Genomic DNA, 57,671 nt, shown 5'->3' with positions numbered 1-57,671 from the left:
CACGCACCGGATAACGCTCACTGCCGCACAGGGCGGTATGCTCCAGGATGTGGGCGACACCGGTCGAATCCATCGGGAATGTTCGCAAGGCAACGAAGAATACGTTCTCGTCGTTGTCCGCTGCCAGGTGTAGATGGCGTGCACCGGTCTTTTTGTGGCGATACTCCTCAACCTCAAGGTTCAGGGTGCCGATCCGGTGACTGCGAAGTTTCTCAAAAGCCGGATGGATTGCGTTGTCAGTCACTGCAGCCATTAAAAAATCCTGTGTATAGAACAATTGGAGAATTACAGGGTAACACGTAGTATCGGATATCATGCACGGAACGGACTCAACAAGGTAGCCTGCCAATCCATGACAGACCGCAGCCCAGACAAATCCCACATCGACGCCCCTGAAGTTGCCGCCTGGTGGGCCGAACGGCGCCAGTATCTCGAGCGAATCCGCAAAGTTCCCGAGATTCGACAGCGATTCTGGCGGGAAGTTGCTATCTACCTGTTACGGCGTGTGCTGTGGTCTTACGGCTTCTTCCCCATTTTCATTGCCTTCTGGCTGCCCTTTGTCCTGGCCAGCTTCAACCCGGTAGTCATGGCCGGTGACCTGATCCCGCTGCTGCAGGAGTTCGTCAACTCCAATCCGGAGGAACAGGCCACGACCATCAGCACCCTGACGATCGCCTGGCTGTCGATCGGCTCCTTTTTCCTGATATTCGATTTTGTTCTGACCCCGTTCCGGTCTCCCTATCAATATGAAGCCGATGTTTACATGAAGTCCTGGGAGCAACTTAACCATGATCGGCTTCCGGACAAAATGTGATACGACCGGCATTCTGATCAAGTTCAGACACTTTCTGTTACATAACGTTGCAGACAGTGGTTAAGATGAATCCATAACAAAGCATCCGGAACACTTGGATCAAGAGGTTTTGTCATGGTCGATTTCAGGCCGCTGCTGTTCATCAATGCACTTGCGCTCATGCTTCTGGTTACTGCCGGATTCGCATCGGTTCGCAAGGATCTGGATACCACCGACACCACAGCTCCGGCTCTGGCGCAAACCGTGGAGCATGCCACCGCGCCGGAAACCTCAGCCGCGAAAACACCCACAACCCGGATTGAAGCCGAAACACCCGCACCTGTGGCTGAAGAGCCGCTGTTTGCTGATACCCGCGAGACACCATTGGCAGACACTCCGGAGACGCCGCAGCCCGTCGACAACGCGCTTCCGGCCACCGGCGAACAGACCGAAACAGCAGCAAACAGCGAACCGTTCACCGTTGAACCAATGCCCGAAAACCCGGAAATGCTGGCCATGGCCGAACCAGTTTCGGCTATGCGTTCCCAACGCGACGTGCCGGAGACGAAACCCGCGCCCGAGCCTCCGAAAACCGGCACCCTGGTGTTACGCTCCAACGTGGTAGGCGATCAGGTTACGATCAACGGTAAATCCTATGGCGCCACCCGCCTGGACCTGGAGCTGGACCCCGGCCGCTATGACATCACCATCGAAAAGCCAGGATACCAATCCTGGAGCAATTCAGTGGCACTGGAAGCCGGCGACGAACTCACGCTGGTCGGCAAACTGGAAGCCTTCACCACCGTAAGCTACAGGAATGGTGAATGGCGCGGCGGCGTCACCACTGGTGATGGCACCTGGGAAGATAGCTCCGGCCTGCGTTATGAAGGCCACTTCGTGGACGCCGAGTTTGATGGTTCCGGTACCGCCTGGTACGCCGATGGAAGCCGCTACGAGGGCGACTGGAAACGGGGCGAGCGGCACGGTGAGGGGCGCTGGCGCTCCGCAGACGGCACGACTTATACCGGCCAGTTCCAGAACGATCAGTTCCACGGCAAGGGCACGCTTACCCTGGCCAACGGCGACATATTGACCGGAAACTGGGAGGAGGGCCGTATGAATGGCCATGGTTCCCTGACCACCGCCGATGGCATCCTGTACGTTGGCGGCTTTCGGAATGATGAATTCCACGGCCAGGGCGCCCTCACCTACCCGGACGGACGCTCCTACGAAGGCGAATTCTCCAACGGCGAATTTCATGGCAAGGGCTCGGAAGTCTTTGCTGACGGAAAGAAATACGATGGCCAGTACATGGAAGGCAAGTTCCACGGCAAAGGCCTGCTGCGCAACCCTAACGGCAGCTCCATCGAGGCCACTTTCCGCCATGGTGAACCCTATGGACAGGTTCGCCTGACAACCGCGGCCGGCGAAGTGTTTACCGCCCGCACCACGGAACCCGGTGTCTGTTATCGGGAAAAGAGTTATCGGGCAACCCAGTGCCCGCAACTGGAAGGCTGGTAATCACCCGGTCGCAGCACCCACGCGTTTGCAGTAACAGGTTGAGGTAGTGACATGGCAATCAAAAATGCTCTGCTGGTGGACGACTCCAAAGTTGCCAGGTTTGCGCTAAGCAAACTGCTCGAGAGTCGGGACATGGAAGTGAACATGGCGGGATCAGCAGAAGAAGCGCTGGATTTCCTGAAGAGCCACGACCGGCCAGACGTGATCTTTATGGATCACCTGATGCCCGGCATGAATGGCGTGGAAGCCACCAAGGCCATCAAGAACAACCCGGAAACGGCCGGCATTCCGATCATCATGTGTACCTCCAAGAAATCCTCTTCCTTTATGGAGGAAGCGCGCAACTTTGGTGTCTACAACATCCTTACCAAGCCGCCTCACAACGAAGGTCTCAACCTGATGCTGGAGCAGTTGGCCAGTGACGTCGAGCAGGGGAACGTGCCAGAAGCACCTGTTGAAATGAACGGCCATGACCTGCGCGAGTCAGATGACGAACCCATGGACTTTCCGGAGGATGCCTCTGTGCAACTGTCGCCAAAAGCAGAAAGCGGCCTGAACGGCCAAAGCGCCCCGAATGTGGTGCCTCTGACCAGCGACCTGATTGAGCAGATTGCCCGCTCGGCGGTCAAGACTCATATCAACAACCGGCTGCATGAACTGCTCAGTTCCCTTTTCGACGAGCAGTTCGATCACCTCAAGCGTGCGCTGGACGAAACCCGCAGCAAGCAGGAAGCCACCATTGAGGAGCGCCTGGAGTCACTCAGCAAGATGCTGGATGAACGCACCCGCAACCTGCGCGACGAAGTGGCCGCCGAAGTGAACCTGAACCTGGGTCGCGAACTTACCTCCCTGAAAAAAGAACTCTCCAAAAACGCCGGGTTCACCTCCGAGCACATGGCGGAGTTGAAGGACCACATCACCAGCGTACAGACCATCGACACCGAGTTCTGGCAAACCCTGCAGTCGGAAGCCATTCAGCAGGCCCACGAGATTTCCCGGGAGACCGCCGAGGACATTGCCCAGCGCACCATCGATCTGTACGTGTCTCAGCAGCGCTCGGCCAACTCGCGCATCTATACCGTTGGCTTGGCCATCAGTCTGGGTATTTTCAGCGTAGGAATCGCCTGGTTATCCGGCCTGTTCGGCTAATTGCCCACGGACCTGCTGCCAGTCCTGAGGGGTGTCAACGTCCTGTTGCACCCCGGCTATTTCAACCGGACGGGTTCCGGCCCGGTTCAGAACCACCCCCGCCCCCGCATCGCCCTTAAGCAATAACAGATCTCCCCAGAGCGATTTCGGAATCCAGGCTGGCACGCCTACCCGCTTGCCATAACTGGCTGCCCAGGGCACCTCTGGCTTCCGCCGGGCGTTTGCGGACAGCCGTCTGAGCCCTTCGGTATCCAGTAAGGGCTGGTCTGCCAACAGCACAAACACACCCAAAGCAGCGGGAGAAAGCGCCTGCAGGCCGGCAATCAACGACGTCGACAAGCCCTCCCGCCAACGCTCGTTAACCACCCAGTGCGCCGGTTGCCGATTGCAGCGAAAGCGCACCAGAGGGTAGCCTGCGCCCGCAACCACCCACGTCTGCGCCGATAGCTGCCGCGCCTGACTAATGGCGTGCCCCAGCAATGAATCGCCACCTGGCAGTTTCAAGGCCTGCTTGTAACACCCCATTCGTCTCGCCTGGCCGGCTGCCAGCACCAATGCCGGAAACTGCGGATCCTTGATGCTATGATTCGCGTTTATGATGCGCCCCCTGAAACTGCTGAATGCAGCGATTTTTGCTAGAATTCCGCCATCATGCAACCTGACCACGCCGGACCCTCCATGAACCATCTCTTTGTCGACAACCTCACTGTGATTGATTTCGCCTATCTGGATCCCGCTCGAGGCCTGGTTGGCGAAAGCTGGATTGCCGATGTGGTGCTGGGAGGAGAACTGGACGAACAGGGCATGGTCTTTGACTTCAGCAACGTCAAGCGCACCATCAAAAGGGTGATTGACGAACGCGTTGACCACCGGTTGGTGATTCCCCGCGGATACGAAGGCCTGCAATGGAGCGAGGACGCGCCCAACACTTTCCGCTGGGCACTCTCTGGCGGCGGTCACATCGAGCACAGCTCGCCGGACGAAGCCGTTGTCTGGCTGTCCTCGGACCGGGTCGTCCCGTCTGCTGTGGCCGCCCTGCTGGAAAAAGAGCTTAAAGCCGTTCTGCCCGGCAATGTCACCTCCGTCGACATCAACCTGCGCGAAGAAGTCATTGAAGGCGCTTACTACCACTACGTGCACGGCCTGAAAAAGCACCTGGGCAACTGCCAGCGCATTGCCCATGGGCATCGCTCCCCGATCCGCATCGACCGCAACGGACACCGGGCCTACGACCTGGAAGAACGCTGGGCGAAGCTCTGGCAGGATATCTATGTGGGCACGGAAGAAGACGTGGCTCGCCGGTTCGTGGGCGAGGATGGCATTGGCTATATCACCTTCGAGTATGAAGCCAACCAGGGTGAGTTTGCCCTGACACTGCCTGAGCACAGCGTATACATGCTGGAAACGGACACAACCGTAGAGCTGATTGCCGCCCACATTGCGGACAAACTGAAAGCGGAGTTCTCCGGAGAGGAAATCCGGGTAAAAGCCTACGAGGGAGTGGGCAAAGGCGCTATTGCCATACGAGCCTGAACCGGCCACCCGGGATTGGCGCCCTAAACGGCGCGAATCCCGCCGATCATTCGTTCAGACACAAAAAAACCGCCCGAAGGCGGTTTTTTTGATGGCTATCCGGTGGACTAAACCGTCAAGCCTAATTGGCGTCCCCTAGGGGGTTCGAACCCCTGTTGCCGCCGTGAAAGGGCGGAGTCCTAGGCCACTAGACGAAGGGGACTAGAAATTGGTGGAGCCAAGCGGGATCGAACCGCTGACCTCAACACTGCCAGTGTTGCGCTCTCCCAGCTGAGCTATGGCCCCTCAACGGATGCGTATATTAAGGATCCGCCCTTGGGGCGTCAACACCCGATTCCGCTTTTTTTAAAGTTTTTTGAACATCCCTGTTCGCATCGTTCAATTAACCAACAAACCGCTCATCAAACACCCAGAGCGACGTATTCCTTCTCCACTTTCTTGGTTTCTTTCTTGGAAAAGCCGCCCATAACCTCAAGGGCATGACGCAAACGAGAGCGGGTCATGTCCGGCCCCAGCAACGCCATGGAGTCCATCACCGACCAGGAATTAGGCGTTCCGGCAATGGCCACAAAGATCGAGAACATGAAATCGCCCATCTTCAGGTCCATGGCTTTCGCCAGCGCCTTGATGTCGGCAAAGATGGTGTCCTTGCTCCAGTGGCGCTGGGCTTCCAGCTTCCAGAGGGCAAACTGCAGCACGCGCTTGATCTGGCCTTCATCCAGTTTGTTATGGGCAAAGTCCTCCGGCTTCAGGTTCAGCATGCCGCTGAACATGAACTGGGCCATGGGCGCCACATCGGAAAACACTTCTGCCCTACCCTTGATATGGGGCACCAGGGCTTTCAAGTCGTCCTGGTTAAACCACCACTGTTGCATCCGCGCCATGAACTGCTCGTCGCTCAGCTCCTCACGAATCCACTGGCCGTTGAGCCAACGCAGTTTTTCCACGTCAAACACGGGGCCACCCAGGGACACGCGCTGGATATCAAAGTTCTCGATCATCTCATCCAGAGTGAATTTCTCACGCTCGTCCGGCATGGACCAGCCCATACGACCCAGGTAGTTGGTCACAGCCTCTGGCAAGAAGCCCATACGCTCGTAAAAGTTGATACTGGTCGGGTTCTTGCGCTTCGACAGCTTGCTCTTGTCCGGGTTGCGCAGCAGCGGCAGGTGACACAACTCTGGCATGTCCCAGCCGAAGTACTGGTACAGCAGCTTGTGCTTGGGCGCGGAATTGATCCATTCCTCACCTCTCAGCACGTGGGTAATGCCCATCAAATGGTCATCAACCACGTTGGCCAGGTGATAGGTGGGCATCCCATCAGACTTCAACAGAATCTGGCAGTCCACCTGGGCCCAATCGATCTCAATGGTACCCCGGAGCATATCCTGAATTTCACACACGCCTTCAACGGGCACTTTCATGCGGATAACGTACGGATCACCCGCATCCAGACGGCGCTTCACCTCGTCTTCCGGCAGCTCCAGATCGCCCTTGATGCCGGGATTCAGGCCCTGAGCCTTACGCTCTTCGCGGATGGCATCCAGCTCTTCCGGTGTACGGAAGCAATAGAACGCATGGCCAGCGGTGACCAGATCCTCAGCATACTGACCATACATGTGCTTGCGCTCAGACTGGCGATACGGGCCGTGGGGGCCGCCAACATCGGGACCCTCGTCCCAATTCAGACCCAGCCAACGCAACGCAGTCAGAATGTCCTGCTCGGATTCAGCGGTACTGCGGGCGTGATCGGTGTCTTCGATGCGCAGAATGAACTGGCCGCCGTGCTGACGGGCAAAGCAAAGGTTAAACAGGGCCACGTAGGCGGTACCAACGTGTGGATCGCCGGTGGGCGACGGGGCAATTCGGGTGCGTACTGTCATGAAACCATCCTGAAAATAAGTGGCCGATTTATAAAGGGCGCATTATAGCGGCCATCCTGCGGTTTCGCATGGGCGGCTTTTGCATCCACGACAAATATTGTTATATTATAACGTTTCACGCACATGCAGGATTCGATATACCATGCCGCAGAAAATCACCCGCCTGGCCATTGCTCTCTCAGCCCTGGCTATCGCAACACCCGCCGCCGCTACCAATGTGGTTGCGTCCATTAAACCTGTTGAACTTCTGGTCAAAGCCGTCGCGGGTGACAGTGTGGAGGTCTCAACACTGGTACCACCCGGTTCCAGCCCTCATAACTACAGCATGAAGCCCTCTCAGCGGCGTGCCCTGGAACAAGCGGATGTCATCTTCTGGGTCGGCCCGGATATGGAAACCTTCCTCAACCGTCTGCTCGGTGGCAAGGAGTTCGCCGGCCGGGCGGTGGCTTTCCTGGAGAGCGAAGGTGGAGAATCTGAGCACGACGAGCATCATGATGAGCATGGGCATGATCACGAATCCGACGCCCATCATCACGATCACGGCGACGGCGAAGACCCACATATATGGGTAGACCCGATGCTGGCACTGGACATGGCGAAAGACATCCGGAATGTACTGAGCGAACTTGAGGGCGTAAACCCCGAGGAACTGAATGCCAACCTGGAGCGTTTTCAAACCGAACTGCTCAACAAAGAGCAGAGTATTCGAGCGAGCTTTGCCGGCCTGGATGACATCAGCCTGTTCGCCTATCACGATGCCTTTACCCGCTACGCCGAGCACTATGGGCTGACGCTGGAAGGCGTTCTGACCCTGAACCCGGAACTTTCCCCTGGCGCCCGACACATCGCCGATGTTCAGGCCAAGCTCGAAGCTGCCAATCACCCGTGCCTGCTGACCGAGCCCCAATTCAACCGCCAGTGGTGGCGTTCCATTACCGAAGGACTGAACGTCACCTTCAGCACCTGGGACCCGCTGGCAACCGACATTGAATCGACACCGGCAGGCTACATCGAGTTTCAGCAATCTGTGGCCGATGCGGTTCTCAAGTGCTTACCAGAGCAGGCTCAGTAGCACCGGAATAGAGACCATCGCCAACAGGGTTTGCCCGCTGATGATCCCTGCCATCAGCGGCGCGTCCCCGCCAAGCTGGCGCGCCAGAATGTAAGCCGACGTAGCGGTAGGCAAGGCTGCCAGCAGCACCGCCACCTGCACCAGCAGCCCCTCCAGCCCGAGCATCCAGGCCAGACCCGCCGTCATCAGCGGAAACGCCACCAGCTTCAGGGCCGACGACACCATAAACGGTACCGATCCACCACGCAGGGCACTGAGCTGCAAACCAGCTCCCACGCACATCAGCCCCATTGGCAGCGCCAGATTGCTCAACGGCTCCAGTATGCCCGCCAGCAAGGGATGAAACCCTACCTGAAAATAGCTCCAGAGCACGCCAATGACCGAACCGACGATCAACGGGTTGGTGACAATCGCCCGAATCACCGCCGCCAGATTGATTTGCTCTCGCCCTGCTACCAGAGCGAACATCAGAATACACAGCAGGTTCAACAACGGCACCATAATGGCTACGGCGATAGCCGTGAGCGAGAGCCCATCATCCCCCAGGAGCATGCCACCCGCGGCCAGGCCCACGTAGGAATTGAAACGAATCGCACCCTGGTATACCGATGAAAACACCGGACCGGACCAGCCCCAGAGCCACTGCGCAGCGACCAGCACCAGCGTCATCGCCAGCAGCATGGCGATAATCAGCATCGCCGTATCACCGTAGGCGGAAGGAGGAAGCCGGGCCTGCCCAAGCTTGAACACCAGCATGGCAGGAAACAGTACGTAATAGGTGAAGCGCTCCGCACGGGGCCAGAAATCACCTCCGGGAAAGTCCACGCGGCGCAAGCCATGGCCCAACATGATCAGCACGAAGACAGGAATCAAAGCCTGAACCACCATTGGCATCACCACCTCCCGACAACCAGACACCAGCCCGTTCACAGGTGCAAGACACTAGCACAGATCTTCGGCAAGTTCGCAGTTGCCATTTTGCTCACCCGGGGGTAGATTCAGAGCTTCTTCAACTCGAAAGGCGAAGTGCAATTCCCGTGAACATTCTGCGTTCAGGCAATTACACGATATCTCTGGCACTGCGGTCCTCCTTCGGGAACACCGGCAGGGCTGCCATCCGCCTCTGATTTCGCTGAATCCACTCTCTTCCCGTCCGGATTCAGCGCCTAACCAACAATCGATTGTTTACCTGGAGATTCCTATGGCTGAATTGCCACCTATCACTGTTGCAGAAGAAGATTACAACCGCCTCAGCACCTTGCTTGAGCGGGTCGCCGGCCAGTCTGACGTAGCCGATGGGCTGGAAGACGAACTCAGCCGTGCCGACATGAAACCGCTGGCCGACATGCCAGAGGGCGTGGTGACCATGAACTCCCGAGTGCGCTTTCTGAACGAAGACACCGGCGAGGAGCACGAAGTGGCGTTGGTATACCCCCATGAGGTAGGCGACGCCGATCACAAAGTCTCGATACTGGCACCGGCCGGCGCCGCCATGCTGGGGCTGAGCATTGGCAGCAGTATCGAATGGCCCATGAAAGGTCGTAAGCCCATCCACCTGAAAGTGATTGGCGTTACCCGAAACCCATAAGCACTTTCCTTTACAAATATCAGGACTTGATATTTCTCCAAAGGCAGAGCGGCCTCCGGTGGTAGCATTTCCCCAATGCTAACCGACAGATCAGGAGGCCGTATGGCAGAGCAGCACCACGAAGACTGGGATCCCAGATCAGCCGAGGTTCAGAAGGACCAGATCCGCGCCTACGATGCCATGCGCAAGGAATGCCCGGTGGCCTGGAGTGATTACCAGCAGTGGACGTTGTTTCGCCATGCCGATGTCATGCAGGTACTGGAGGATCACCACACCTTCAGCAACGCCGTCTCCGCCCACCTGTCCGTACCGAATGGCATGGACCCGCCCGAACATACCCCCTACCGCAAGGCCATCGAACCCTATTTTGCGCCGGAGCCCATGGCGCGCTTTGAACCGATATGCCGGAAGGTGGCCCGGGCGCTGGTACAAACCCTGGACAAAAACAAGCCGCTGGATGTGGTCAACGCGCTTAGCCGCCCCTTTGCGTTACAGATTCAGTGCGCGTTTATGGGCTGGCCAGACAGCCTGCATCAACCACTGGCCGAGTGGGTGATGAAGAATCACCGGGCAACCCTGGCCCGGGACCGTGCTGCCATGGCCGATGTTGCGGAAGAGTTCGACGGTTATATTCGGGAACTGCTGGATACCCGCCGTCAGGCCGGTGACCAAGCGCCCGACGATGTCACCACCCGGTTACTGCGGGAGCAGGTCAACGGCAAACCCATGAGCGACGAAGAACTCGTCAGCCTATTGCGCAACTGGACGGTCGGCGAACTGGCCACGATTTCCGCCAGCATCTCGATACTGACCAACTATCTGGCCCACCACCACGAGTTGCTGAACAACCTTAAGACCGCGCCAGAGCAGCTCCCCGAAGCCATTGACGAAATCCTGCGAATGGACGCCCCACTCATTTCCAACCGCCGAGTAACCACCCGAGAGGTCGAGATAAGCGGCAGAACCATTCCCGCCGGCGAAAAAATCACCCTTCTTTGGGCATCCGCCAACCGGGACGAAGATACTTTCGGCAACCCGGACCAGTTCTGCCCGCACCAGAACGCATCGAAGAACCTGCTCTACGGCGCTGGCATTCATATCTGCCCGGGCGCACCGCTGGCGCGAATGGAACTGAGAGTTTTCATGGAAGAGTTGTTGAAGCAGGTAGACGCCATAGAACCCGTGGCAGGCGAACCGCCTGAGCGGGCGATGTTCCCTACGGGCGGATTCAATGCTCTGCCGCTGGTATTCCGGTAACGGCCACGCTTAAACAAAGAAAAGCCGCAGCGGAGCAATTCCGATGCGGCTTTATATTTCGCCGGGCTCAGTCTTCGATAAACACCAGACTTTCGTCAGAGCCAGCGGCTTGCAGACGCCCCAGAGGCTGCAAATCCAGCCCATGCTCACGGGCGATGGCCTCAAAGGCTTCCCGGCTCTTTTCGGCCACGCTAACCATCAAGCCACCGCTGGTTTGCGGATCACAGAACAACAGTTTGTCAGCGTCGGTCATACCGGAAATCGCCTTGCCGAAGGCCGCCGCGTTGCGGTGGGTGCCACCAGGGATGCAATCGGCATCAATATAGGGCTTCAGATTTGGCAGCACCGGCACAGCCTTGCGGCTAACCGTGGCCTTCAGGCCGCTACCCCGGCAGATTTCCAACAGATGCCCGGCAAGACCAAAGCCGGTGACATCAGTCATGGCATTGACACCATCCACCTCGGCAAACGCTTCGCCAACCTTATTGAGGGTCGCCATGTTCTCCACCGCCACGGCCAGATCTTCAGGAGTAACCTTACCTTTCTTGGAAGCACTGGTGAGAATGCCGACGCCCAGTGGCTTGGTGAGGTACAACAAATCGCCCGCCTGAGCGGTATCGTTTCGGATAATACGGTCAACAGCCACCTGGCCAGTCACCGCCAGCCCGAAAATCGGCTCCGGTGAGTCAATGCTGTGGCCACCGGCCAGGGCAATACCCGCCTCAGCACACACAGCTCGACCACCATCGATCACCTTGGCGGCAATTTCCGGTTCCAGCTCATTGACCGGCCAGCCCAGAATGGCGATAGCCATCACGGGCTTTCCGCCCATGGCATAGACATCGCTGATGGCGTTGGTGGCAGCAATACGGCCGAAATCGAACGGGTCGTCCACCACCGGCATAAAGAAATCGGTGGTGCTGATAATGCCAAGGCCGTTACCCACATCGGCAACCGCAGCATCGTCTCGGCTGCTGTTGCCCACCAGCAGTCGCGGATCGTGAAATTCGGGAGCATCAGTGTGAAGGATGCGGTCCAGAACGTCCGGAGCAATCTTGCAGCCACATCCGGCACCGTGGCTGAACTGGGTCAATTTGATGGACAAAGCGTCTTCCTTCTTTCGGTTGAGCAACTCGGTTATCGTCAGGATACGCAACAGTCTACAATGCAGCTCACTCTCCGGCCACCAAATACCCGAGAGCCCAACTTCTGAAAACTTATCCTCGATAAAGGCTAAATAGACTTTATCCGCCCAAGGGTATATTGTTTACAAAATCCTTTGTAGGGGATAGACGTGAAAATCACTTCACCAGAAATGTTGGCGCAAGCCCTGAAGAATATCCGGAAAGAGCGTCAACTCAGCCAAAGCACGGTGGCGGACAGTGTTGGCGTGAAGCAGGCGACCATATCTGGATTCGAGAACAGGCCTGAAGCATCCCGGGTAGAGACCCTTTTCAAACTGCTTACAGCTCTTGACCTGGAACTGCATCTGAGTGACCGCAACTCAAAACAAGCTGAGTCCGGTTGGGATCAGGAGTGGTGAAATGTCACAACTACTGGTAGCGCTAAACGGGATAGAAGTTGGTATCCTGGAAAAGGCTCGCTCAGGAGCAATGACCTTTCAATATCTCCGGGAGTGGGTAAACCGACCTGGTGCCCGTGCCATTTCACTATCTTTACCGCTCACCCTTTCGCCTTACAAAGGCGAAAGGGTGTATAACTTCTTCGATAACCTGCTACCAGATTCCGATACCCTTCGAACGCGTATGCAGGCCCGATTTCGTGTCGCCAGCAACCATCCATTCGATCTACTCGCCAGCGTTGGCAGAGACTGCATAGGCGCCATCCAGCTCTATCCCAATGGGACGACGCTTCCATCCACTGAACAAACCGTAGCGATACCACTCAGCAACCAAGAGATCGAACACCTTCTGGAGGGCTACCAAGATGCCCCTCTGGGCATGACCAAGGATCACGATTTCCGCATTTCTCTGGCCGGTGCGCAGGAAAAAACCGCATTATTGTGGCACCAAAACCAGTGGCAACTTCCACAGGGAGTAACCCCCACCAGCCACATATTCAAACTACCGATTGGTTTTCTGGAGCACAGCCACATAGATCTGCGCGACAGCAGCGAAAACGAGTGGCTCTGTCTCCAGATTCTGAAGGCCTTTGGACTGCCCACCGCCAATGCGGACATTGCGCGCTTTGGTCGCAAAAGTATCCTGATTGTTGAACGTTTTGACCGGAAATGGTCCAGCGATGGCTCGTGGCTTATGCGCTTGCCGCAGGAAGACTTGTGCCAGGCATTGGGAGTCGCGCCCGCCCTTAAATACGAAAGCGATGGCGGCCCCGGCATTCAGCAATGCATGAAGCTGCTGGAAGGCTCCCAGAATGCCCGCCACGACCGGGAAACCTTCTTCAAAACCCAGCTGGTGTTCTGGCTACTTGCCGCCATCGACGGACATGCAAAGAACTTCAGCCTGTTCATTGAACCTGAATCGGCCTACCGAATGACGCCACTCTACGATGTCATATCAGCCTTTCCACTCATGGCAAAAGGAAGCTTGCCGCCCGCAAGGATCAAAATGGCCATGTCGCTAAAAGGCCGCAGTCGCCACTACCACTGGAGCAGAATGCTTACCCGACATTTCCTGTCAACGGCAAAGGCCGCCGGCTTTTCACCAAAGCGGGCTACAGCCATAATGCAGGAAACGGCAGCCAACACTGATAGCGTCATCGAATCCGTCAGCGCATTACTACCCACAGAGTTTCCCGACAAAGTCGCCGGTCCAATTTTCGCAGGTCTCAGGGAACAAGCTCAGAAACTGTTGTCGGGCCAAAAGACATTTTGAGTCACAAAATGTCTGCGGCTCCATCCAATACAATTTAGCGACGAACAGGAACCACCATGACCACCCCAGACAACCAAGGCCCCGCGACTCGCATCATCCACAATCGCCGCCACAAGGATGCCTTCGGCAGCCCCTACTCGCCGGTATACAACACCACCACCTACCGGTTTGAGAATACGGCAGCCCTACTGGATGTGATTGAGGGGCGAAGCGACGGTAACCTGTACACTCGCTGGGGCACCAACCCGAGCATTCAGGAACTGGAGCAGGGATTGGCCGGGCTGGAAAACGCAGAAGTAGCCCTGGGGTTTGCCTCCGGTATGGCGGCAATTTCGGCCACTCTTCTGGCCCATGGCCGTAACGGAATTGTGTGCGTGGGCGATCTGTATGGCGGCACCCAGGAACTGCTGAAGAATCACTGCCAGGCGCTGGGGATTCCAGTGACTTTCCTGTTCCGTGAAGAGCAGGACCAGCTTGCGAAAACGCTCACCGAACCGGGCAAGCTGGTCTATTTTGAAACCCCGGCCAACCCGAACATGGCGATCCTGGACATTCGCGCCATTGCTGAAACCGCCCACCAGAACGGTGCACTGGTGGCGGTGGACAATACCTTCGCCAGCCCCATTAACCAGAAACCGCTGGAACTGGGCGCAGATCTCGTCTTGCACAGCGCCACCAAATACCTGGGCGGCCACAGCGACCTGACCGCCGGTGCCCTGATGACCTCTGCAAGCCTGGCAAAACCCGTGGTTGCCTGGCGCAAGAACCTGGGCCAGCTGATTGCCCCGGAAACCGCTGCCCTGCTTTCCCGCAGCCTGCGCACGCTGCCATTACGAGTCCGCCAACACAACGAAAACGCCATGGCCGTTGCTCAAGCCATGGAACAACATCCGAAAATCACCAAAGTACACTACCCGGGCCTGCCTTCATTCGAAGGCCACGAACTGGCGAAACGGCAGATGACCGGCTTCGGCGGCATGCTCAGTATTGAAGTGAAGGGTGGCCAGCAGGCAGCCGAAAAAGTGGCGGATTCCCTGAACGTCTTTCTGCTCGCTACCAGCCTGGGCGGCGTAGAAAGCCTGGTAAGCCAACCAAGCGCCACCAGTCATCACGGCCTGAGCCGGGAAGAACGCCTCAAACGGGGCATTGGCGATGGCATGCTACGCCTGTCCGTTGGCCTGGAGGATGCGGAAGACCTGATCGCCGACCTTAATCAGGCACTCTCCTGAGGTTTGGATCGCTTCATCGGCTCACCAGAAAGTCGGCAAACTTGCGGGTAAGCGTGCCAGGCAAAAGCTTGTTCGTGAACCAGAGCCCCCTGGCCCGCCAACCCGGGATAATCATAAAACGGCGGCGGTCGATACCTTTGCGAATCTGCGCCACAGCAACTTCCAGAGGCAAGGTGCCGGCCATCAGCTTCAGCGCTTCGGTTTGCCTGGGGCGGTTCAGCCGCTCGGCCTCCACCATTGGCGTTTCCACTTCCGGAGGGCACACCACAGACACATCAATGCCCCGCGTTTGGCTATTGACGCAACGGGGGGCCGGCGTGATGCCGCCATCGTCCTATTTCCCGGGCCACGCATTTATGAAACACTCTGCCCCTTTCACGGACTCTCACAGAACAAAGGACGCAACATGGCCGTAAAATCCGTTGCCCTGGTGGCGCACGACAACAAGAAAAAGGAACTTGTGGACTGGGCGAACGAAAACCGCACCCGGCTTGCCCCGCTGCGCTTGTACGCCACCGGTACCACCGGCCGGCTACTGAGTAAAAGCCTCGGGCGCAAAGACCTCAACTGCCTGCTGAGCGGGCCTTTGGGCGGCGACCAACAGATCGGCGCCAAGATTGCTGAAGGTGAAATCGACCTGCTGGTATTCTTCTGGGACCCTCTCGAACCTCAGCCCCACGACCCGGACATCAAGGCCCTGCTGCGCATAGCCGCCCTCTGGAACATCCCCGTTGCCTGCAACCGGGCCACCGCAGAGTTCGTGCTGACCTCTGCCTATATGACCGACGACCAGCACCAGCCACAGAAGCCGGACTTCTCGGAATACACTGGTCGCAAAGTTCAGTAACCGAAAAAAACAGCCAGACGTCCAGATCGGAACTAACATGAAGGGACACCCTTGAAAGGAGCCGAGGGGAAAGACTATGGAAGCAATACGCCGATTACTGATCGCAGTGCTTGCCTCTCTGGCATTCGTTGCGCCCCATACGACGGCCAACGGGTTGCCGGCAGAAGTCAGACTGGCAACCATTGAGGGTGTGCCCAGCGCAACAGCCGCAAGGCAAATCCTGGAAATCGCCTACCAACGTTTGGGTGTCGGTGTCTCCGTGATGGAGGTGCCCACCAAACGCGCTCTTCTGCTGGCCGACAATGGCGGCCTGGATGGCGACCTCTACCGGGTTGATGCCGTCGCATCGAATTACCCAAACCTCGTGAGGGTTGAGTTCCCTCTTCTCCAGGGCAAGCTTCTGGCCGTTGTCCGGGAGACAGAAACCCACGACCTGCCACACTCACCCAAGAATCAACCTCTTCGGGTATCTGTACTCCGGGGGGCCATCATCGCCGAGGACAAAGCCAGAGAGCTCGGCATGGAGCCTATCCTTGCAGACGATTACGATCAGGTCCGCTCCCTTCTGGAGCTAGGGAGAGTTGACGTGGCTTTCGTCTCGGATGTTGAGGGCATATCACCGCTGACAAACGAACATTGGCATCGGCTAAAGCCGATCCGAAAGCCCGTGACGACTTTTACGTTCTACCACTACCTTAACCAGCGACATGCTGTGCTCGCTGATCAACTCGCCAAGGTGCTCGAACAACTTGAACGCGAAGGAATCAAAGCCGAAGTACTGGAGTCCCTCCGTCGACATCAACACAGCAAAAGCTGACTCAGCATCGGAAAACCGCCTTTAAGGATCCCACATTATGCCCCGATCATGGCCGCATCCACTGTTGGACATACTGCACGTAGAAAAACCCATCATCCAGGCCCCCATGGCTGGCGTTCAGGATTACCGCCTGGCAGCCGCGGTTACCAACGCCGGCGGCCTCGGTTCTCTGCCCTGCGCCATGCTCGGCCCCGATGCACTGAAAACAGAACTTCAGGCACTGAATGAAGCCACCCAGGGTGGCCCCTATAACCTCAATTTTTTCGCCCATACACCGCACGCCCCGAATGACTCGCAGGAGGCCGGATGGAGGCAGGCACTGGCGCCCTATTACCAAGAATTCGAGATAGATCCAGCCACCATCAGCAACGGCCCCGGCCGCATGCCTTTCAACGAAGAATCCGCAGCTATTGTTGAAGCCTCCCGTCCGGCAGTGGTGAGCTTCCACTTCGGGCTACCAGAGCCGGCATTGCTGGATAGAGTCCGGCAAGCCGGGGCAAAGATATTCTCTACCGCCACGACTGTGGAGGAAGCCATCTGGCTGGAACAACACGGCGCAGACGCAATTATCGCCCAAGGGTTGGAAGCGGGCGGTCATCGAGGGATTTTTCTTACGAGGGACATGACCACACAAATGGGCACCTTCGCCCTGTTGCCTCAGATTGTGGACGCCGTGAACATTCCCGTTATCGCGGCTGGTGGCATTGCAACTGCAGAGGGAGTACAGGCCGCGTTGAAGCTTGGCGCAGCGGCAGCGCAGATTGGCACGGCGTTTATGCTGTGTCCCGAGGCAACCACCCGCCCCCTGCACCGGCAGGCACTCAAAAGCCCGCAGGCCAGGCATACCGCCCTGACAAACCTGTTTTCCGGAGGCCCTGCACGGGGCATTGTTAACCGGATAATGCGAGAACTCGGGCCAATATCAGAGCTCGCACCGGCATTTCCACTGGCAACCAACGCCATCGCACCACTCAGGGCAGCGGCTGAAGCTGCGGGCTCCGGCGATTTTTCACCGTTGTGGAGTGGGCAGAATGTGAGTGGGTGCAGGGAGGTTTCAGCGGGGGAGTTGGTGAGTGTTTTAACTCCTAAACCAGCAAACTAAAAAGAACACTCATCGGAGCACTACCCGTGTGACTTTTGTATGCGACTGGACCGTAGTATGTAAACGGAGCCGATTTGCCATTACGAAGCTTATTTTCACGAACGAACAGATGCACTGACAGTCCAAGCTTCTGATGGTGAATCAGCTCTCTACCACGCTTGCTCTCTGGCGTCGTTGAATTCTGGCTTTGCCAATGAAAGGTAGTTTCGTCGACCCAATGATCGATATAGCGGTGCTGACTTGCTTTGCCCTGCTTATTAAGTGTTACTAAAAGAACATGGGCCCCTGCCTCTTTCAAAAACACATGACCACTCTGCCAGTTCCCTGGGTTAAATTCCGCACCGAAAAGAGCTGGTATGTCTTCTCGCAGCAATTCCTGTCCGCGAGCCATTTCCAGCGGCGAGATAACCTCTTTCAACCGGGCGAAGGTCCTAAACTGCTCTACTAATTCCGGGGTGAGAACAATATCCTCGTAGGCTGGATTCGCAGCTTCCAGAATATATTCACCCTCAGCGGACTTCCGAACAGTTCGGAGCAAATATTGGGTATCGCCAGCCTCATCCAATCTTTCGATCGCTAACGTGGCATCAGAGATTTTCCCTGCAGCGCCAGAGCTGATCTGTTCGAGAAGTAGGTAATCGCCATCGTGGATAGGATTCTTGCCACCGTTCATGGAATTACCTGAGGCTTTCGCAATGAAATGCTTCTCCGGGTTTAATCGCCCGTAGCCGTTACCCAGAGACCGGTATTCCACGTCTTCAATCGCATCAACTCTGCTGTTTCTGAAGTGGCCGCAGGCAATTTTAAGAGTTGGAAAGAAAGGGAGTTCTGTACCCTCCGACGACATCGCCACTACGTTATTCTGCACTTCGGTCGCCGGAACAGTCTCGGACCTAGTCAAGTATTGGGCTAGCCTGAAGTCGATGAGTTCCTGGACCATTGACTCAAAAATCCCTAATCCAAACGTATCAACAGTGACTGTTGACTCAAATCGTCCGTTTTCCAAAACAAAAAAAGCGGGCGACTTGTTCGTCCAATATTTAGCGGGATTCTCTCTCCAATAATTCTGCCATTCAGGCGCTACACCATCCAAATGACGGACAGAATCGTGAATTTCCGCAAATAATCGAGGCCGGCGAGCCATTATTTTCCACGACTCATCCGCAAGTTTGGGAAACTCGACACCACCAGTCCAGCCACCAGTTGTCTGAAATGCCTCAAGCAATATTATTTTGAATGATTTATTCAGGGAGGTTTTCTCGACCTCTACGAAAAAATCACTATGTTTAGCCAGCAACTCATTTTCAGCTTCCGAGGCGTCACCAATAGCGCTCAGCAGACCAAACCAACTCCCATACTGCTTTCGCATCTGGCTAATATTAGCCCCAAAATGATAGTACTCAGTAAGCGTTGGCCTGCGCCCCAGCGTGTCTTTGAGCGCCTGATAGTCCTTCTCTGTCCCCTTCTGATCCAGCCCTTTCAGGAACTCAATCACTTCCAGATCATAATTAACGAAGCAGCCATCGGGCAATTCCAGCCGATTTTGCTCTGCTTTTCTCGCAAAATCAGCAAGCTGACGCTGGTTCATCGACTGCCCCATAAGGGCTTGGGGCTTGTGAAGGAAGCTTTGGTGGTTCCCGACAAAATCGAGAATCACAAGCCGCTCTTTACCATTGCTCTTACGCAGACCTCGGCCGATCTGCTGAAGAAATAAAACCTTCGATTCGGTTGGCCGGAGCAACAAAACCGTATCAATCGCGGGAAGGTCCACACCTTCGTTAAACAGGTCCACGGAGAAAATAACATCGAGATCACCCGACTCCAGCAACTCGAGTGCTTCACCTCGGGACATTTCTGAATCACCATGAACGGCAACGGCTCTAATCTTGTTCTTTTGGAAATACCGAGCCATAAAATCCGCATGTGCGCGGGACACACAGAAGGCCAATGTGCGGATTTGTTTATGTTGATTCCAGACCCGCAACGCATGGCGCGCACGCCCCATAGTAGCGAGTTTATGGGCGAGTAAATCAGGATCGAACTTCCCGTTGCGCCAGGGAATTTCCTGATACTCCACGGTTTCGTCGTAAATGCCGTAGTAATGGAATGGGACAAGGAAGTCGCCCCTTACGCCATCGAATAACGGGTATTCATAAACCAGATTGTCGTCACAAAGTGACAGAATGTCAGACCGGTCCGTTCGGTCAGGTGTGGCTGTCAGCCCCAATAAAAACTGTGGCGCAAAATACTTTAGGAGCCGGTGGTATGTCGGTGCGGCTGCGTGATGAAATTCATCAACCACAATGTAATCAAAATGCTGAGGAGCAAACCGCTCAAGGTGGGACTCTTTGCCTAGCGTTTGTATGGACGCGCAGAGGATATCGACAGAATGATCCCGCTGCTTGCCCATATAAAAACCAACGCGACTATCTGGTTTTATTCGGACAAAAGTCTCGGCGGCCTGGTACAGAATTTCCTCTCGATGCGCCACAAACAGAATTCGCCGCGCACCCAACTGCTTGGCATCAAAGGCTGACAACCACGTTTTACCAAGGCCGGTAGCCAAAACAACCAGGCCTCGCTTATATCCCTCGCCCCTGGTCTCGTCCAGAGCCTTTAACGCAGCCTTTTGCACTTCATTAGGTGTTGGTGGGGCTTCCTGCTCAGTACTACCAGGCGCTACTGGCTGAGGTGGGGGAACGCGCCTTTTAGCATACTCGTCGATCCAATGATCTGTTAGCGGAACGACATTGGGATGCCGGAAAAGTTCTTCAAAACGGTTTACAGCCTCCAGATAGCCGGTTTCTGGTGGATAATCGATTTGATAGTTCCACTCCAGTCCATCCTGAAGCGCTTGCCGACTGATATTACTAGAACCAATAAACGCCCTTCCCCAATGGTGACGAGAACCACCATGCCCCGCAAAGAGGTAGGCTTTCATATGAAAACTACTTCCTTTGCTCTCGTAGACGGCAACTTGTGCACCGTGATCTTGCAGCAGGGATAGCTTGCGCAATGCTTCCGGATCAGTGATATCGAGGTAATCACTGGTTAGTATTCTCACCCGTGCTGGGGCAGGCTCCCTGTCTTTGTGAATCACATCCAGAAGATCCGGAAGCAACAAATTCAAGCCCGTCGTTTTCACAAATGCGACAGCCATATCTACTTGGCCAGCTGAACGTATCGCATGGCACAGTTTCGGCAAGAAATGATGCTGTCTGCCTCCGATAGTCAGCCTGTCATGTGCTGCTGGTGCTTTATGAGCAAGCATGTTTAGCCATTGCTCATCACGCTCGGGCCGCTGATCGAGAGTCCGCCAGAAAGTTAATTGGACATCCTTCTCGACGGCTTCAAACCATTGCGCAGCCAACTCTTCGTTTGCATCCGTAAAATGCCGCCCGCCACTTTGGCGTTCGCCTTCGCCAAGCTTAAAGCTGGCATACAACGTGCCTCCGGGTTTTAAAGCAGACCAAAGGCGAGTTAAAGCGCTCGGAACTTCACTTGCGGGAAGATGTAGCAAACTGGCACAGGCCCATATTCCGTCGTAGGCATGCAGTTCTTCAACATCCAGAAACGACCGATGCTCAACCGGAAGCCCAGTTTTCTGACGAGCAAGCGCGGTGATTGCCTGCGATGCATCAAAGGCGGTAACCCGGTATCCATGACCGTGAAAATACAAAGCATCTCGGCCAGAGCCACAACCCGCATCAAGTATGTGGCCACCGTCGGCCACATGAGGGAGGAAGACGCGATAAATGTCATCCATAGATACATCCAGAGTTGAATCCACAAACGCTTCGGCATTGGCATTGTAATAGCCCAGCGTGTCTGACATTCGGTGGTTTCCTTGCTACTATTTCGCGCCCAATTCTTTTCTACCAGGTTACCAGCGACCGACTTTTTGTCCAGCCGCCTAAGGCAGCCACTCGAGCTCCCGCAGTTTCGCCTAGTTTGCTCAGACCGCAACCTGCCCGCTGGTGGCAACGTTCTTACACTCAGTGCGGGCGACGGAGTAACAGTTTGTGTCGTATGGCGGCGCTTTACCTTTGGATTCAGATAGTTGCCAACCAAGCGGCTCCGCGCACCCCACTGGAGTCTCCATGGGCGGCTTTCACAATCGACGTATCACACTCACCCCCAAACACATAGCTCGAAAGCCTTCCCGGCAGTTCCCGATATATCTGTTCCGCATTACTCATGCCGCCACCCAGCACGACGATGTCCGGGTCCAGCACGTTGATAACGGCGGCCAGGCCTCGGGCCAGGTGCTCCAGGTATTGCTGCAGGGTTTCGGTGGCTTGCGGGTCGCTATTTCGTGCGTTTGCAACAATGGTGTGGGCGGGCAGTTGCTGTCCCGTGTGCAGTTTGTGAGTGAGTGACAACCCGGTTCCGGAAAGAAAGGTTTCGTTGCAGCCATACCGGCCACAAAAGCAGGGGCGCTGTTGCAGTTCAGCTTCCGGTGTCCAGGGTAACGGGTTATGGCCCCATTCGCCGGCTACGCCGTTGGGGCCGGTCAGCAGCTGGCCGTTCACGGTGATGCCTGCGCCACAGCCCGTGCCTAGTATGGCGGCGAATACCGTGTGGTGGTTGCGCCCTGCTCCGTCTGTGGCTTCGGAAAGCGCCAGGCAGTTAGCATCGTTGGTCAGGGTTACGGGCCGTTGCAGGAGTTCACGAAGGTGTTGCTGCATGGGCTGGCCGTTCAGCCAGGTGGAGTTGGCGTTTTTAATGCGGCCGGTTTTGCCCGAAACGCTGCCGGGTATGCCTATGCCCACGGGTATTCCGGTGGTGCCGGCGTGGGCTTCGGCCTTTTGTACCAGGGCGTGGATGGTTTGCAGGGTGGCTTGATAGTTGCCGACGCTGGTTGGTACCCGTTGGCGAAAATGCTCCTGGCTATGCCGGTCGATCAGGATGACTTCGGTTTTGGTGCCACCCAGATCAATGCCTATCAGCCAATTGCTTCCCATGCCGCACTCTTTGTTCAACGGTTTCCCAGAAAATACGGTGTTATGAGCGGAAAGGGAACCCGGTATTTTTATGCGTCTTCTTTCTGACAAAAGCTCAGGTTATTCATAAAGCTCTTAACCATTATCGAAAATCCCTGTTTGCCTTGATATTCGTCAGTGCTTATCATCCCGCACCCTTTAACGCACCAAATCAGGGCATGAACAGGCAGTATGGGACGCAGGAACGAACAACTCCGCTGGCAGCTGGCCAAAGGCCTGGTTCAGGCGCTGCACCTGGAGCGCCTGGCGAGCAAGTACAGCCGTACCACGGTGATGGCGGTGTTCAACCTGGTTAATGGCGGGTTCAGTATTGCTTTGGTGTCGTTTGTGGCGCTGGTTACGCAGGAGGCTTTCATTTTCCCCTCCCTCGGTGCCACCGCTTTTATTCTGTTCTATGTGCCCATGGCGCAACCGGCGTCTCCCAGAAATACACTTTGCGGGCACCTGATTGGCGCCCTGATGGGCTTGCTGGCTCTGTACATGTTCGGGCTGCAGGGGCAGGCGTCGGCATTCATGACCGGTGTTGATCTGCCCAGGGTGGGGGCGGCGGCGTTATCGCTGGGGCTTACCAGCTGCCTGATGGTGGTGTTTCGGGTGGCTCACCCTCCGGCCGGTGCCACCGCACTGATCGTTTCCTTGGGCCTGATGCCCAATCCGGCGCAGTTGCCCGTGCTTATGGCGGGAGTGGCGTTGCTGTTGGCCCATGCCTTTGTGATGAACCGGCTGGCAGGTATTCCCTATCCGCTCTGGTCGACCAGCACGGGTTCCGCTCCCATTCGGCAGCAGGCCCCAGCGGCCGATTGAGACTTACTTCTTCACCCATTTGCCGTTGATCAACACAAACTGGCCTGCGGGCGTTTTTTCAATGGCTTTCTGACCGGCCACGGTCTCAACCTGTGTCACCGGAATGTCGTGTTTTTCAGCAATGCGGGTGTATTCATCCCGGCGGGCCTGGTTAATGGCTTTCACCACAGCCTGGGCATCGCCTTCTGCACGCACCACGTCCAGGTAACCGGTTGGCGTTTCCCCCACCAGGCCCTGCTGTTTAGCCGTGTCCAGTTTCTGTTTCGCTTCTTCCAGCCCCATGGCCAGCGCCGGTATTGCTATGGCGAGCGCCAACACAAAGGCGCCCAGTTGTATCAATCGTTTCATATTCAACCCCTTGGTCAGCCGTTGGCATTGTCCGGTGTTACTCAGAACAGCCCCTGTTCGCTGAACAGCTCGTCTACTTCTTTGTCCACCTTCACGTAGATCTCGTGCTGAATCTTTACGTTCAGGTTGACGGTAATCGGTTCTTTTGGTGCCGCCATCTGCACAGTGGGTGTGCACGCAAATAGCGCCAGCGGCAACATTAAAACCAGCAATGTTCTGGCCGCCAATGGCCGGCACCAACGCCATAGATTTGTCATGGCACTGCCTCCTGCCCGGATTGTTGTACCCGCTCCCGAACCCTTTCGGTCACGGCTTCGTTCACTCTGCCACTCAGCTGAAGGCTGGTTAACAGGGCGGGGATATCCTCTTCAAGATTGATGTTGAGCACAACCGGCTGCCCGCCACGAAGATCCGGATTCTCACCTTCCAGCCTCAGACCGAGCGCCAATTTTCCCTCTTCATCGTAGTCTATCGTGCTCTCCAGCACCGAATAGTGAAAGTTTTGCAAAGCTTGCACCACCAGATCCATGGCATCGCTGCTGCCCAACATGGCCTGCAGTCGCTCGGCCGGCATGATGAGTTTGCCACCGGGCGATACCGCCCTTAGTGCGCCCTCGTCTACTCGCACACCAGCGTCGGTCACCGCTACCGGAATGCGGCCTGTCAAGGTGCCAGTGCCTGAGAAGCCCTCTGCCGGATACGCCTGCAGCAGTCGCTCCAGCGAAAGATCGTAGACATCAATGGGAACCTGCCAGGGACGATTCGAGAGATCGACAGTGCGCGGCGCTACGCGAAGCCGGCCACCCAGAAACTCGGCTGTCGCCTGCTGAACGGCAAGCTGCCCCCTGAGCGGCGCAGCCAGGTTCGCTTCGTAATCCGCCAGGAGCTGAATCGGCCCAATGCCGATTCCGGAATCGACTTCGCCTATCCGGATGTCTCGCAGGGCGGCGGTTAATGTGTCCGCTTCCAGGGCAAACAACAGGCGCCCACTCAGGTTGGTGAGCGCCGTACGGTCCATTACCCCGGAAACATCAGAGAGGTCTAGCCGGGCATCCACCGCCAGCGGTTCATTTGGCTCCACCCAGAGATTTGCCTGAAGTGTTAGTTCACCGCTGTCCAGGGAAAGCAATTCCGGCCAGTTCAAGAGGGTGGCCGCAAGCGCCTCTCCTGCGTTCTGCGCAGCCATGGTCGTGCGGATGTCGGCAGTGAAGTCGCTCGCCGACCGGTTACGCAAGACGAGATTGGCTATCAGGCCGGAGCTGGCATTCAGTTTTCCCGCCAGCTCCAGATCTGCCAGCGTTCCGCTCACCTCTCCCTCAAACCACCGGCGTTGGGGCTTCAGGCTCGGGTGGCGGACTTCCGCTACGTCGATGCGCACATTTCCGGAGATGCGGGTGCGTTCCGGCATAGCACCCGGGGCGCCGAGATCAACGGTTACCTCGGTATCCGCGAGATCCAGCTGAACATCAATTAACTCTGCGGGGGTGCTTCCGGATTGCCGGGCAATGCGGGCTATTGTCAGCCGGGACCCCGGGCGGAAGGTAACGCCGACCTGCTTGTTACTTGCTTCAACGGAATTGACGATATCTGCGTGAATGCCCGTCGCTTTCCAGCCGGCGATTTCATAGTCAGGCAGCGCCAGGTCCATCCGACCTTGCTGGAGCGAGAACGTCCATGGCGTGGCATTTGCCTGAGAGAGTGTCAGGGCACCAGCCACCACAGCAACCAAACAGAACCAGAGGGCCCGAAAGAAGCTGGCTGGGGATCTTGGCGGTGGCAGTATCATCCAGTCGTTCCGATAAATTGGATTACTCCATGCAGGTATAGAGAGCCGGATTTAGGATACTACGGAGGCAGGGCTGATCATATTTCGTGTTAGACTCCACTCCGAATTTTTCTGTATCCGGAATACGATGACTTCTGAACAAGCCACCACCAAGGCCCTGTCCCGTCGCTTCTGCGTCGCTCCCATGATGGACTGGACCACCCCGCACTTTCGTTACCTGGCCCGCATCCTCAGCAAGCGGGCGCTGCTTTATACAGAAATGGTCACCACAGGTGCGCTCATCCATGGCGATACCGAGCGCTTTCTGCGCCACGATGTTTCAGAGTATCCGCTGGCGCTTCAGCTCGGCGGCAGCGACGCTAACGAGTTGGCCCATTGCGCGCGGCTGGCGCAACAGTTCGGGTTCAGCGAGGTTAACCTGAACGTGGGTTGCCCCAGCGACCGGGTGCAGAACAACATGATCGGCGCCTGTCTGATGGGCCATCCAGACAAGGTAGCAGAGGGCGTGGCCGCAATGATTGAGGCCACCGACCTTCCGGTTACGGTAAAGCACCGCATTGGTATCAACGGCCGGGAATCCTGGGACGAGCTGTGCGAGTTTATTGAAACCGTGGCCGCAGCCGGCTGCAAGACATTCATTGTGCATGCCCGTATTGCCGTTCTTGAAGGCTTGAGCCCGAAGGAAAACCGGGACATTCCGCCGCTCAAATACGACTGGGTGTATCGCCTGAAACAGGCCTATCCGCACCTGGAGATTATCATCAATGGCGGCATCAAAACCTTCGAGGACTGCCATGAGCATCTGGCCCACACCGATGGCGTGATGCTGGGGCGAGAGGCCTACCACAATCCCTGGTTGCTGGCCGAGGTAGACACTGAACTATTTGGTGAGCCACCGGCCGTTACCAGCCGCCATGAGGCCCTCCGGGCCATGTTCCCGTTCATTCAGCAGGAGCTGGACCGGGGCGCGTACCTCACCCACATTACCCGCCATATCATGGGCCTGTTCCTGGGGCAGCCGGGGGGACGGCAGTTCCGCCGTCATCTGAGTGAGAATGCCAACAAACCCGGCTCCGGGCTGGAAGTGGTCGAACAGGCGCTGGCGAAAGTCAGAGAACCGGAACCCAGTTTGGAAACCTGATCGCCACCATACCTTTTGTTGTCTTGTTACTGTCGTAAGCTGCCGTTATTGTAGGAGTTAAAAGGGCATTGTGGATGAATGCCCGGATAACACCGAACCATCGGGATGACAGGACGAATGAACAGCAAACTCGAACAGCTTAAAACCATGACCACGGTTGTGGCCGACACCGGCGATATTGATGCTATCCGGCAGTGGCGCCCGGAAGACGCCACCACCAACCCTTCCCTGCTGCTGAAGGCCGCGGCCTCAGAGGCGTATCGCCCCATGCTGGAAAAGGCCGTGGCCTATGCGGCCAAGCACGGTGGCTCGGATGCCGAACAACTTACGGTCGCAACCGACATGTTGGCAGTGCTGGCTGGCAAGGAAATTCTCGGGCTGATTCCGGGCGTGGTCTCCACCGAGGTAGATGCCCGGTTGTCCTTCGACACCTCCGCCACTCTGGAGCGTGCCCGCCGCCTGGTGGACTTTTACGACCGCCAGGGCGTGGACACTAACCGTGTTCTGATCAAGATTGCCTCCACCTGGGAGGGTATCCGTGCAGCAGAGCAGCTTGAGAAGGAAGGCATCCGCTGCAACCTGACGCTGCTTTTCTCTTTTGTGCAAGCAGTGGCGTGTGCCCAGGCCGGCGCCCATCTGATTTCACCGTTCGTGGGCCGTATCCTCGACTGGCACCTGGCCAGCTCCGGGCGCGACAGCTATCCGGCCGAGGAAGATCCTGGCGTACTTTCGGTTTCACGCATCTACAATTACTACAAGGCCAATGGCTTCAACACAGTGGTAATGGGTGCCAGCTTCCGCAACACCGGCGAAATCGAAATGCTGGCCGGCTGCGACCGGCTCACCATCAGTCCGGCACTGCTTCAGGAGCTGAAGGATGATCAGGGCACTCTGGCCAGGAAACTCAACCCGGAGACGGCCTCCTCGACCGACAAACCGGGCCAGGTTAACGAGAAGCTGTTCCGGTGGGAATCCAACGAAGACCCGATGGCCACCGAAAAGCTGGCTGATGGCATTCGCCGTTTTGCGGCAGACCAGATCGAACTGGAGAACCGGGTCCGCCAGCTCGCGCAGGCGGCCTGACATTTGTTGAAACGAAGTAACTGACCATGATCGAACGCCTGAAGAAACTGTTTTCCGTTGCCGAGTCAGAACCGGTCGAGCCGGATGCACATCAACTGGCCGTGGCAGCCACCGCCCTGATGGTGCAACTTTCGCGGGTAGACAACCAGGAAGACGAGCGGGAACTGAAGACCATTGTCGACTGTGCGGTGAAGGCTCATCAGATTACCCGGGAAGAGGCTGAGGAAATCCTGCACGATGCCCTCGCCCACGCCGAAGACGCCACATCGTTGTATCAGTTTACCGGGCAGATTAACGATCATCTGGATCAGCAACAGAAGCAGTCCCTGTTGGAGAGTATCTGGCGGGTTGCCTTTGCCGACGGCCGTATCGACAAATACGAGGAACACCTTATTCGCCGCATGGCAGACCTGCTGCATCTTAATCATCGCGAGTTCATGCAGGCCCGGCACCGGGCGGAAGAATCCGCATCCTGATTCAAGGAGATTCCATGTTAGCCATTCTTCACCCCAACACCGCGCTCGATAGTGAAGCCTATCGCCAGACCATGGAATACCTGGAAAACCTTCCGGGCGTCAGCATCCGGGTACACGAAATTCAGGGTGCCAGCCAGCGACTGACCGAAATCTACCTGCTGGGCGACACCAAATCCCTGGAAAAAGCAGAAATTGAAGCCCTGCCGGCGGTGGAACGCGCCATCCGGATCTCCGAGGACTACCGCATTCTTGGCCGCCACAAGGATGACAAGCGCCAGAGTGGCTTCACCTATAATGGTGTAGAGTTCAGCCAGAACAACCTGAACATTTTCGCCGGCCTCTGCGCGGTGGATGTGCCCGAGCATGTGGAAATGATGCTGCAGGCGCTGGAAGACAACGGTGAGGTATGTACCCGAATGGGGGCCTACAAGCCGCGCACCAACCCTTACTCCTTCCAGGGCCACGGCAAGGGCTGCCTGCCCTGGGTGTTCGAGAAAGCAGGCAAGCATGGTATCAAGGTGATTGCCATGGAAATCACCCACGAAAGCCATATCGAGGAAATCGACACTTGCCTGGAAAAACTCGGCCGGCCAACCGGCGTGATGCTGCAGGTAGGGACCCGCAACACCCAGAACTTCGAACTGCTCAAGGCCATTGGCCGGCAGAGCACCTACCCGGTGCTCCTCAAGCGTGGTTTCGGTATCACCCTGAATGAATCCCTGAACGCAGCCGAGTATCTGGCCAGCGAGGGCAACGCCAACGTCATTTTCTGTTTACGCGGCATGAAAACCGAGGCCGGCCTGCCCCACCGCAATATGGTGGACTTTGCCCATGTGCCTGCGGTAAAACGCCTGACCCGCATGCCGGTGTGTGTGGATCCGTCCCACTCCGTGGGCAGCCGGGACCAGTCACCGGATGGTATTCTGGATGTGATGCACGCAACCGCACAGGGGGTTATTGCCGGCGCCAACATGGTGCTGGTGGACTTCCACCCGAAACCGGAGAAAGCTCTGGTAGACGGCCCTCAGGCCCTTCTGATGAGCGAATTACCGGCCTACCTGGAAGATATTCGCCTGTGCCACGAGACCTGGAAGAAACGCCAGGCCATATACCAACGCCTCAGGGAAACTACAGCAGAATGATCGTTTATGGTCACCGTGGAGCCAAAGGAGAGGCTCCGGAAAACACCATGCCTGGCTTCATCCATGCCCACCGGCATGGCATCCGGCATTTTGAGCTGGATCTGGTGCTGTCGAAAGACGGCATTCCCGTGCTGGTGCACGACCTGACCGTGAACCGCACCACCGGCCAGAAAGGCAGTGTCGGCAAGTATACCGCCGCCGAACTGGCCGAGATGGATGCGCGCCGCAATACCAGTTCTTGGTCCCGGAAAACCGGCATTCCCTCGCTGGAGAATCTGCTCGATCAGTTTGATGACATTGAGCACCTTCAACTGGAGGTGAAAAAGGATGCCCGGCCCAGGCTGAACATTCTGTGCAATCGACTGACCGAGATCATCCAGCGCCGGGATTTGTACCAAACCGCCGCAATCACCTCTTCCGACCCCTGGTTTCTGCGTGAAATCCGCCGTCGCGACAAAAATATACGCATCGGCCTGGTGGCCGAGCGCAAGTTTCCCAAGCCACTGAATCTGGCCACCCGGCTGGGCTGCGAATATTTCTGTGTGAACTGGAAGATTCTGACCAAAGGCATGGTCGAAACGGCGCACCGGCGGAACATGCATGTGTCTACCTGGACGGTAAACCGTATCCACGACATGTTGCTTCTGGAAGAGATGGGGGTCGACAGTATTATTACCGATTACCCCACCAGCACCCGCATGTTCTTCGATAACCGGGCCAAGGCCGTGTTGAACCTGCCGATACGGGAAACCGCACCAGAGCCCGCCTGAAGCAAGGCTCTGATGGACAACGGCCTGATCAGAAGATCCGATTCAGGCCGTTCAGGGCAGCTACCCGATAGGCTTCCGCCATGGTCGGGTAGTTGAAGGTGGTGTTGATAAAGTAGTTCAGGGAATTGGCTTCCCCTTCCTGGTTCATGATGGCCTGGCCGATGTGAACAATCTCGGCGGCCTGGTCACCAAAGCAGTGTATCCCCAGAATTTCCCGGGTCTCCCGGTGGAACAGAATCTTCAGCATGCCCACGGCTTCGCCGGTAATCTGCGCCCTCGCCAGATCCTTGAAGAACGCCTGGCCGACATCGTATGGCACTTTGGCTTCGGTCAGTTCGCGCTCGGTTTTACCAACAGAGCTGATTTCCGGAATGGTATAAATGCCGGTAGGCACGTCGTCCACAAAGCGGAAATACTCGTCCTGGGTAATGTCAGACGAGGCCGCCCGCCCCTGGTCGTAAGCGGCACTGGCCAGGCTTGGCCAGCCAATCACATCGCCGGCGGCATAGATATGCTCGACTTCCGTGCGGTAATGCTCGTCTACCGCCAGCTGGCCCCGGCTGTTCGGTGTCAGGCCCACGTTCTCAAGCCCCAGATTCTCGGTATTGCCGCTACGGCCATTACACCACAGGAAGGCATCGGCCCGAATCTTCTTGCCGGATTGCAGTGACAGTACAACGCCGTGATCGTCACCTTTCACGGATTCATACTGCTCATTGTGGCGAACCAATACACCGTTGTTACGCAGGTGGTAACTCAGGGCATCGGAAATTTCATCATCCAGGAACGACAGCAAGCGACTGCCCGGGTTGATCAGGTCTACCTTCACACCCAGTCCAGCAAAGATAGAGGCGTATTCCGACCCAATGACACCGGCACCGTAGATAATCAGGGTACGCGGGGTGTGGGACAGATTCAGAATGGAGTCTGAGTTGTAGATCCGATGATGACGGAAGTCGACATCGGGCGGCAGGTACGGGCGGGAACCGGTGGCAATGATGGCCTGTTTGAAATGGATGGTTTCCACAGACTTGTTGCCACGGATTTCCAACCGGTGCTTGTCGACAAATGCGGCACGGCCGTTGATAAGGTCTACCCGGTTACGGGAATAGAACTGAGTGCGCAGCTTCACCTGTTTGCCAATCACCTTCTGGGCGTTCTGCAATACCCGCGGAAAAGAGAACCAGCGCGGTTCACCAATGTCCCGGAACATCTGGTTGGTGTTGAAGGTGATGATCTGCTTGACCGAGTGACGCAGTGCCTTGGACGGAATGGTGCCCCAGTGGGTGCAGTTACCGCCAACCGTAGGCTTGTCTTCAATGATGGCGACGCGCCTGTTGTGCTTCGCCGCATTCATTGCCGCCCCTTCTCCCGAAGGACCGGCGCCAATAACCACCACGTCGTAATGATGCTCTGCCATGCGCGCACTGACTCCTTATCTACACTCTGAAAGCGTAGCTATAGTTATTAATGTATTGTTGGCCTGGAGCGGTTATTTGTCGGCCTTGGTGGCATCGTATGCCAGGTCTTCCGCTTTTACTGGCTCATCCGAGCCGCTCCGGCTCTCTTCGCATTTCTGGGTATTGCCCCCGCAAATCTCACAGGAAGTACTGATTCCCAGAGCGCCAATACCACCGCAGGTTCCGCTGATCGGCTTTCGACCGAAAATCACACCGATCGACATACCGGCAATCAGCAGCACCACAATAAACAACACCAAAAGAAAGGTACCCATTACTGCCCTCCTTTACTGGACAAGGTAAGACGAGAACGCCGGTGTTTGGTGGGTTTCAAAGCCGTTGTCTCCCCTCACAATAAAAAATGCGGGAATGTTTTCACGGGTTGCCAAGCCCATGGCCTTGTCAAAACCCATCACATTAAAGCCGGTTGCCAAGGCATCTGCCGTCATACAGTCTTCTGCAATAACCGTAACCGATGCCAGTCGATGACCAATCGGCTTTCCCGTCTCAGGGTCTATTGTATGGGAGTACCGCTGGCCGTTCGATTCGTAATAGTTACGATAATCGCCGGACGTCGCCATGGCCTGAGCATCCAGCGCCACCACACTATTTACTGCCCGGCCCTGCTCTATCGGTTGCTCAATAGCCAGACGCCAGGCGGTACCGTCCGGCTTGCGTCCATTGGTACGCACTTCGCCGCCCACTTCCACAAGGTAAGCGCCAACACCTTCACTGTCGAGGTAACGGGCCACCGCATCCACGCCATAGCCCTTGGCAATACCCGACAGATCAATGTACTGGGGCTTCTCGCTGCGAATGGCACTGGCCAATTCATCGAACTCCAGGTGCTCCCAACCGGTGCCACCAAGTACGGTGTTCAGTTCATCGTCGGAGGGTATCTGTTCAGGCCGCGCCTTGGGCCCAAACCCCCAGAGATTCACTACCGGGCCAATGGTCACGTCGAACGCCCCACCCGTCAGTTCAGCAATCTCGACTGACCGCCGGATAACCTCGAACAATGCCGGCGAAAGCTCAATCCACTCCGACTGGTCCCGCAGACTGTTCAGTTGAGACAGCTCGGAATCCGGCTTCCAGGTCGACATGGCATTGTCCACCTGATCCAGCGTGCTCTCGATGCCCTTGGCCAGAGTCTGAAGCCGTTGCTCATCTTCTGGCAATACGACGTTAATGTGATAGGTCGTCCCGAAAATCCCGCCAGAGATCTCCCAGACTTTTTCTTCTTCCTGAAACGAACAACCCGCCAGGGTGGCCAGAGCCAGCGCCATAAAGACGCTGACCACGGCTACCCTGGCGGGTCGAAACATGCGGGATGTCATGCGGTCTGATTAACCTCCGAAGTCATCCAGCATGATGTTCTCGTCTTCTACACCAAGATCTTTCAACATCTTGATCACAGACGCGTTCATGATTGGGGGTCCACACATGTAGAACTCACAGTCTTCCGGAGCCGGATGGTCCTTCAGATAGTTTTCGTACAACACGTTGTGGATAAAGCCCGTAGGGCCGTTCCAGTCATCGGTTGGCAGGGGGTCTGAAAGCGCCACGTGCCACTCGAAGTTGTCGTTCTCTGCAGCCAGACCGTCGAAGTCTTCCACGTAGAACATTTCGCGTACGCTACGCGCACCGTACCAGAAGCTGATCTTGCGCTTGGAGTTCAGGCGCTTGAGCTGGTCGAAGATGTGGGAGCGCATGGGCGCCATACCGGCACCACCACCGATAAACACCATTTCCGCATCGGTATCCTTGGCGAAGAACTCACCAAACGGTCCCATGACGGTGACCTTGTCACCCGGCTTCAGGTTGAACACGTAAGTGGACATGATACCTGGCGGATGATCAGTTCCAGGAGGCGGCGTAGCGATACGGATGTTGAACTTGAGAAGACCTTTTTCTTCCGGGTAGTTCGCCATGGAATAGGCCCGGATGGTTTCTTCCTTGTTCACGCCCTTGTAGCGCCAGATATCGTGCTTGTCCCAGTCCTCGTGGAACTCTTCCTCGATGTCGAAATCCTTGAAGTTGATTTCGTACGGAGGGCATTCCAGCTGCACGTAACCGCCGGCGCGGAAGTCTACTTCCTCGCCTTCAGGCAACTTCAGTACCAGTTCCTTGATGAAGGTGGCCACGTTGTGGTTGGAGATAACCTCACATTCCCACTTCTTCACACCGAAGAACTCTTCAGGCACTTCGATCTTCATGTCCTGCTTCACAGGAACCTGGCAAGACAGGCGCCAGCCTTCTTTTTCTTCACGATTAGTGAAGTGGGTCTTTTCCGTGGGCAGCATGGCGCCACCGCCGTCCAGAACCTTGCACTTGCACTGGGCACAGGTACCGCCACCGCCACAGGCAGAGGACAGGTAGATGCCGCTGTTGGCCAGAGTACCCAGCAGCTTACCGCCCGCGGCGGTCTTGAGCGTGTGCTCGGGGTCGTCGTTGATCTCAATGGTCACGTCACCGGTGCTTACCAGCTTGGAGCGGGCTGCGAGGATAACCGCAACCAGCGCCAGAACGATAACGGTGAACATGACCACGCCGAGAATAATTTCTGTATTCATGGTCTCGCCTTTTCGTTAAACCGAATCACCGGGTGAATTACAGTGAGATGCCGGAGAACGACATGAAACCCAGTGACATCAGACCAACGGTAATGAAGGTGATGCCAAGGCCACGCAGTCCGTTCGGAACATCGCTGTACTTGAGCTTTTCACGGATACCCGCCAGAGCAATGATGGCCAGGGCCCAGCCAAGGCCGGCGCCGAAGCCATACACCACACTCTCGCCGAAGGTGTAGTCACGCTCCACCATGAACAGCGAGGCACCCAGAATGGCGCAGTTCACTGTAATCAGTGGCAGGAACACACCCAGAGCGGCATAGAGCGCCGGGATATACTTGTCCAGTACCATTTCCATGATCTGAACAATCGCCGCGATTACCCCGATATACGTCAGCAATCCGAGAAAGCTCAGGTCTACGTTCGGCAGGCCAGCCCAATCCAGGGAGCCTTCGCGCAGAACGCTGTTGTACAGAAGGTTGTTCACCGGAACGGTGACCGTCAGCACGACCACCACGGCAATGCCAAGACCGGTTGCGGCCTCGATCTTCTTGGAGATGGCCAGGAAGGTACACATCCCCAGGAAGAAGGCCAGCGCCATGTTTTCAACAAAAACAGCCTTCAGAATCAAGCTGATATAATGCTCCATCAGAAGGCCTCCTTGGCGACATGGCGAGACATTTTATAGTCCGGCTCTTCAACCTGCTCCGGCTTCCAGGTCCGCAGACCCCAGATCGCCAGGCCGATAATAAAGAACGCACTCGGCGGCAGCAGCAACAAGCCGTTAGGAATGTACCAGCCACCTTCGTTCACCACCGGCATCAGGGAGACACCGAACAGTGAGCCGGCGCCCAGCAATTCACGGAAGAAGGCAACGAAGATCAGGAGTACCGAGTAGCCCAGACCGTTACCAACGCCGTCCAGGAAGCTCAGCCAGGGGCCGTTCTTCATGGCAAAGCCTTCCGCGCGGCCCATAACGATGCAGTTGGTGATAATCAGACCAACGAACACTGAGAGCTGCTTGGAAATCTCGTAGGCATAGGCCTTGAGCACCTGGTCAACCACGATTACCAGGGAGGCGATAATGGTCATCTGCACGATGATCCGGATACTGCCCGGAATCTGGGTGCGTACCAGGGACACGGCCAGGTTGGAAAATGCGGTAACGGCAATAACCGCCGCGCACATAACAAGTGTAACGTTCATGCTGGTGGTAACCGCCAGCGCTGAACAGATCCCCAGGATCTGCAGGGCAATCGGGTTATTGCTGAAGATCGGTTCGAAGAGAACCTGTTTGGCTGATGCATCTGCCATGATCAGACCTCCCCTTCACGAAGTTTTTGCAGGAACGGCGCGTATCCGCGGTCGCCCATCCAGTAGTTAACCAGTTGCTCAACGCCGCGACTGGTCAACGTTGCCCCGGACAGAGCATCCACTTTATGCTGCCTTTTTTTTGCATCAACGTTTACGCCACCTTTAACCAGTTTGATCTGCGGTTCAGTGCGATCACCATCATAAACTTTCTTCCCCACCCACTGCGACTTCCAGCGTGGATTGTCTACCTCCCCACCGAGGCCCGGAGTTTCGGCGTGGGAGTAAAAGCCAAGCCCTTCAATGGTGTTCAAATCACCTTCCAGCGAAATGAAGCCATACAATGTAGACCAGAGGCCATAACCATGAATTGGCAGTACCACACGCACTAGCTCTCCGTTCTCGCTCAGCGTATACACCCTGGCAACATTCGGCCGGCGCTTGATGCCAGCCTTGTCTTCCGAGGAAGGAATATCCGTAGACAACTGAGGGTCCGAGGCAGCCTTGTACATATCATATTTCATGGGCTCAGCAACACCAACGGCGGAAGGCTTTACAAATTTACCAGTATCCAAATCCACCAGGCGAACATCGAAACTCTCGAATTTCTGCAAAATCTGCTCTGCAGTATCGCCTTGATCCAGCATACCTGCGGCAGAGAGAATGTTCGTTGTCATATCAAGATGCTGATTCTTGACCTGGGCAGGTCTGAGCATGACCGCCGCGGTGGATACCACGACAGAGAACACGATACTCAGCACCAGCGCAACGATCAGCGTGCGGGAGACGGTTTCTTTAGCTTTAGCCACGAGCAAGCCTCCGTTTGATGTTGGCCTGAACCACGTAATGGTCCATCAATGGCCCGAACAGGTTTGCGAACAGGATGGCAAGCATGATGCCTTCCGGGAACGCCGGATTGATCACGCGGATCAGCACAGTCATCACGCCTACCAGAATACCGAAACACCAGCGACCCGTGTCAGTCATCGCGGCGGACACCGGATCCGTCGCCATGAACATCATGCCAAAGGCAAACCCGCCCATGACCAGATGCCAATGCGCCGGAACCGCGAACATCGGATTGGTCTCGGAACCTATGATGTTTAGCAGCAGCGACATGCCGATCATACCGATCAACACACCTCCGACGATGCGATAGGAGGCAATCTTCATGGCCAACAGGATCAGGCCACCAATCAGAATGGCCAGTGTCGAGGTCTCACCCATCGAGCCCTGAATGGTGCCCATGAAGGCGCTCATCCAGCCAATTTGAGCTTCCAGAGCTTCCAGACCACCACTGGCGGCCCAGCTCAGCGCCGTCGCGCCACTGAAGCCGTCAACCGCAGTCCAGACGGTGTCGCCGGAAATCTGCGCCGGATAGGCGAAGTACAGGAAGGCACGACCGGTCAGGGCCGGGTTCAGGAAGTTCTTGCCGGTACCGCCGAACACTTCCTTACCGATCACCACACCGAAGGTGATACCCAGGGCCACCTGCCACAGCGGGATGGTGGGCGGGCAGATCAGTGCAAACAGTACGGAGGTCACAAAGAAGCCTTCGTTCACTTCGTGCTTGCGCACGGTGGCAAACAGGACTTCCCAGAAACCACCCACAATGAAGGTAACCGCGTAGATGGGCACGAAATACGCCAGGCCATAGACGAAGTTATCCCAAAGGCCGGCTCCGGCTCCGGTTACCGCCAGGGCGGTAATGAAGGCTTCACGCAGGCCGCCGTCGGCAATCTGGGCGCCGGCATTTTCTGCCAGGAAGCTGTTGGCCTGGAAACCGATGTTCCACATACCGAAGAACATGGCCGGGAAGGTACACAGCCACACAGTGATCATGATGCGCTTGAGGTCTACGCCATCACGCACATGGGAGGTGGTCTTGGTTACGCTCGCAGGCGAGTAGAAAATTGTATCAACGGCTTCGTACAGGGCGTACCAGCGCTCGTACTTGCCGCCTTTTTCAAAGTGATGCTCGATTCCATCGAGAAACTGTCGGATTGCCATCGTATTAGCCCTCGATCTCGATTCGGGTCAGGTTCTCGCGGAGAATCGGACCGTATTCATATTTGCCGGGGCACACGAAGGTGCACAGCGCCAGATCTTCTTCATCCAGCTCCAGGGCACCCAGTTTCTGTGCCATTTCGGTATCGCCCACAATCAGTGCGCGCAGCAGCTGGGTTGGCAGGATATCCAGCGGCATAACCTGTTCATACGCACCTACCGGCACCATGGCTCGCTCACTGCCATTGGTGGTGGTGGTAAAGTTGAACAGCTTGCCCGGGTTAAGCTTGGACAGATAGATATTCAGCACCGAGAACTTGTTGGGGCCCGGAGACAACCAACCCATGAACTCACGCTTGCTCTGCTCTTCCAGCACGCTTACCTGGTTGGCAAAGCGGCCTAGGTAGGCGCAGGGGCCTTCGCCGCGACGGCCACCAAACACAGAACCGGAAATAGCACGAACCTGACAGTCAGTCGCCACTTCGCCGTCCAGCAACTCCTGCAGGCTGGCACCCAGACGGGTACGAACCAGGCGGGGCTTGGAGGCTTTCGGGCCAGCAATCGCCACAATGCGCTCTACCGGCACTTCACCGGTTTCGAACAGCTTGGCGATGTCGATAACGTCCTGGTAGTTGATGGACCAGACAGTTTTGCTGGCAGATACCGGATCCAGGTGATGGATATGGGTACCTACGTTGCCGGCCGGGTGCACACCGTCAAACTGGTGTACTTCGATATTGTCGGCCTTGGGCACAGAAACATTCGCGCCGGGCTTGCCGGTTACAAATACCTTGCCGTTGGTCAGGCGGGAGATGATGGTCAGGCCTTTTTCAAAAGCCTTGCTGTTCTCGCCGATGATAACGGTGGGGTCTGCCGCCAGGGGGTTGGTGTCCATCACAGACACGAAAATGGAATTCGGTGCGGAATCGATTTCCGGAACCTTGCTGTATGGCCGCGTGCGGAAAGCTGTCCACAGGCCGGACTCTACCAGGTTGTCGACCACCTGCTGGCGTTCCAGGCCGGCAAGGTCCGAATCGTTGTAACGGGCATAGGTTTCCGCATCGTTGCCATCGATTTCGATAACAACAGACTGGAATACACGACGCTCACCGCGATTGATTTCTTTCACCACGCCTGCGGCTGGTGAAGTATAACGAACGCCCTCGGTCTTCTTGTCCGTGAACAGCAGCGTACCGCGCTTGACACGGTCTCCCTCTTTCACAGCCATGGTCGGCTTCATGCCGTGATAGTCAAAACCGATCAATGCCACGTGGCGAATCGGCTTGCCATCTGTAATGGTCTGTTCGGGAGCGCCGCTGATGGGAAGATCCAGGCCTTTTTTGATCTTGATCATTAGCCTCATCCAATCATCAGAAACTGTTTCTGTGGATTTGTAACGCCCGGCCCCTGCGACCCTGGTTTCCTGTCCGGATTGCGCCGAACGGCTGCACCTTGAGGTTCAAATGCCATAGCAGTTGCTGCTGTTTGCCATTTGACGCAGGAAAAGATGAGAAACGGGGTGCCAGACATACCCAAAATCGCGCCAATTATAGAGATTAAGGAAACCTATTTCCACCGGTAACAAAAATGGTTTTGTACGGCCGAAGTAACAAAAAACCCCGGCAGCTGGCGCTACCGGGGCTTTCTGTCAATCAACTGCCGAGACCGGCCTACGACTTTAGTCGCGGGCGCGCTTCGGGAAGATCGGATAGGTTACGCCGGCCATCTGGTTCACACAACGCACAACCTGGGCGCTGTAGCCGAATTCGTTGTCGTACCACACGTACAGGATCAAACGCTTGCCATTGGCGATGGTAGCCTGGGCATCGACGATACCGGCATGACGGGAGCCCACGAAATCGGTGGAAACCACTTCCGGAGAGTTCACAAAGTCGATCTGCTTCTGCAGCTCGGAGTGAAGCGCCATATCGCGCAGATATTCGTTTACCTGCTCGGCATCCACATCGCTTTTCAGGTTCAGATTCAGGATCGCCATGGACACGTTCGGTGTCGGCACCCGGATAGCATTACCGCTCAGCTTGCCTTTCAGCTCCGGCAGTGCTTTGGCAACGGCTTTGGCCGCGCCGGTTTCGGTAATAACCATGTTCAACGGGGCGCTGCGGCCACGACGACTGCCCTTGTGGTAGTTGTCGATCAGGTTCTGGTCGTTGGTGTAGGAGTGAACGGTTTCAACGTGACCATCCTCAATACCGTACTCGTCATTGATGGCCTTCAGTACCGGAGTGATGGCGTTGGTGGTACAGGAAGCAGCAGACAGGATCTTGTCTTCGTCGGTGATCCAGTCGTTGTTGATGCCATAAACGATGTTCTTGATGTCGCCCTTGCCCGGCGCAGTCAGAATCACTCGACTGACACCCTTGGACTTCAGATGCAGGCCCAGGCCCGCTTCATCGCGCCACTTACCGGTATTGTCGACCACGATGGCGTTGTTGATGCCGTACTCGGTGTAGTCCACCTTGTCCGGACCATCGGAGTAGATCACCTTGATAAAGTTGCCGTTGGCGATCAGCGCAGAGTTCTCGGCATCGACCGTGATGGTGCCATCGAAAGGACCATGCACGGAGTCACGACGCAGCAGGCTGGCACGCTTTTCCAGATCGTTGTCAGCACCACCCTGGCGGACAACGATCGCACGCAGGCGCAGGTTGTTGCCGCCACCGGCCTTTTCAACCAGGATCCGCGCCAGCAGTCGGCCGATCCGGCCAAAGCCGTAAAGCACCACATCCTTCGTTTCTTCCTTGGCATCCTTGGCCGCCTCTTCGGCGTACTTGCCAACCACCGGGCCGATTTCCTTTTTCAGGAACTCGGTGAGGTCACCGCCCTCTGCCTTGAATTTGACCGCCAGCTTGCCAATATCCACGTGAGCGCGGCCAAGCTCCAGCTTGTCCATCGCCTCGAGAATGGGCAGCGTATCGTGAACAGACAGCTCGCTGTCCTCAACCTGACGCACAAAACGATGGGCGCGGATGATATCGATAACAGACTGGTTGATGATCGCACGGCCGTATACGGACGTAACAACGTTGTTTTTACGGTACAGGCGGCCGATCAACGGGATCATCGCTTCTGCGGTAGACTCCCGGTCAGTCCAGTTGGACAGGTGCTGGTTGATCTGTTCGTGACTCACGGTTGGAACCTCGTATAGCACTGGAAATAATTTGGGGCGCACATTATCCAACTTAAAAGGCGATACGGCAAATAGCCGTTTGTCTGCCCCGACCATGACACTGTCACAACCGGGCGATAGAATAGCGCCGCCCCGGCAAATGATGCATTTATTCAGGAGAACGCTTGCCCCATGACCAAAGGCCAGGCCCACGCCCCGCTTATCGCCCCCGCTGCCCCTGAAAAGGCTGCCGACCACAGAAAATGGGGGCAACTGAATGGCTGTGCCGACGCCCTGGCCATCTGCGAGAGCGCCCGCGCCCACAAAGGTCTGACACTGGTCATCACCCAAAGTACCAGCGAAGCCATCCAGCTGGAGCAATCCATCCGGTTTTTCCTGGGGCTGCCCACGGATGAAGACGGCGCCACCGTTTCCTCCGATGGCATTGAGCTTTTGTCGCTCCCCGACTGGGAAACACTGCCCTACGATCTGTTTTCGCCACACCAGGACATTACCTCGAGGCGGATTCGCTCCCTGCACCGGTTACCCGGCACACGCCACGGCATTCTGGTAGTACCGGCACGCACCCTGATGCACCGGCTTGCCCCCCCGAGCTATCTGCAGGGTAATACCCTGCTGCTGGAAGTGGGCCAGACCCTGGATATCGACAGCTGGCGAATGCAACTGGAGGCAGCCGGTTATCATCATACCGACAACGTGTATGAACACGGCGAGTATGCGGTACGGGGGGCCATCCTCGACATTTACCCCATGGGCTCTAACCTGCCCTACCGCATTGATCTGTTCGATGACGAAATCGAAACCCTCCGGACCTTTGACCCGGAAACCCAGAGATCCATCGATAAAACCGAACGCATCGAACTTCTGCCAGCCAACGAATTTCCCTGGCACAAGGAAGCCCGCTCAGGCTTTCGCAATCGCTGGTTTGAATACTTCCCCAATGCCGACAAAGACGCGCCGGTTTACCAGGATGTTACCCACGGCATCACACCGCCTGGCATTGAGTACTATCTTCCACTGTTTTTCGATGAAACCGCCACGCTGTTTGATTATCTGCCGGGCAGCACCCTGGTATTCACCGCCAACGGTCTCAATGATGCCGTCAATGCCTTTGATGCGGAAACCCGGGCCCGTTACGAAGACCGCCGTCACGATCGCCTGCGCCCTATTCTGCCCCCCTCCGAGCTGTTTCTGCAGCCGGATGAAGTGTTCGGGCAACTCAAACACTACCCCCGCATTACCTGCAGCAGTCAGGCCGAAGACGGCGCGGGCGCCAGCAACTGCGGTACCGAATCTCTCCCGGATGTCGCCATGGACGGGCGCGCCGCTGATCCGGCAGGGCGTCTCAAACGGTTCATCCAGGAGTTCCACGGGCGCATCCTGATCTGTGCTGAATCGTCCGGGCGCCGGGAGGCGCTGATTGACAACCTGGCCGATCACAAGCTCAAGCTGGCAACCGTGCAGAGCTGGTCGGAATTCCTCGAAAACGAGAGCACCACTCTGGCCATCACCATTGCCCCACTGGAACAGGGCATGGTGTTGCCCGGCCAGAATCTGGCACTGATTACCGAAACGGCGTTGTTTGGCGAGCGGGTGCTGCAGCGTCGCCGGCGCCAGAAACCAACCGAAACCGACGATGCCGGCTACCGGGACCTGTCTGAACTGAGAATTGGCGCACCGGTCGTGCATATCGACCATGGCGTAGGGCGCTACAAGGGGCTGGAGACACTCACCGCCGGCGGCCAATCCGACGAATTCCTGACCCTGGAATACGCCGGCGGCTCCAAACTCTATGTACCGGTGTCCAGCCTGCACCTGATTTCCCGTTACGCCGGCACCGATGAGGAACACGCACCGCTCCACAAGCTCGGAACAGAACGCTGGAGCAACGCCAAGCAAAAAGCGCTGGAAAAAATCCGCGACACCGCCGCAGAACTGCTGGATGTTTACGCCCGCCGGGAAGCCCGGAAAGGCTTCCAGTTTGAGGACCCGAAAGAGGCCTATCGGACCTTTGCTGCCGGCTTCCCGTTTGAGGAGACGCCGGACCAGCAGGTGGCCATCGAATCGGTGTTCGAGGATATGACGAGCGAACGCCCGATGGACCGGCTGGTATGCGGCGATGTCGGCTTCGGTAAAACCGAAGTCGCCATGCGCGCGGCTTTTCTGGCCACCTGGTCTGGCAAACAGGTGGCCGTGCTGGTGCCCACTACTCTTCTGGCCCAGCAACATTACGAGTCGTTCCGTGACCGGTTCTCGGATACGCCGGTAACTGTAGAGCTTCTGAGTCGCTTCCGCAGCGGCAGCCAGACCAGCAAGGCCATCACTGCCATAGAGGAAGGCAAGGCAGATATCGTCATTGGCACCCACAAGCTTCTGCAAGGCGATATCAACTTCAAGAATCTGGGGCTGGTGATTATCGACGAAGAACACCGGTTTGGCGTTCAGCAGAAGGAAAAACTGAAATCCCTGCGGGCCGAGGTGGATATGCTGACCCTCACCGCCACACCGATTCCCAGAACCCTGAACATGGCTATGGGCCACCTGCGCGACCTGTCCATTATCGCGACCCCACCAGCCCGCCGGCTGTCGGTGAAAACCTTTGTGCGCCAGCGCGACGACGCCATGGTGAAAGAAGCGATTCTGCGGGAAATCCTGCGGGGCGGTCAGGTCTATTTCCTGCACAATGATGTCGCCACCATCGAGAAAACCGCGGAAGATCTGCGCAAACTGATTCCGGAGGCGCGGGTGGGTGTGGCACACGGCCAGATGCGCGAGCGCCAGCTGGAACAGATCATGTCGGATTTCTACCACAAGCGTTTCAACGTACTGGTGTGCACCACTATTGTGGAAACCGGCATCGACATCCCCAGCGCCAACACCATTATTATTGAACGGGCAGACAAATTTGGCCTGGCGCAGCTGCACCAGCTTCGGGGTCGCGTGGGCAGGTCTCATCACCAGGCGTACGCCTATCTGCTGACACCACCGCCAAAGGCCATTTCCGCCGATGCAAGGAAGCGACTGGATGCGATTTCCGAATCCCAGGACCTGGGCGCAGGCTTCATGCTGGCCACCCACGACCTGGAAATCCGGGGCGCTGGCGAGCTGCTGGGTGAAGAACAGAGCGGTCAGATCGAAAGCATCGGCTTTACCCTCTACATGCAGCTGCTGGACGAAGCCGTAAAAGCGATTCGCGACGGCCGCACGCCCAACGCCGAGCTGCCTCTCAGCCACGGCACCGAAATGAACCTGCGCATTCCGGCCCTGATTCCCGACGACTACCTGCCAGATGTCCACAACCGCCTGATGCTGTACAAGCGTATTGCCAGCGTGAAGGATCGTGAGGCATTAAAAGAACTTCAGGTTGAGATGATTGACCGCTTCGGATTATTACCGCCCCCGGCCAAGAACCTCATGCGCCAGGCACAGCTACGCTTGCAGGCAGAGACTCTGGGCATCGTGAAAGTGGATGCCGGCAAGGAATGGGTGCGGCTTGAGTTCGGGGCAACGACACCGGTCGACCCTCTCGAACTGGTTAAAAAAGTGCAATCCGCTCCGGATCGATACCGGCTCGAAGGCGCCAACAGCTTTCGCTTCCGGCTGAATGATGACTCAACCGATGGTAAACTCGACGCCATCGCAGCGATGCTCGAAGAACTGGCGCCCGACAAGGCCCCGGCAAAGGCATCATGACAAAAAAGGATTCAGGTGGAGTAACGCCCTTGCAAGCTCACATTTTATGCTCCCGGCAAACCCTGGCCAGTGCCGCGCTGTTCGCCTCAGTTGCATTCACACCGGCAACCCTGTGGGCCCAGGGCGCTTCAGGCAATGTCCCGAACGACTACTACCGGGCAGAGCTGGTGATTTTACAGCGTCTGGTGGACCCGGCCGGCATTGAAGAGCAGATGGCGAACAAGTCGGTGGAACCTGTCGAAGAGGCCGGCAAAACCCTTTGGGTGGAGCAGGAATCCGGGGAGCGGGTAACCGAACTCAACCTGATACCCCGCAACCAACTGCACCTGGGCGAGGCGGCCAACCGGCTCGAGCGAAGCGGTAACTACCGGGTACTGGCGAGTGCCGGCTGGTATGAAGCCTTTCCGCCCGACTACGAGGGCGAACCTCTGCGTGTCGCAATCGGTGACTGGCTGGCCGAGTCTGGCCAACGAGCGGTGGAAGGCCAGATCACCATTGACCGCCAGCGCTACCTGCACGTTAATGTGCAGCTTAACCACTGGGCCGTCAGCGACGATCCCGAGGCTGTGCCGGCAGAGCCTGAAACACCGCCTCAGACCGAAGCGGTTGCGGAGTTTTCCGATCAGGACTCTGGCAATACACTTGATAGCGAAACCGGTGGTTCAGCATCAGAAGGCACCGGTACCGCTTACCAACTCCGTCCGGCACCAGTAGAACTGGTGACCTGGATTCGTGAAACGCGGCGGATGCGCAGTGAGGAAATCCACTTCATCGACTCCCCCACCGTCGGCGTCCTGGTTTTCTTCAAGAAGATTGAGGGGTAAGCGCAAGCTGCCCCAGACTTGCCATTGAACGCTCCAGAATCTGCCGAACGCCGGACATGCCCTGGGCAATCGCTTCTTCAATCTCGGCCATGGTAATAATGTGGTCGGTTTTACCCGCAGCCCAGTTCACCACCAGCCCGAGGCTGACGTACCGCAAGCCCAGCTCTGCCGCCAGCACTGCCTCGGGCATGCCGGTCATACCAACGATGTCACAGCCATCCCGCTCCATCCTGCGGATTTCCGCCGCCGTCTCCAGCCTGGGCCCCTGCGTCGCGCCATAGACGCCAAACCCGGAAAATGACAGCGACGCCGCGCGAGCAGCATCAATCAACACCTGACGCGCTTCCTGATCGTAGGGCCAGGTAAAATCAATGTGTGTAACTTCCTCCAGCTCGCCTTCGAAGAAAGTGCTGGCCCGGCCCCAGGTGTAGTCGATCAGTTGATCCGGGATCACGATGTGGGCCGGCCCCATATTGGCATGTATGCCACCAACCGCGTTTACACCCACCAGCACCCGAGCGCCGGCATCATGCAACGCCTGAATGTTGGCCCGGTAATTGACCTGATGGGGCGGAATCCGGTGCGGGTTACCATGACGCGCGAGAAAGATAACAGGCTGATCACCTAGTTGCCCCCGCACCAGCGTGGAGGAGGGCTCACCCCACGCAGTTGTCACTGTCTCTTCTCCGGTGATCTGGATATTGCTCAGGCTGGTCAGCCCCGTACCACCGATAATGCCTACCGGTACATTGTCATTCGTTACTGTCATTCCCCGTCTCCGGAATCTGAATCGGCTTCACCGTAACCGCCATCATGATCGATATTTTTTCCGGATTTTCCGGAATCAGCGTCCTTGTCCGAGGACTTGTCGTTTGAGTCCTCACGCTTTGAGGAATCGCGCCCGTCTACCCGCACCCCATCCGGCAGATGCAGCGTGCGCGTCGGGAAGGCCACCTCGGCGCCATGGTTTTCGATGATGTCACTGATTTTCAGTAATACATCTTCCTTCACCTCATGGAAACGCACCCACTGGGTGGTTTTGGTAAAGGTGTACACCATGATATCCAGTGACGATGAGTTAAACGCCAGAAAATTAACGATCAAGGTCTCGTTGGCATCAATCTCTTCATGATTCTTCAGCATCTCCCGGATTTCGTCCACGATGGTTTTCATGGAATGCACATCGGCATAGCGAATGCCGATGGTCTCGTAGATCCGGCGATTGGTCATACGTGATGGGTTTTCCACTGCAATAGTGGTAAACGCCGCATTGGGGACATAAAGCGGGCGCTTGTCGAAGGTGCGAATGGTGGTCAGTCGCCATCCGATATGCTCAACCGTACCCTCAATGCTCCGATCCGGGGATCGAACCCAATCCCCCACCTTGAACGGACGGTCCAAATGGATAATGAAACCACCGAAAAAGTTCGCCAGGAGATCTTTCGCGGCAAAACCAACCGCGATGCCCCCGACACCACCAAATGCCAGCACGCCCGAAATACTGAAGCCCAGGGTTTGCAGGGCGGTCAGAGCGGCGGTAATAATCACAACCGCGCGCGACAGCTTGCTGATGGCATTGACCGTGGTGTAATCCATCGGCTTGCGCATCTTGATCGGAGAGGTGAGGATATTCTCGAACTGTTTGATCAGCCGAATAAAAAACCAGACCACCACCCAGACAAAACCGATCTGAAGCAACGTTCCGTTAGCCTTGAAGACCTCAGCCTCGGAAAAATGGTGAGCCACTTCGGCAGCCCAATACACCCCTTGGAGCCACACGAAAGCCACGACAGGGCGACGGACCGCGTGCAGAATAGCATCATCCCAAAGGTTATGAGTGCTGGCGAATTTGCGCTCCAGCGCAGAAATCACATGACTGGCAATATAGGCAACCGCCGCCGTCCCCAGCACGAGCAGGAAAACCAGCACACCGGCCCGCCAACCTTCAGATAGCAACCCGAACTGCTCTATCCAGCCATTCAGTACACCCAAAACTTCGCCAATCATCCTGTCCCTCTGAATTATGCGGATTAATAGATACTGACTGGAGTCCCCGCTGGAACCCGGTCAAAAAGCTCAACAATATCGGTATTGCGCATCCGGATGCAGCCATGGGATCTGGCAACTCCCATAGGTTCACTGTCCGGCGTGCCGTGGATATAGATAAAACGACGAAAAGTGTCTACCCCCGGCCCACGGTTTCGCCCCCATTCACAGCCACAAAGCCAGAGTATACGGGTAAGAATCCAGTCGCGCCCCGGGTTCGCTGCCGCCAGACTCTGGCTGTAGATCTCGCCAGTGGGGCGGCGCCCACGATACACCGTATTTAATGGCTGCCCTGCCCCGATTCGGGCGCGGATATAATGCTTGCCAACAGGGGTACAGCCACTGCCGTCGGCCTGGCCGGGGCCATTCAGGCCGGTGGATACCGGGTAGCGGGCAATGATATCACCCGATTGAGTAGCCAGTGTCAGGAACTGATTGGCGATATCAATGGACAGGGTAACCCCGGGGGGCTTGTTATCGGGCATTGGTAACGACTTCCCTCCGGCTGCGAACCAGAGGGAAGACTACCCGAGGCGGGGGAGTTCAGGCAACCGAAACGCCTGAAGCGGTAGGCGGCACCAGCATTTTGTCTGGAGCCTTCATGCCTGCGGCCAGGAACGGCACCAGGCGTGCGGCAATTTCCTGAACCGTGGTTTCAACGCCGAGCTTGTTTTCGAGAATATCAATCAGGGCATCACTGCTGGACATGGTGAAGGCCGTCGCTCCCAGCATGAACTGGATGCGCCAGTAGCGATCAACCGAGGACAACTCAGGCGTGGCCTCTTTGAGCAAGCGCATGAAACGACCAAATGGCTCACTGTATTCCTGTTCGAGAAATTTACGCAGGTGGCCCTGAGACTGGGTATAGGCAAGACCGAGCAGGCGCATGAAGATGGATATGCCTTTCTCATTACGCTGAGGCATGCGCACGGCACTTTCCGTAAGCGCCCACAGGGTCTGGTTCAGCGTGGGCGGCTGGCCATCACAACGCTCTTCGAGTTCATCAAAGGCGGTATCCAGGGTGGCCGAAAACGGCGTCAGGAACCGGGCGAACACGGCGTGGATCAGGGCATTCTTAGACCCAAAGTGATAATTGACAGCGGCCAGATTTACCTTAGCCTTACTGGTAATCATACGAAGCGATGTTTCCGAGAACCCACGCTCGGCAAACAGCTCTTCGGCAGCGTCAAGAATGCGGTCAACGGTATCAGACTGCGCCATTTTGTTGTCAGAGCCTCTAGCAAACGTCTGTTTGAAACATACGTTTGAAGGCCTGTCATGTCAAGCTCGGTCTTCAGGAACCGCCGCCACTGCCTGCCACCCCCGGTCTATCGCGTCCTGATTGCCGTCGAAAAACGCTTGCTGGACTTTGCCATAGGCTTTCTCGGCTTCCAGCAGATAGATAAGATACAGCCGAACATGTTCCCGCCGGGTAAGATAACGCGGCAACACCCGTTGCTCAGACAGTCTGAGCAATTCACTGAAGCGGGTATGACGCAGTGTCGGGTTGTACTCTGCCATACGCGCACACTGCCATATCAGCCCGTCCTTTCCCTCCAGGTGGGCCGCATGTTTGCGGGCATCCCGAAGCATGCGCTGACGGCGAATAATTAAATCCATATAGGAGGGGCTGGACGTGTAAATCCGACGGATAAACGGCACTCCCAGCAACAGAATAATCACGAAAGCGCCAAAACCTCCACCGGCTACCCAGGCCGGCACAAAACCGGTCAAACCACTGAGGAAAAACGTCGCAGCCAAAAGGGCACTGAAGATCCACAGGTCTCGGCTACGCCGCGCAGCTGCCATCTGATAGTTATCCGGCCAGTCCGACATAGCCAGCAAGTTGAAGTCCATCAGCAGAACCCGGTCACACTGCCTTAGCATAAGACGCAGCTTGCGCTGTCGCGACTCCGCCAGCGCCTGCTCGATATCCGGATTCTCCGACCCGGTCTCGGCAGTCCGATCCTGCGATTCCTGCGCCCCGGGCTGCTCGCTGCCAGATTCAGCGTTCGGGCCCTGGTCATCGTCAGCCTGCAGAGCAGCGGTTCTTTGCGCGGCATTGAGGGCAGATTCCGGTGTTGCCGGCACCGGATCAGCGGCCCGACCGGGGCGAAGGACCGCTCCGGATGCATTGGCCGGATCTGTCTTGTCTACTGCTGTATTTTCCGCCATTGAGCTCACTGTTCTTCAGGTTCTTTATGCAAGTATCGACCTTTACGAACAATTCTTGAATGTCGGCTTTGCCGTCATAAGCGGCTTGCAGACTTCTTGGCAACACTGGCAGGCGCCGGTATGCTTGCGCCAATCAACGGCTTTCAGGAGAGCATGTATGTTTACCGGTATCGTTCAGGGCATTGCACGGGTCGAAAACGTGATCGCGGCGCCGGGCCTGAGCACCTTCGTGATCGAGTTCCCGGAAGACCGGGTTCAGGGCGTAACCATCGGTGCCTCGGTTGCCATCAACGGCACCTGTCTGACGGTTACCCGCCAGGAAGGCCACCGGCTGTACTTCGACGCCATGCAGGAAACCCTGCGCTTGACCACCCTCGGCGACCTGAAACCCGGCGACGAAATCAACTTCGAGCGCGCCGCCCGAATCGGCGATGAAATCGGCGGCCATCTGCTCAGTGGCCATATCCACACTACCGCAACCATCGTCGATATTCTGCGGCCGGAAAACAACGTGACCCTATGGTTCGAACTACCGGAAACCTGGGCGAAGTACATCTTCCCCAAAGGCTACATTGCCATCAATGGCGCCAGCCTGACCATTGGCGAGGTGGAAGGTAACCGCTTCAACGTCCACCTTATCCCGGAGACCCTGCGTGCCACCACGTTTGGGAAGGCCACTAAGGGGCAAAAGGTCAACATCGAGATTGATAGTCAAACCCAGACCATCGTGGATACCCTCGCGCGCCTCGGCTACGATCGCCCGGCGACGGCCTGAGACTCACACCGCGCCATTCCGGGCTTCGAACACCACGAATTTCGGGCTTGCAGCTCTCTGTTCAACGCTGCTGAAGTATTGTTTCAGGGAACGGTGATACCCCAGGTGGCGATTGCCCACCATCAATACGCGGCCGCCCGGCGCCAGATGCCGGGCGGCATCCCTGAACAGTCTCAGTGCGATGTGATCGCCTACCACGCCACCCTCATGGAAGGGTGGGTTCAGCAGAATAAGCTGATAGTCAGGCAAATCATCTGCGATGCCGTCCTGATGCCATAAGTGCACGCAATCGCCGCCCTCATACCGGCTCAGGTTATGCTCAACACTGGCAATGGCCTGGCTGGATACGTCACTGAAATGCACTTCGGCACCCGGTCTGCCGGCAAGCGCAGACAACCCGAGCACGCCATTTCCACACGCCAGATCCAGAATCCGCCCAGCCGGGGGCACTCGACTAACCGTCTGAGGAATCAGCGGTAACAACTCCCGCGTGCCAATATCCAGCTTTTCTCTGGCAAACACTGCGGGCAGTGCCTCGACCGGCCCGGGCAATCCTGCCACCGGGTAGCCGCGCCATTGCTCCTGCCATTCCGGCAATGTGGCCGAGCCACCACGACACACCACTACCCGCGCCTTTTTGCGGGCAGGCAACACCTGTTCGGTGACCACCGCACTGGCGAACACATCAACACTACGATCGGGCAGATGCTTGATCATACCGCCCGCCAGTATGCGCCCGTCTTCCGCCAGCACGCTGTTGAGCCACCGTAACAACCAGGCCAGATAACCGGCCTGGCGGGGAATACGGAGCAGCACCAGATCAAAGGGCCCTGAGGGTGGCCGACGCCAGTTCAAAACCGCGGGGCAGTCGGGCAACGCCGGATTGAGCGAAGCGTTCGTCAACAGGGAGTGGGCGAGCGTCGCGCTGTCGGCAACTGTCTGCGGCTGATAGCAGGCAAGCCCGAGGGTCAGCGCACCAAACTGGTCGTCCACCACCAGCACGCGCAAACCGTATGCCAGATAAGGCTCCGCAGCCGACAACAACAACTCGTCGGCAGCGTCCCAGGCGCGCAGCCCAGCCGTTCCGCCAGGCCGGATCAGGCGGAGTTCACCGGCAGGTGTCTGGAGTCTGACAGTTGTCATTTTGGGCTTCCGTTGGCAGCTTTCGGGAAAATAAACACTTTTAGGCTGTTTATTCTAGAAATTAAACCTAAGTTAGGGGTGTTCACGCCGAACACCCTTTCCGGTCATGCCCCAGCCCTGACCCGGCTGGCCGGCCGCATTTTTCCGGACAAGATCTTTTGCCCCTTACCCCAGGGGCTTTTTTCTGTCTGTTTTTCAGCCCGACTTTTTCCGAAATGCCCGGTAAACGGTAAACCGCCGGTCCTGCGCAAGTTTCTCAACCGGGCCGATGTGTTGTCGAATCAGGGCTTCATACGGCAGAAAACTGTTGGCCACCAGCCTCAGCTCGCCGCCGTGCGCGAGATGCGCGGCCACCTGGGCCAGGAACTGCTCGGTCATGGAGGTATCGGTTTTTACACCGGTGTGGAAAGGCGGGTTGCTGATCACGGCCGGCCATTTGCCTTGAACGGCTGCCAGGCCATCGGCGGCAAAAATCTCACCGTTTACTCCTGCCTTACGGTAACTTTCCCGGGCACAGAACACGGCCTGCGCCTGAACATCGGTCCCATCTACTCGAATCGGCTTCTTCCCCGCCAACTGATGAAAACCATGCAGCCAGGACCCGATAACACCTGCACCGCAAGCGAAATCGAGCACCCGATCGACACCCAGGGGTGACTCAGCCAGGGTTTCCAACAACATCCGGGTGCCATCGTCCAGTCGACCCAGACTGAAAACGCCTGGCAAGCCGGCAACAGAGAGCGCCACGCCAGCGCAGGAAAGCTCCGTCCAGCTGAGCCAGTCAGTCAACCGGAATTCGGTCAGGGGTTGGGTATTTCTGCCGCACCAGACCTGGCAATGGCGGGCGCTGTCGACCTTTACAACCTCCCCGGCGACGACGGAAAACTGCTTTATGGCACCGGCAATGCCTTCCTTCTTCTCGCCAATAACCACCAGTGCCGCACCTGGTTTGCCGAGGTAACGAGCCAAAGCCAGGCGGAGCTCACACTCAGCCCGGGCTTTAGGCAAAAATACCACCACGGTATCGCAAGAGCCCTGCTGCTGCCGATCTGGCTCGTAACCAAAACAGCCAGCCCAGTCAGTGTCATGGGACAGGATTTGCCAAAGACCGGCGTGCTCGGTCATCGCGATACCGGGAACCGGGCATCGGGGCAAAAGCGATGCATCCGAGACGCCTAACAGCGCTGGGCGTCCATTCAACAGATGCGCATTGCGGAGCAGAACTTCGTGGGTATTGGGCAGTGCAGACATGGGTAGCGGACCATTGCCAGAATCATGAGCCGCGTATGCTAACCGGAAAAAAGCCCCGAGTCTGCCCTGTGGCATCAGTCGGGGCTGTCGCTATCGGGGTCGGCCTCTGGGGCCGCCCGGGAAGAGCCAGATATTATTTGTAACGTGCAACCGTACCCACACGCAGGGCGTCTTCAGGTGACATTCCCCAATCTTCCGGGGTGCGTGCTTCGGTGCGCTTGGCCTCAGCCCTTGCGCTATCCATGGCAGAACTTTCGTTTCTGCGGGTTCCCAGTGCCTGCAGGGCTTTCTGCATCAGTTCTTTCATGGTTTACCTCCCTTACTGCTTACAGTTGCTACTGTAACAGACGCAGAAGGTCACTACTGTGATGACGCCACGGGTCAGGAAGTGACGGACATCACGATTTTTTGACAGTTTTTGACAATCTTCGCATTATATTTTTTGGCGCCCGGAGCGGACCGGTCGTTCGATCAGCTCATCCAGGCTGGACTGACGAATCGTTTCCCGGTCTGCCTCACTGGCGATCGAGAGCCCCATATCCCTCAACAGACCGTCGGCCACGTCGTAAACGAAACCGTGCACAGTCAATGGCTGGCCGCGACGCCAGGCTTCCTGAACGATGTTGTTCTGGCACACATGCCCTACCTGCTCTACCACGTTCAGCTCACACAGGCGGTCTACCCGGTCCTGCACATTGGGAATGGCGTCCAGTACGGACTGGTGACGGTCACGCACGTCCTGAACATGGCGGAGCCAATTTGAAATCAGGCCAAAGCCTTCGTTCAGCAATGCCGCGCGCACGCCACCACAACCGTAATGCCCCACCACCAATACGTGTTTGACCTTCAACACTTCGATGGCGAACTGGAGCACCGACAGGCAGTTGAAATCTGTATGTACAACCACGTTGGCCACGTTTCTGTGCACGAAAAGTTCACCGGGGAGCAAGTCCACAATCTGGTTCGCAGGTACCCGACTGTCGGCACAGCCGATCCACAGGTACTCCGGTGCCTGCTGGTTCGAGAGCCGGTCAAAGAACTTCGGGTCCACCGACTTGATGCCATTGGCCCAGGCCCGGTTCTTGTCCAGTAGATGTTTCAGTGGTGCCATTATCTTGTTGCTCCTGCCATTGATTCCCGCTGCGGGATTGAACGGGAATCAACGACATAACGCAATAGTCAGTTGGTCGTTACGTCTTCCGGGCTCTGGTGCATGGTGCTTTGCGCCAGGTCCAGCAGCTCCCGCAGTGCGACCGAGAACATGGCGTATTCCGGTTCCCTTACACCTTTGAGTTCCGCCAGCATCGCGTTCCAGCGATCAATCATGTGCTGGTTGCGCTGCTCCCAGGCGTTCACACTATCGGTGACTTTCTCCGGGCTTTCAGCGGTTTTCAGCACACCGGTGGTCAGAGCCCGTTGCTGCCAGTCCAGATCCTCCCGGAAGCTTTCCCGCGCCAGGGCCTGCCAATGGGAACTTGGCGTCAACGCTGCGATGGCATTAGCGAACCAGGTCAGGTCGAGACGGTCACCCAGATCGTAGTACAGGTTGGCCACCGTTTTCAGCGGCATGCCTGTGGCTTCCTGTGCCTCGATAATACCAAGAGAGGAATACAGATAGCCGGTTCCTGCCAGCACCGACGCCAGTTCCTTCGGCAAACCCGCAGCCATCAGCTGATCATTGCGTTTTTCCCAATTGGCACGAGCCTGGTCGCCAAGGTATTCCGGCAGACCCGAGGTAATGGCCCAGACGCTGTCGGCAAACCGCTCCATGTGACTCTGGATATTGAGTTCTGCCCGGCGATTACGAAGCAACCAGCGCACAGCCCGACGCATCAGACGCATCAGATCCTGCATCAGCTCCATCTGCAGATCCGCAGAGATGTGGAAATCCAGGGCTTCGATCTTGTCCCACCAGCTGTCGATACGGAACACATCCCGGGCAATAATCCAGGCCAGGGCAATGGACGCCGCGTCAGCCCCGGTGGACTGGTTCAGGCGCTCCACAAAGGTAATGCCCATGTGGTTGACCATGTCGTTGGCGATCTGGGTTGCGATGATCTCCCGCCGCAGCTGGTGCTCACCCAGCTCCTTCGAGAAACGCTTGGTCAGATCCCGCGGGAAGACCTTGTACATCTCGCCCGCCAGCAGGGGGTTGTCCGGCAGATTGCTGTCGATCAGCACCTGCTTCAGGTCTCCTTTGACATAGGAGATCAGCACCGACAGCTCCGGCCTCGTCAGCCCTTTCTTGGCCAGCTTGCGCTCAGACAGGGTTTCGTCATCCGGCAGGAATTCCAGCGCCCGGTTGAGCTTGCCTTCGCTCTCGAAGGTATTCATCAGCCGACGATACTCTTCCAGCCGGGTGGCGGCATCCTCGCTGGCGATACTGATGGCCTGGGTCTGACGGTAGTTGTTCTTCAGCACCAGCGAGGCAACATCATCAGTCATTTCCTCCAGCATGATGTTGCGCTGCTTGCCAGTCAGATCGCCCATGGCTACCGCCCGGTTGAGCAGAATCTTCATGTTCACTTCATGGTCAGAGCAGTCGACGCCGCCCGAGTTGTCGATGAAGTCGGTATTCAGGCGACCACCCTTCAGGGCGTATTCAATCCGCCCCATCTGGGTGAAGCCGAGGTTACCGCCCTCGCCTACAACCCTGCAACGCAGCTCGGCACCATTGATCCGCAGGCCATCATTGGCCTTGTCGCCCACGTCGGAGTGACTTTCACCGCTGCCCTTCACGTAAGTGCCAATACCACCAATCCAGAGCAGGTCCACTTCGGCCTTGAGTATGTGACTGATCAGCATATTGGGCGGAACTCGGTCCGCCTTGATGCCCAGCAGCTTTTTCATTTCCGGGCTGACCGGAATGGACTTGGCATTGCGGCTGAATACGCCGCCGCCCTTTGAAATCAACTTGCTGTCGTAATCGGTCCAGGCGGAACGCGGCAGTTCAAACAGGCGCTTACGCTCCTTGTAGCTGCGTTCGGCGTCCGGGGTCGGGTCAATGAAGATGTGGATGTGGTTGAAGGCGGCCACCAGCCGGGTTTTTTCCGAGCACAGCAGGCCATTACCAAACACATCGCCCCCCATGTCACCGATGCCGATGGCGGTAAATTCATCCACGGCCGGGTTGATGCCCATCTCACGGAAATGCCGTTCCACCGAGACCCAGGCGCCCCGGGCAGTAATGCCCATTTTCTTGTGGTCATAACCGTTACTACCACCGGAGGCGAAGGCATCTCCCATCCAGAAGCCGTATTCCGCGGCCAGGCCATTAGCGATGTCGGAGAAAGTGGCGGTGCCTTTGTCAGCCGCCACCACGAGGTAGTGATCGTCTTCGTCATGGCGGATGACCCGCTCCGGCGGCTGGATGCCGGAATCCACCAGGTTATCTGTAATATCCAGCAAGCCCCGGATGAATGTTTTGTAGGCCGCAATACCCTCTGCCTGGAATGCCTCCCGGTCGGACGGATCGGGCAGACGCTTGGCCACAAAGCCACCCTTCGCGCCCACCGGCACAATGACGGCGTTTTTCACTTGCTGCGCTTTTACCAGGCCCAGAATTTCTGTGCGGTAGTCCTCGAACCGATCCGACCAGCGCAAACCACCACGGGCCACTTTGCCACCACGCAGGTGAACCCCCTCCACACGAGGGGAATACACAAAGATCTCGAACATGGGTAATGGCAGCGGCATGTCCGGAATCTGCGACGGGTCAAATTTCACACTGATGTAGGGCTTGGGCTGGCCCTCGCCATCCGGCTGGTAGTAGTTGGTGCGCAACGTCGCCTGCATCAGCTCCAGATACAGCCGTAGCACCCGATCCTCACTGAGGTTCTCCACTTCATCCAGGCCGGCGTTGAATTCGATTTCCAGTTTCTGCTGGGCCGCCTCGCTTTTACCCTTACTCTTGAAACGCTCAGGGTTGAATCGAACCTCAAAGTACTCCAGCAGGATCCGTGTCAGGTTGACGTGGTTGACCAACGTGTTGGAAATGAACGTCTGACTGTTGGAGAACCGGATCTGGCGCATGTAGCGGGCGTAAGTACGCAGCAACGCGATCTCACGCCAGCTCATGTAGGAGGACAACAACAGGCGGTTAAAGGCGTCGTTTTCGGCTTCACCGTGCCAGACCCGGCGGAACAACTCTTCGAAAATCGGGCGAATACGGTGAATATCCACCACGTTCCCAGTGTGGGACTGCAGGGTAAAGTCATGAATCCAAACCGTTTTACCCGTTCGGTCAATCACCTCAAACGGGTGCTCGCCAATCACCCGGAAACCGAGATTGTCGAAAATCGGCATCACATCCGACAGTGGCAGCGGCTCGTCCGGATAAAACAGTTTGAAATGCAGCGTGTTCTCGTCTTCTTCCAGGGCCCGGTAGAAGCTCATGGCCAGATCATCGTCGCGGGCAGAGGCAGTGATGTGCTCCAGGTCGATGGCCGCCCGGCGAGGTGAAAACATGTCAGTGTAGCTGGCGGGGAAACCGCCTGCCCAGACGCGATACAGCTCATTGCCCTGCTCTTCGCCATAGGCTTCGCTCAATGCCTCGTAGAGGCCGTCGCGCCAGGACTGGGCGAGCTCAATAACCTTGTCGCGGATCTCAGCCAGCGGCAACTGGCGGTTTTCCACCTGTGGCACCCGGATGGTGAACTGTACCCGGGCCAGCACCGATTCGGAAAAATGAGTAACAAACTCAATGTCCTCGGCCTCCAGGCGATCCAGCAGCACCTGTTCCACCTTCAGGCGCAGCTCCGTGTTGTAGATGTCCCTGGGGAAGAAGGCCAGACAGGTTACAAACTGGCCGTAAACATCCTCCCGCATGAACAGCTCAATCCGGCGACGTTCCTGGATGTACAGAATGTTCTTGGCAACACGCAGTAGTTCGTCGGTTTCAATCTGGAACAGCTCGTCCCGCGGATACAGCGTCAGGATCTGCTCCAGCTCCTTGCCAGCGTAATCGTCGGTCAGGAAGCCGGATCGCTTCATCACGCTCTGGAACTTGCGCCGTAACAGCGGAATCTCATCGGGACGCTCGTTGTAGACTCGAGCGGTGTATAGACCGA

General features: G+C 56.9%; 53 protein-coding genes and 2 tRNA genes (2 of these 55 running past the window's edge). 22 read left to right on the top strand and 33 right to left on the bottom strand.

The window, feature by feature from the left end; translation table 11 throughout:
* Positions 1-253, bottom strand: the 5' portion of a protein-coding gene (locus QPL98_RS00820) for an insulinase family protein (protein WP_199452191.1). It extends 2,672 nt beyond the left edge of the window; the window shows 253 of its 2,925 coding nt (coding positions 1-253); the start codon lies at positions 251-253; the stop codon falls past the left edge of the window.
* Between the two features lie 99 nt (positions 254-352).
* On the opposite strand from QPL98_RS00820, the gene QPL98_RS00815 reads away from it, so the two are divergent.
* From QPL98_RS00815 to QPL98_RS00805, 3 genes are all read left to right on the top strand, one after another.
* On the top strand, positions 353-814 hold the full coding sequence (locus QPL98_RS00815) for a hypothetical protein (RefSeq protein WP_113879016.1): 462 nt from the start codon (positions 353-355) through the stop codon (positions 812-814).
* Positions 815-928: 114 nt separating this feature from the next.
* Complete coding sequence (locus tag QPL98_RS00810; protein ID WP_303292455.1) at positions 929-2,314, top strand: MORN repeat-containing protein; 1,386 nt, start codon at positions 929-931, stop codon at positions 2,312-2,314.
* A 51-nt stretch (positions 2,315-2,365) separates the two neighbouring features.
* Positions 2,366-3,463: a response regulator gene (locus tag QPL98_RS00805; protein WP_153740332.1), complete on the top strand. Its 1,098-nt coding sequence runs from the start codon at positions 2,366-2,368 to the stop codon at positions 3,461-3,463.
* On the opposite strand, the gene QPL98_RS00800 is transcribed toward QPL98_RS00805, so the two are convergent.
* Positions 3,443-4,150, bottom strand: coding sequence for an NTP transferase domain-containing protein (locus QPL98_RS00800; protein WP_081699711.1), 708 nt, complete (start codon positions 4,148-4,150; stop codon positions 3,443-3,445). The genes QPL98_RS00805 and QPL98_RS00800 overlap by 21 nt on opposite strands.
* Between QPL98_RS00800 and QPL98_RS00795 the strand changes: the two genes are divergently transcribed.
* A complete protein-coding gene (locus QPL98_RS00795; RefSeq protein ID WP_303292454.1) occupies positions 4,142-4,996 on the top strand; it encodes a 6-carboxytetrahydropterin synthase in 855 nt (284 codons plus the stop codon). The genes QPL98_RS00800 and QPL98_RS00795 overlap by 9 nt on opposite strands.
* 126 nt (positions 4,997-5,122) lie before the next feature.
* Here QPL98_RS00795 and QPL98_RS00790 read toward each other — a convergent pair.
* The 3 genes from QPL98_RS00790 to gltX form a co-directional block, all read right to left on the bottom strand.
* Positions 5,123-5,198 (bottom strand) — tRNA-Glu (locus QPL98_RS00790).
* 7 nt (positions 5,199-5,205) lie between these two features.
* Positions 5,206-5,281, bottom strand: a tRNA-Ala gene (locus QPL98_RS00785).
* 116 nt (positions 5,282-5,397) lie between these two features.
* Positions 5,398-6,879, bottom strand: coding sequence for a glutamate--tRNA ligase (gltX, locus tag QPL98_RS00780; protein ID WP_199452195.1), 1,482 nt, complete (start codon positions 6,877-6,879; stop codon positions 5,398-5,400).
* Between the two features lie 142 nt (positions 6,880-7,021).
* Here gltX and QPL98_RS00775 point away from each other — a divergent pair, with 142 nt between their 5' ends.
* Entirely contained in the window at positions 7,022-7,951 is a 930-nt protein-coding gene (locus QPL98_RS00775; RefSeq protein WP_199452196.1) for a zinc ABC transporter substrate-binding protein, read from the top strand.
* On the opposite strand, the gene QPL98_RS00770 is transcribed toward QPL98_RS00775, so the two are convergent.
* Positions 7,931-8,845, bottom strand: a complete 915-nt coding sequence (locus QPL98_RS00770; protein ID WP_199452197.1) for an AEC family transporter — start codon at positions 8,843-8,845, stop codon at positions 7,931-7,933. The genes QPL98_RS00775 and QPL98_RS00770 overlap by 21 nt on opposite strands.
* A gap of 307 nt (positions 8,846-9,152) precedes the next feature.
* Here QPL98_RS00770 and rnk point away from each other — a divergent pair, with 307 nt between their 5' ends.
* Positions 9,153-9,539: a nucleoside diphosphate kinase regulator gene (gene rnk, locus QPL98_RS00765; RefSeq protein WP_014421109.1), complete on the top strand. Its 387-nt coding sequence runs from the start codon at positions 9,153-9,155 to the stop codon at positions 9,537-9,539.
* A 102-nt stretch (positions 9,540-9,641) separates the two neighbouring features.
* Positions 9,642-10,796, top strand: coding sequence for a cytochrome P450 (locus tag QPL98_RS00760; protein ID WP_199452198.1), 1,155 nt, complete (start codon positions 9,642-9,644; stop codon positions 10,794-10,796).
* A 67-nt stretch (positions 10,797-10,863) separates the two neighbouring features.
* Here the strand turns inward: QPL98_RS00760 and selD are convergent, their stop codons facing one another.
* Entirely contained in the window at positions 10,864-11,901 is a 1,038-nt protein-coding gene (gene selD / locus QPL98_RS00755; protein WP_303292453.1) for a selenide, water dikinase SelD, read from the bottom strand.
* 189 nt (positions 11,902-12,090) lie between these two features.
* Between selD and QPL98_RS00750 the strand changes: the two genes are divergently transcribed.
* The 3 genes from QPL98_RS00750 to QPL98_RS00740 are packed head-to-tail and all read left to right on the top strand — an operon-like array spanning position 12,091 to position 14,880.
* On the top strand, positions 12,091-12,339 hold the full coding sequence (locus QPL98_RS00750; protein WP_222197372.1) for a helix-turn-helix domain-containing protein: 249 nt from the start codon (positions 12,091-12,093) through the stop codon (positions 12,337-12,339).
* Between the two features lies 1 nt (position 12,340).
* Positions 12,341-13,651: a type II toxin-antitoxin system HipA family toxin gene (locus QPL98_RS00745; RefSeq protein WP_303292452.1), complete on the top strand. Its 1,311-nt coding sequence runs from the start codon at positions 12,341-12,343 to the stop codon at positions 13,649-13,651.
* A gap of 56 nt (positions 13,652-13,707) precedes the next feature.
* A complete protein-coding gene (locus tag QPL98_RS00740) occupies positions 13,708-14,880 on the top strand; it encodes a PLP-dependent aspartate aminotransferase family protein (protein ID WP_303292451.1) in 1,173 nt (390 codons plus the stop codon).
* Positions 14,881-14,893: 13 nt separating this feature from the next.
* On the opposite strand, the gene QPL98_RS00735 is transcribed toward QPL98_RS00740, so the two are convergent.
* Entirely contained in the window at positions 14,894-15,154 is a 261-nt protein-coding gene (locus QPL98_RS00735; protein WP_235853424.1) for a hypothetical protein, read from the bottom strand.
* Between the two features lie 132 nt (positions 15,155-15,286).
* Here QPL98_RS00735 and QPL98_RS00730 point away from each other — a divergent pair, with 132 nt between their 5' ends.
* The 3 genes from QPL98_RS00730 to QPL98_RS00720 all read left to right on the top strand — a co-directional run bounded on the left by QPL98_RS00730 (position 15,287) and on the right by QPL98_RS00720 (position 17,646).
* Complete coding sequence (locus QPL98_RS00730; protein ID WP_023010494.1) at positions 15,287-15,727, top strand: methylglyoxal synthase; 441 nt, start codon at positions 15,287-15,289, stop codon at positions 15,725-15,727.
* A gap of 76 nt (positions 15,728-15,803) precedes the next feature.
* Positions 15,804-16,544 carry a hypothetical protein gene (locus QPL98_RS00725; protein ID WP_023009904.1) on the top strand — a complete coding sequence of 247 codons (741 nt, stop codon included), beginning with the start codon at positions 15,804-15,806 and terminating at the stop codon, positions 16,542-16,544.
* Between the two features lie 37 nt (positions 16,545-16,581).
* Entirely contained in the window at positions 16,582-17,646 is a 1,065-nt protein-coding gene (locus QPL98_RS00720) for a nitronate monooxygenase family protein (protein WP_286895352.1), read from the top strand.
* Here QPL98_RS00720 and QPL98_RS00715 read toward each other — a convergent pair.
* Together QPL98_RS00715 and QPL98_RS00710 are read right to left on the bottom strand one after the other, a co-directional pair.
* Positions 17,630-21,481, bottom strand: coding sequence for a DUF3427 domain-containing protein (locus tag QPL98_RS00715; RefSeq protein ID WP_286895351.1), 3,852 nt, complete (start codon positions 21,479-21,481; stop codon positions 17,630-17,632). The two genes, QPL98_RS00720 and QPL98_RS00715, sit on opposite strands and share 17 nt — an antisense overlap.
* A gap of 217 nt (positions 21,482-21,698) precedes the next feature.
* A complete protein-coding gene (locus QPL98_RS00710) occupies positions 21,699-22,610 on the bottom strand; it encodes an ROK family protein (protein WP_286895349.1) in 912 nt (303 codons plus the stop codon).
* 210 nt (positions 22,611-22,820) lie between these two features.
* Here QPL98_RS00710 and QPL98_RS00705 point away from each other — a divergent pair, with 210 nt between their 5' ends.
* Positions 22,821-23,453 carry an HPP family protein gene (locus tag QPL98_RS00705; protein WP_303292450.1) on the top strand — a complete coding sequence of 211 codons (633 nt, stop codon included), beginning with the start codon at positions 22,821-22,823 and terminating at the stop codon, positions 23,451-23,453.
* A 3-nt stretch (positions 23,454-23,456) separates the two neighbouring features.
* Here the strand turns inward: QPL98_RS00705 and QPL98_RS00700 are convergent, their stop codons facing one another.
* Genes QPL98_RS00700 through QPL98_RS00690 form a run of 3 tightly spaced genes read right to left on the bottom strand, consistent with a single transcriptional unit; the run spans position 23,457 to position 25,587 of the window.
* Positions 23,457-23,801 (bottom strand): YdbL family protein, encoded by a 345-nt coding sequence (locus tag QPL98_RS00700; protein WP_114433335.1) that lies wholly within the window; start codon positions 23,799-23,801, stop codon positions 23,457-23,459.
* Between the two features lie 41 nt (positions 23,802-23,842).
* Positions 23,843-24,058 (bottom strand): YnbE family lipoprotein, encoded by a 216-nt coding sequence (locus tag QPL98_RS00695; protein ID WP_022992281.1) that lies wholly within the window; start codon positions 24,056-24,058, stop codon positions 23,843-23,845.
* Positions 24,055-25,587, bottom strand: a complete 1,533-nt coding sequence (locus QPL98_RS00690) for a YdbH domain-containing protein (protein ID WP_303292449.1) — start codon at positions 25,585-25,587, stop codon at positions 24,055-24,057. The genes QPL98_RS00695 and QPL98_RS00690 overlap by 4 nt, the downstream gene beginning before the upstream one ends.
* A gap of 127 nt (positions 25,588-25,714) precedes the next feature.
* Between QPL98_RS00690 and dusA the strand changes: the two genes are divergently transcribed.
* The 5 genes from dusA to QPL98_RS00665 all read left to right on the top strand — a co-directional run bounded on the left by dusA (position 25,715) and on the right by QPL98_RS00665 (position 30,199).
* Positions 25,715-26,728, top strand: a complete 1,014-nt coding sequence (gene dusA / locus QPL98_RS00685) for a tRNA dihydrouridine(20/20a) synthase DusA (RefSeq protein WP_303292448.1) — start codon at positions 25,715-25,717, stop codon at positions 26,726-26,728.
* A gap of 117 nt (positions 26,729-26,845) precedes the next feature.
* Complete coding sequence (gene tal, locus QPL98_RS00680; RefSeq protein WP_303292447.1) at positions 26,846-27,811, top strand: transaldolase; 966 nt, start codon at positions 26,846-26,848, stop codon at positions 27,809-27,811.
* Between the two features lie 26 nt (positions 27,812-27,837).
* Positions 27,838-28,287, top strand: a complete 450-nt coding sequence (locus QPL98_RS00675) for a TerB family tellurite resistance protein (RefSeq protein WP_014421088.1) — start codon at positions 27,838-27,840, stop codon at positions 28,285-28,287.
* 14 nt (positions 28,288-28,301) lie between these two features.
* Complete coding sequence (locus QPL98_RS00670) at positions 28,302-29,429, top strand: 3-deoxy-7-phosphoheptulonate synthase (protein WP_153740424.1); 1,128 nt, start codon at positions 28,302-28,304, stop codon at positions 29,427-29,429.
* Positions 29,426-30,199, top strand: coding sequence for a glycerophosphodiester phosphodiesterase (locus QPL98_RS00665; protein WP_303292446.1), 774 nt, complete (start codon positions 29,426-29,428; stop codon positions 30,197-30,199). The genes QPL98_RS00670 and QPL98_RS00665 overlap by 4 nt, the downstream gene beginning before the upstream one ends.
* A 28-nt stretch (positions 30,200-30,227) precedes the next feature.
* Here the strand turns inward: QPL98_RS00665 and sthA are convergent, their stop codons facing one another.
* The 10 genes from sthA to QPL98_RS00615 form a co-directional block, all read right to left on the bottom strand.
* Positions 30,228-31,619: a Si-specific NAD(P)(+) transhydrogenase gene (sthA, locus tag QPL98_RS00660; protein WP_011785397.1), complete on the bottom strand. Its 1,392-nt coding sequence runs from the start codon at positions 31,617-31,619 to the stop codon at positions 30,228-30,230.
* A gap of 72 nt (positions 31,620-31,691) precedes the next feature.
* Positions 31,692-31,934, bottom strand: coding sequence for a (Na+)-NQR maturation NqrM (gene nqrM / locus QPL98_RS00655; RefSeq protein ID WP_011785398.1), 243 nt, complete (start codon positions 31,932-31,934; stop codon positions 31,692-31,694).
* Between the two features lie 12 nt (positions 31,935-31,946).
* Positions 31,947-32,996, bottom strand: coding sequence for an FAD:protein FMN transferase (locus QPL98_RS00650; RefSeq protein ID WP_011785399.1), 1,050 nt, complete (start codon positions 32,994-32,996; stop codon positions 31,947-31,949).
* A 9-nt stretch (positions 32,997-33,005) separates the two neighbouring features.
* Positions 33,006-34,232, bottom strand: a complete 1,227-nt coding sequence (gene nqrF / locus QPL98_RS00645) for an NADH:ubiquinone reductase (Na(+)-transporting) subunit F (protein ID WP_011785400.1) — start codon at positions 34,230-34,232, stop codon at positions 33,006-33,008.
* Between the two features lie 37 nt (positions 34,233-34,269).
* Positions 34,270-34,878 (bottom strand): NADH:ubiquinone reductase (Na(+)-transporting) subunit E, encoded by a 609-nt coding sequence (nqrE, locus tag QPL98_RS00640; RefSeq protein ID WP_286897002.1) that lies wholly within the window; start codon positions 34,876-34,878, stop codon positions 34,270-34,272.
* Positions 34,878-35,543 (bottom strand): NADH:ubiquinone reductase (Na(+)-transporting) subunit D, encoded by a 666-nt coding sequence (locus QPL98_RS00635; RefSeq protein WP_008175066.1) that lies wholly within the window; start codon positions 35,541-35,543, stop codon positions 34,878-34,880. Before QPL98_RS00635 ends, nqrE begins: the two co-directional genes overlap by 1 nt.
* A 2-nt stretch (positions 35,544-35,545) precedes the next feature.
* Entirely contained in the window at positions 35,546-36,349 is an 804-nt protein-coding gene (locus QPL98_RS00630; RefSeq protein WP_053112423.1) for a Na(+)-translocating NADH-quinone reductase subunit C, read from the bottom strand.
* A complete protein-coding gene (locus tag QPL98_RS00625) occupies positions 36,342-37,550 on the bottom strand; it encodes an NADH:ubiquinone reductase (Na(+)-transporting) subunit B (protein WP_303292445.1) in 1,209 nt (402 codons plus the stop codon). Before QPL98_RS00625 ends, QPL98_RS00630 begins: the two co-directional genes overlap by 8 nt.
* A gap of 4 nt (positions 37,551-37,554) precedes the next feature.
* Entirely contained in the window at positions 37,555-38,901 is a 1,347-nt protein-coding gene (locus QPL98_RS00620) for a Na(+)-translocating NADH-quinone reductase subunit A (protein WP_199455816.1), read from the bottom strand.
* A gap of 324 nt (positions 38,902-39,225) precedes the next feature.
* Complete coding sequence (locus QPL98_RS00615; protein ID WP_014421080.1) at positions 39,226-40,695, bottom strand: glyceraldehyde-3-phosphate dehydrogenase; 1,470 nt, start codon at positions 40,693-40,695, stop codon at positions 39,226-39,228.
* Positions 40,696-40,866: 171 nt separating this feature from the next.
* Between QPL98_RS00615 and mfd the strand changes: the two genes are divergently transcribed.
* Positions 40,867-44,388, top strand: coding sequence for a transcription-repair coupling factor (gene mfd / locus QPL98_RS00610; protein WP_153740432.1), 3,522 nt, complete (start codon positions 40,867-40,869; stop codon positions 44,386-44,388).
* 29 nt (positions 44,389-44,417) lie between these two features.
* Positions 44,418-45,212 carry a CsiV family protein gene (locus tag QPL98_RS00605; protein ID WP_153740433.1) on the top strand — a complete coding sequence of 265 codons (795 nt, stop codon included), beginning with the start codon at positions 44,418-44,420 and terminating at the stop codon, positions 45,210-45,212.
* Here QPL98_RS00605 and QPL98_RS00600 read toward each other — a convergent pair.
* From QPL98_RS00600 to QPL98_RS00580, 5 genes are read right to left on the bottom strand one after another with little or no spacing between them, the layout of a single operon-like run.
* A complete protein-coding gene (locus QPL98_RS00600) occupies positions 45,193-45,981 on the bottom strand; it encodes an S-methyl-5'-thioinosine phosphorylase (RefSeq protein ID WP_023009890.1) in 789 nt (262 codons plus the stop codon). The two genes, QPL98_RS00605 and QPL98_RS00600, sit on opposite strands and share 20 nt — an antisense overlap.
* Positions 45,978-47,219 carry a mechanosensitive ion channel family protein gene (locus QPL98_RS00595; RefSeq protein ID WP_014421076.1) on the bottom strand — a complete coding sequence of 414 codons (1,242 nt, stop codon included), beginning with the start codon at positions 47,217-47,219 and terminating at the stop codon, positions 45,978-45,980. The genes QPL98_RS00600 and QPL98_RS00595 overlap by 4 nt, the downstream gene beginning before the upstream one ends.
* Positions 47,220-47,242: 23 nt before the next feature.
* Complete coding sequence (locus tag QPL98_RS00590) at positions 47,243-47,743, bottom strand: L,D-transpeptidase (RefSeq protein WP_023010568.1); 501 nt, start codon at positions 47,741-47,743, stop codon at positions 47,243-47,245.
* 58 nt (positions 47,744-47,801) lie between these two features.
* Positions 47,802-48,479: a TetR/AcrR family transcriptional regulator gene (locus QPL98_RS00585; protein ID WP_011785412.1), complete on the bottom strand. Its 678-nt coding sequence runs from the start codon at positions 48,477-48,479 to the stop codon at positions 47,802-47,804.
* 60 nt (positions 48,480-48,539) lie between these two features.
* Positions 48,540-49,433 carry a hypothetical protein gene (locus tag QPL98_RS00580; RefSeq protein ID WP_022991586.1) on the bottom strand — a complete coding sequence of 298 codons (894 nt, stop codon included), beginning with the start codon at positions 49,431-49,433 and terminating at the stop codon, positions 48,540-48,542.
* A 157-nt stretch (positions 49,434-49,590) separates the two neighbouring features.
* Between QPL98_RS00580 and QPL98_RS00575 the strand changes: the two genes are divergently transcribed.
* Complete coding sequence (locus QPL98_RS00575) at positions 49,591-50,208, top strand: riboflavin synthase subunit alpha (protein ID WP_153740434.1); 618 nt, start codon at positions 49,591-49,593, stop codon at positions 50,206-50,208.
* Between the two features lie 3 nt (positions 50,209-50,211).
* On the opposite strand, the gene QPL98_RS00570 is transcribed toward QPL98_RS00575, so the two are convergent.
* The 5 genes from QPL98_RS00570 to QPL98_RS00550 form a co-directional block, all read right to left on the bottom strand.
* The gene (locus QPL98_RS00570) at positions 50,212-51,351 is read right to left on the bottom strand and encodes a class I SAM-dependent methyltransferase (RefSeq protein ID WP_278351332.1); all 1,140 of its coding nucleotides are present in this window, start codon (positions 51,349-51,351) and stop codon (positions 50,212-50,214) included.
* A 195-nt stretch (positions 51,352-51,546) separates the two neighbouring features.
* Complete coding sequence (locus QPL98_RS00565; RefSeq protein WP_222179998.1) at positions 51,547-52,602, bottom strand: class I SAM-dependent methyltransferase; 1,056 nt, start codon at positions 52,600-52,602, stop codon at positions 51,547-51,549.
* A gap of 133 nt (positions 52,603-52,735) precedes the next feature.
* Complete coding sequence (locus tag QPL98_RS00560) at positions 52,736-52,909, bottom strand: hypothetical protein (RefSeq protein ID WP_014421070.1); 174 nt, start codon at positions 52,907-52,909, stop codon at positions 52,736-52,738.
* Between the two features lie 126 nt (positions 52,910-53,035).
* Positions 53,036-53,713 (bottom strand): carbonate dehydratase, encoded by a 678-nt coding sequence (gene can / locus QPL98_RS00555; protein WP_011785417.1) that lies wholly within the window; start codon positions 53,711-53,713, stop codon positions 53,036-53,038.
* A 68-nt stretch (positions 53,714-53,781) separates the two neighbouring features.
* Positions 53,782-57,671, bottom strand: the 3' portion of a protein-coding gene (locus QPL98_RS00550; RefSeq protein ID WP_303292444.1) for an NAD-glutamate dehydrogenase. The gene runs 991 nt beyond the window's last position; only the last 3,890 of its 4,881 coding nucleotides appear in the window; its start codon lies beyond the right edge, outside the window; its stop codon occupies positions 53,782-53,784.

This window comes from Marinobacter sp. ST-43 (genome assembly GCF_030541085.1).
GTDB classification, from domain to species: domain Bacteria; phylum Pseudomonadota; class Gammaproteobacteria; order Pseudomonadales; family Oleiphilaceae; genus Marinobacter; species Marinobacter nauticus.
This window is presented reverse-complemented; position numbering and strand designations above follow the sequence as displayed.

Excerpts from the sequence above, each read along its gene's own strand:
- QPL98_RS00585 (WP_011785412.1), bottom strand. The coding sequence starts at position 48,479 with ATGGCGCAGTCTGATACCGTTGACCGCATTCTTGACGCTGCCGAAGAG.
- QPL98_RS00570 (WP_278351332.1), bottom strand. The coding sequence starts at position 51,351 with ATGACAACTGTCAGACTCCAGACACCTGCCGGTGAACTCCGCCTGATC.
- QPL98_RS00710 (WP_286895349.1), bottom strand. The coding sequence starts at position 22,610 with ATGGGAAGCAATTGGCTGATAGGCATTGATCTGGGTGGCACCAAAACC.
- QPL98_RS00770 (WP_199452197.1), bottom strand. The coding sequence starts at position 8,845 with ATGCCAATGGTGGTTCAGGCTTTGATTCCTGTCTTCGTGCTGATCATG.
- QPL98_RS00580 (WP_022991586.1), bottom strand. The coding sequence starts at position 49,433 with ATGGCGGAAAATACAGCAGTAGACAAGACAGATCCGGCCAATGCATCC.
- nqrF (WP_011785400.1), bottom strand. The coding sequence starts at position 34,232 with ATGAATACAGAAATTATTCTCGGCGTGGTCATGTTCACCGTTATCGTT.
- QPL98_RS00745 (WP_303292452.1), top strand. The coding sequence starts at position 12,341 with ATGTCACAACTACTGGTAGCGCTAAACGGGATAGAAGTTGGTATCCTG.
- QPL98_RS00815 (WP_113879016.1), top strand. The coding sequence starts at position 353 with ATGACAGACCGCAGCCCAGACAAATCCCACATCGACGCCCCTGAAGTT.
- QPL98_RS00675 (WP_014421088.1), top strand. The coding sequence starts at position 27,838 with ATGATCGAACGCCTGAAGAAACTGTTTTCCGTTGCCGAGTCAGAACCG.
- QPL98_RS00600 (WP_023009890.1), bottom strand. The coding sequence starts at position 45,981 with ATGACAGTAACGAATGACAATGTACCGGTAGGCATTATCGGTGGTACG.
- QPL98_RS00620 (WP_199455816.1), bottom strand. The coding sequence starts at position 38,901 with ATGATCAAGATCAAAAAAGGCCTGGATCTTCCCATCAGCGGCGCTCCC.
- QPL98_RS00760 (WP_199452198.1), top strand. The coding sequence starts at position 9,642 with ATGGCAGAGCAGCACCACGAAGACTGGGATCCCAGATCAGCCGAGGTT.
- QPL98_RS00775 (WP_199452196.1), top strand. The coding sequence starts at position 7,022 with ATGCCGCAGAAAATCACCCGCCTGGCCATTGCTCTCTCAGCCCTGGCT.
- QPL98_RS00795 (WP_303292454.1), top strand. The coding sequence starts at position 4,142 with ATGAACCATCTCTTTGTCGACAACCTCACTGTGATTGATTTCGCCTAT.
- dusA (WP_303292448.1), top strand. The coding sequence starts at position 25,715 with ATGACTTCTGAACAAGCCACCACCAAGGCCCTGTCCCGTCGCTTCTGC.
- QPL98_RS00635 (WP_008175066.1), bottom strand. The coding sequence starts at position 35,543 with ATGGCAGATGCATCAGCCAAACAGGTTCTCTTCGAACCGATCTTCAGC.
- QPL98_RS00730 (WP_023010494.1), top strand. The coding sequence starts at position 15,287 with ATGGCCGTAAAATCCGTTGCCCTGGTGGCGCACGACAACAAGAAAAAG.
- QPL98_RS00720 (WP_286895352.1), top strand. The coding sequence starts at position 16,582 with ATGCCCCGATCATGGCCGCATCCACTGTTGGACATACTGCACGTAGAA.
- QPL98_RS00565 (WP_222179998.1), bottom strand. The coding sequence starts at position 52,602 with ATGTCTGCACTGCCCAATACCCACGAAGTTCTGCTCCGCAATGCGCAT.
- QPL98_RS00625 (WP_303292445.1), bottom strand. The coding sequence starts at position 37,550 with ATGGCAATCCGACAGTTTCTCGATGGAATCGAGCATCACTTTGAAAAA.
- QPL98_RS00650 (WP_011785399.1), bottom strand. The coding sequence starts at position 32,996 with ATGACATCCCGCATGTTTCGACCCGCCAGGGTAGCCGTGGTCAGCGTC.
- mfd (WP_153740432.1), top strand. The coding sequence starts at position 40,867 with ATGACCAAAGGCCAGGCCCACGCCCCGCTTATCGCCCCCGCTGCCCCT.
- nqrE (WP_286897002.1), bottom strand. The coding sequence starts at position 34,878 with ATGGAGCATTATATCAGCTTGATTCTGAAGGCTGTTTTTGTTGAAAAC.
- tal (WP_303292447.1), top strand. The coding sequence starts at position 26,846 with ATGAACAGCAAACTCGAACAGCTTAAAACCATGACCACGGTTGTGGCC.
- rnk (WP_014421109.1), top strand. The coding sequence starts at position 9,153 with ATGGCTGAATTGCCACCTATCACTGTTGCAGAAGAAGATTACAACCGC.
- QPL98_RS00700 (WP_114433335.1), bottom strand. The coding sequence starts at position 23,801 with ATGAAACGATTGATACAACTGGGCGCCTTTGTGTTGGCGCTCGCCATA.
- QPL98_RS00690 (WP_303292449.1), bottom strand. The coding sequence starts at position 25,587 with ATGATACTGCCACCGCCAAGATCCCCAGCCAGCTTCTTTCGGGCCCTC.
- QPL98_RS00665 (WP_303292446.1), top strand. The coding sequence starts at position 29,426 with ATGATCGTTTATGGTCACCGTGGAGCCAAAGGAGAGGCTCCGGAAAAC.
- QPL98_RS00595 (WP_014421076.1), bottom strand. The coding sequence starts at position 47,219 with ATGATTGGCGAAGTTTTGGGTGTACTGAATGGCTGGATAGAGCAGTTC.
- QPL98_RS00670 (WP_153740424.1), top strand. The coding sequence starts at position 28,302 with ATGTTAGCCATTCTTCACCCCAACACCGCGCTCGATAGTGAAGCCTAT.
- sthA (WP_011785397.1), bottom strand. The coding sequence starts at position 31,619 with ATGGCAGAGCATCATTACGACGTGGTGGTTATTGGCGCCGGTCCTTCG.
- QPL98_RS00695 (WP_022992281.1), bottom strand. The coding sequence starts at position 24,058 with ATGACAAATCTATGGCGTTGGTGCCGGCCATTGGCGGCCAGAACATTG.
- QPL98_RS00560 (WP_014421070.1), bottom strand. The coding sequence starts at position 52,909 with ATGAAAGAACTGATGCAGAAAGCCCTGCAGGCACTGGGAACCCGCAGA.
- QPL98_RS00575 (WP_153740434.1), top strand. The coding sequence starts at position 49,591 with ATGTTTACCGGTATCGTTCAGGGCATTGCACGGGTCGAAAACGTGATC.
- gltX (WP_199452195.1), bottom strand. The coding sequence starts at position 6,879 with ATGACAGTACGCACCCGAATTGCCCCGTCGCCCACCGGCGATCCACAC.
- QPL98_RS00725 (WP_023009904.1), top strand. The coding sequence starts at position 15,804 with ATGGAAGCAATACGCCGATTACTGATCGCAGTGCTTGCCTCTCTGGCA.
- QPL98_RS00590 (WP_023010568.1), bottom strand. The coding sequence starts at position 47,743 with ATGCCCGATAACAAGCCCCCCGGGGTTACCCTGTCCATTGATATCGCC.
- QPL98_RS00805 (WP_153740332.1), top strand. The coding sequence starts at position 2,366 with ATGGCAATCAAAAATGCTCTGCTGGTGGACGACTCCAAAGTTGCCAGG.
- QPL98_RS00740 (WP_303292451.1), top strand. The coding sequence starts at position 13,708 with ATGACCACCCCAGACAACCAAGGCCCCGCGACTCGCATCATCCACAAT.
- QPL98_RS00715 (WP_286895351.1), bottom strand. The coding sequence starts at position 21,481 with ATGTCAGACACGCTGGGCTATTACAATGCCAATGCCGAAGCGTTTGTG.
- QPL98_RS00800 (WP_081699711.1), bottom strand. The coding sequence starts at position 4,150 with ATGGTTCATGGAGGGTCCGGCGTGGTCAGGTTGCATGATGGCGGAATT.
- nqrM (WP_011785398.1), bottom strand. The coding sequence starts at position 31,934 with ATGGGTACCTTTCTTTTGGTGTTGTTTATTGTGGTGCTGCTGATTGCC.
- QPL98_RS00810 (WP_303292455.1), top strand. The coding sequence starts at position 929 with ATGGTCGATTTCAGGCCGCTGCTGTTCATCAATGCACTTGCGCTCATG.
- can (WP_011785417.1), bottom strand. The coding sequence starts at position 53,713 with ATGGCACCACTGAAACATCTACTGGACAAGAACCGGGCCTGGGCCAAT.
- QPL98_RS00705 (WP_303292450.1), top strand. The coding sequence starts at position 22,821 with ATGGGACGCAGGAACGAACAACTCCGCTGGCAGCTGGCCAAAGGCCTG.